This is a genomic window from Burkholderia sp. AU38729 (genome assembly GCF_020419725.1).
Classification (GTDB): Bacteria; Pseudomonadota; Gammaproteobacteria; order Burkholderiales; family Burkholderiaceae; genus Burkholderia.
The window spans coordinates 1-56,512 of the sequence record NZ_JAIZQO010000012.1 but is presented as its reverse complement, the minus strand read 5'-3'; the positions used below and the strand labels follow the sequence as shown (position 1 = coordinate 56,512).

The following is a 56,512-nucleotide window of genomic DNA, read 5'->3' as shown; positions in this document are numbered from 1 at the left end:
TTCAAGGACGACAACAAGTGGCGGCTATACGACGGCACGTCGACGATTCACGCAGCGATCACGGACACCGGCTTCCTGTCGCGCGTGAACAACAGCCAGATCAGTTTCAGCAAGGGAGACGTGCTCGTGTGCAATGTCCGCATGCAGCAGTGGCAAACCTCGGACGGCGCAAAAACCGAATACGAAGTCACGAATGTGCTCGAACATCGCCCGGCCGGCCTGCAGATTCAGCTGCCGGGGCTTTGACGCCCGCCCGCCTCAATCCACTCGCCGCCACACCGAGATCGGTATGTCGCCGTTCGCACGCGGCGGCACGCGGTAGCTCAGCTCGCCGTCCTTCAATTGATAGCTTCGCGTCTGTGTTTGCCCGATCCAGTTCGGGTACGACGAATTGACGATGTGAAACGCGAGCTTGTGTTTCGCGGGATCGACGGTCAGCGTGCCGTAGTGAGTGCTCGACCCGAGCACGGCGTCACGGAATTCGTCCGGCGTGCCGGTCGCCTTGTCGTTCGACGCGAAGCGCGGGCGCTCCGACTTGAAGATCTGCAGCGAATAGTTTCCGTGCACGTCGATCAGCAGCAGCCCCTTCGGATCGGCGCCATAGTCGCGGCCAACCGTGCCGTCGGGATGTTGTACGTCCGCCGCGACCAGCGTCCATGTCCCCGCGAGCGACGGCGCGGCCGATGCGTCGCCGGGAATCATCGATGCGGCCAGCAGCATGCCGGGAAAGCCTTGGCGGAATATCGAGCGGATGTTCATTCACGGTCCTCGTGAGAAAAAAGGGAAGCAACCTCACGGGCATCCGCAGCGGCGTATCGCGCGCATCCCCGTGAACCGGAACGACCGGTTCACTTGATGGTAGCGACGGGAATGTGCAATAAATACGGTAATTCGACATCGACTTATAAGAAAAACGGAATCATGACGCTCCCGAATCTCGACATGGATGCGCTGCGCACGCTGATCGCTGCGGATCGGCTCGGCAGCCTCAACCGCGCCGCCGACCGGATCGGCCGCTCGCAGTCGGCGGTCAGCCAGCAGATGCGCAAGCTCGAAACGCAGATCGGCCAGCCGCTGTTTCGCCGCCAGGGGCGCGGCCTCGTGCCGACCGAGGCGGGCGAACTGATGCTGTCCTATGCGCGCCGCATTCTCGAGCTGAACGACGAGGCGGTGGGCGCGATCCGCGGCGCGGCGATCGAGGGGGCCGTGCGATTCGGGCTACCGGGCGACTTCGCCGAATCGTGGCTGCCCGTCGCGCTCGGCCAGTTCAAGCGCACGCACCCGGGCGTGCGCGTCGACATCGTCGTCGACGGCAACGGCGCGCTGCTCGACCGGCTCGACGGCGGCGAACTCGACGTCGTACTCGCGATGGGCCGCGGGCATCGTACCGACGCCGAACACCTGGTCACGCTGTCGATGGCGTGGATCGGGCCGCAGGGCGTCGATGTGCGTCCACGCGCCGGCATGCCGCTGGATCTTGCGCTGTACAAGCCGCCATGCCTGTTCCGCAAGGCTGGTACCGATGCGCTCGACAAGGCCGGGATCCCGTGGCGGCTCGCTTACACGACCGGCAGCCTGCAAAGCCTGTGGGCCGGCATCGCGGGCGGGCTGGGGATTACGGCGAGAACGATGGTGGGTGTGCCGCAGACATTGCGGCAGCTTGGCGAGCGCGACGGCCTGCCGCCGCTGCCGGCAGTCGACGTGTGCCTCCACGCGGGTGAAGGCGATGCGTCTTCCGCGCTCGCGAGCCTGAAACGCGTCGTGGTCGACACGCTGATCGCCAATCTCGCGGATGCGCAGAAGGTGTCCGGCCGGCGTGCCGCATGATCGGCCACGGAGGCGTGCCGGATGGGCGCTGCGCCCTTTGACCCGCTGCCCGTCATCGGGAATGATGCGCTGCGGGGATCGACCTTGCCGTCGACGATCCCGCCTTCCCGAACGAACGAGTCCGCCCGATGACACACGCAATCCGACTGCGCCCGGCGTCTGCCGCCGACCTGCCGTTCCTGCTGACGCTTCGCAAGCTCACGATGACGGAGCATCTGAAACGCGCCGGCATGCCGACCGACGACGACGCGCACGACCGGCGCATCCGCGCGCACTTCGACGATGCGATGATCGTCTGCAACGACGATGAAGCCATCGGCTTGCTGAAGGTGACACGCGCCCCCGACGCGTGGCACGTGCACCAGATCCAGATCCTCCCCGCGCACCAGGGCCGGGGCGTCGGTGAAGTCGTGCTGAACGCATTGCTGAACGACGCGGCACGCGCGCACGTGCCGGTGTCGCTCAGCGTGCTGCACGGCAACCCGGCGCGGCGGCTCTACGAACGGCTCGGCTTCCGCAGCGAGTCGGAATCCGACACGAGCGCGAGCATGATCTGGCGCGCGTGACGTCCGGCGTTTCGACGCCGCCGCGTGACTGCATTACTGCATTACTGCGTGATCTTCGCGTCCTTCAGCAGGTTGCCGATCATCTGCGCACTCGCCTTCTCCACTGCAGCCGCCTGCAATTGCTGCTGAAGCCCCGGCTTCGCGGTCGCGAAGCCCGGCACCTGCGTCGGCCGCTTCGCATCCAGCTTCACGATCGCCCGCACGCCGTCGACCGGAATCGAATCGTTCGTCACGGCGCCGACCTTCAGTTTCTCGAGCGCCTGCGCGACCGGCAGCGGCAGGCCGGACGTCTTGCCTTCCGTCGCCGGCGTGTGGAAGCTCACCCACGGCAGTTCGCCGCCGGTATCGCGGCTCGGCGCCATGCTGTACTGACGCGCCAGCCCTTCGAACGACTTGCCCGCCTTCAGCTCACTGAGCACCGTCGCGGCCGTCACCGGATCCTGGACGATGATCAGGCGCGGCTTGTACTCGTTCTTGCCGAGCGCGGCCACGAGTTCGTCGTAGCGCGCCTTGACCTGTTCTTCGGTCACCGGCTCGGGCTTCACGTTGTCGCGCAGGTAAAGCTGCACTTCGGCATTCGTTTTCGCCTGCTGCACCGCCGCCTTGACCTCCGGCTTGTCGGCATAGTTCGCCTTCTCGGCAGCCTGCTGAACCAGCACGCGCGTGATCAGCTGATTCTTGATCGCCTGGCGGATCTGCGGCGAGTCCGGTTGCCCGGACGCGCGCAGCAGCGTATCGACGTCGGCCTGGGTGATCGGCGTACCGTTGACCGTCGCGACGGTCGCGACGGCCGGCGCCGTCTCTGCGTGGGCAGTCCCGCTCAGCGCGCCGGCCAGCACGGCGATCAGCAACAGGCGGTTCGGGGTGGTTTTCGTCTTCATCTTTTCGTCACTTCGGCTCAAAAAACGCGGCAGGGGTTGCCACGCAAATTCACCGGCGCGGCAATGCGCCGGTGCAACCCGTCAGTCGATTCGGTTCATCGTCGTGCGCACACGCAGTGCCGCCGACGCCGCTGTCATTGTGCCCTTATCGGGTTTTCCGTGTCGGGAGGTTCAGGACAGCCGCCCGGCGGGCGGTGAGGCGCGCGTTGCGCACGCCGGCCATTACGAACGCGGGATGTGGAAATTCTGTGGAAGCGGCATGGAAATCCCGCGAAACCGCGATGAATCACACCATGGCGTCGCGAGCCCGGCCGCCGACCGAGGTCGAGGCGGCCGCGCATGCCTCATCAAAGTCAGGGCGTCCAGCGGTACACGGTGATGCTGTTCCCCTTCACGTTGTTCTTCATCACCACGTACTCGCCGTTCGATCGGCGGTATGCGCGGATGCTGTACATCGCATCGATCGCGCTGCTGGTATCCACGGTCGCGGGGCTCGCGTTGACCAGCGTGGTGTCGAGCTTGCCGGTGGTGAGGTTGAACGCGTCGACGTTCGGCCACAGCGGCCCGCTGCTGCTGAACCAATAGCCGACGAACAGATGGTTGCCCACCGCGTCGATCGATTTCGCGCCGCTGTGCGGCAGCGTGATCACCGGGTCGGGCTTCGTCGTGTTGCCCGCGCTCCAGCCGTGATACACCTCGATGCGCGTGCCGATCGACGTCCAGTCGTTGCTCCCGATGGCGCCCTGCGCGAGCACCATCGTGTCGCTGTCCGCGAGATAGACGATGCGCGTGAGCGGCTGGATGCTGTCAGGCACGCGGGTCGCGACGCCCGCCCCCCACGACGGCTTGCCGCTCGCGTCGAAGCCCGTCAGCGGGTAGTGGGTAATCGCGCCGGTCTTGTCGAGGCCGGCCCACACGCCGCCCTTGCTGTCGATGCTGAAGCCGCTCGTCACGCGCCGCGTGGTGTTGAACGCGGGGCCCGGGATCGAGCCGTCCGGGATCGCGATATAGCCGTTCGCCGCGTTGAAGTGGAAGAAGTAGAAGATCGGCGGGTTCTGGCCCGCCGCGACGAGAATCCGGTTCGCGCCCACCGACGTGAGCAACCCGAAATGCTCGTCGCGCTGGGTATCGCTCATGTTGATGCGTGGATCGGCCGGATACGTGAACGGGTCAACCGTGTTCGCGACGAACGTGCCGCCCGCGCCGCCGCTGTACACATGCGTACCGCCGTAGAACAGCGCGCCGTCCGTGACCGGGTCCGGCGCGGCGATCCCTTCGAAGTTCAGCGACTGCAGCGTCCACCGCAGGCTGCCGGTGCTGCTGTACGCGTGAATGTCGGTCGCGCCGTTGCGGCCGAGATCCCAGCTGCCGCCCCACGGATTGTTGAGCACATAGAGATTGCCGCCGGTGTCCTTGCCGAGCCCGGCGATGCGCGTGAAGTGCTGCGCGCCGACCTGCCCCTTGATGCCCGTCGTCGTGTCGAGATAGCCGCCGCGCACGCCGAACGTGCCGGCCAGCGCGGGCCGTCCCGACACCGTATAGCGCTTGATGTTCTGGTCGGGGCCTTCGTCGCCCACCAGCAACTGGCCGGCCGCCGCATCGAAAACCAGCGCCGACGGCTGCGACCCGGCCGGCATCCGGATCGTGTTCAGCAGCGCACCGGCCGGGCTGAAGCCGGCGATCGCGCCCGCGCTCTTCTGCGCGACCCACACGTTGCCCGCGCCATCCACCGCGAGCGCGCCGGGCGCCGATACGCTGATGTCCCGCTGCCAGACGCCGTCGGTGGTGAATACGCGCACGCGATTGCCGTAGAAGTCGCTCGCGTAGAGCAGCGAGCCGGCCGTCGCGAGCCCGGTGACGACGTCGATGCGCGGCTGGTTGGTCGCCGCGCTGACCTGGATGACAAGGTCGCGATACTTCGTCGCGCGGTTGTAGCGCCCCACCGCGCCGCTGCCGTATGTCTTGCCGGGCTGCAGCGCGACGAACAGCGACGTCGCGTTACCGGTGATCGCGCTGCCCTGGAACTCCGAGTGCGTGCCGATCGAGCCGATGCTCTTGCCGTTCTGGTAGATCGCGACACCGCCCTCGTCCTCGTCCCACATCGACGCCGTATAGATCACGCCTTCGGGCGCGACCCACATCGCGCGCGCGACGTTGCCGACGTGGGCCGCGAGCGTGCCGTACGTATTCGCCAGCCAGTCGGTGGTGTTGCCTGCGTGAACGGCGGGGGTCATCGCGGCGATCGCTGCGGCGAGAAGCGCAGCCTTAAAGCGTCGTCTGGCGACCATGACGGATGCTCTCCTGAATGGTGCGAACATTCACATGAAGGGCCGGCCGGATGGCTCGAAAACCGTAACGCGTAAATACTTCCCCTGAATCATCCGGCGCAGTCGGTATTACGTGCAGCATGCGTTCGATAATGCGCAGCGCGAGAATAGCGTTATATAAATCGAAAAAAATTGCGAATCGCTCGCGTCGCGCGCTTTTCAAGGAATCGGCTTTGACGGCATTGCCGCTGCCACCCAAGCGCGCTGAAGGCGCGCACGACAGCGCGACAGTGAATGATCACTTACACGTCGAATCGGGGATCGGGAAAATCAGGCTTGCGCGTGCCTGCGGGAATATCGCCGTGTGTTCAACGACGACGGATTGAAACGTCGAGCGCCAGGTATCAATCGGGTAATCCGGGAATCAGGGAAAACGACCGCATTCAGGACGGAATCATCTCCCCAAAACAAATCGCCGGCCTGGATCCATTTCGAATCCAGGCCGGCGATTATCCACTACCGGAAAGCAGGCAGCGCACCCCTATCGCTGCGCTGCCGCACTGCTGCACATCATGCCGATGCCGAGGTCTCCGGCACCTTCACCTTCATCGCACGGCCGTTGCTCGGATCGTTGTCGTCGCGCGGGTCGTCGAGCTGACCTTCCCATTTCGCGACCACGGCCGCCGCGATCGAGTTGCCGACCGCGTTGGTGGCCGAGCGCCCCATGTCGAGGAACATGTCGACGCCCATGATCAGCAGCAACCCGGCTTCGGGCAGGTTGAACTGGTTGAGCGTCGCCGCGATCACGACCAGCGACGCGCGCGGCACGCCCGCCATCCCCTTCGACGTGACCATCAGCATCAGCAGCATCGTGATCTGCGTGCCCAGCGGCAGATGAATGCCGTACACCTGCGCGATGAACAGTACCGCGAACGTGCAGTACATCATCGAGCCGTCGAGGTTGAACGAATAGCCGATCGGCAGCACGAAGCTCGAGATCTTGCGGTTCACGCCGAAACGGTCGAGCGCGTCCAGCAGCTTCGGATACGCGGCTTCGGAGCTCGCCGTCGCGAACGACAGCAGGAACGGCTCGCGGATCAGCCGGATCAGCGTGAACGCACGCTTGCCGAGGAACGTCACGCCGGCGAGCGTCAGCACGCCCCACAGCAGCGCCAGGGCCAGATAGAAGCTCGCCATGAACTTCGCGAACGTGAGCAGGATGCCGAGTCCCTGGGTGGTGATCGTCGACGCCAGCGCCGCGAACACCGCGACCGGCGCGAACCACATCACCGCGCCCGTCACCTTCAGCATCACCTGCGCGAGATCGTCGATCACGCCGGTCAGGCGCTTGCCCGACTCGCCGAGCGCCGACAGCGCGGTGCCGAAGAAGATCGAGAACACGACGATCTGCAGGATTTCGTTGTTCGCCATCGCTTCCGCGATCGACTTCGGCACCAGGTGCACCACGAAGTCCTTCAGCGTGAAGGCGCCCGTCTTCAGCCCGAGGGACGCATCAGACGCCGGCAGCGGCAGGCTCAGATGGCTCCCCGGTTGCAGGATCGTGGCGGTCAGCAGGCCGAGCAGCAACGACGTGAACGACGCGATGAAAAACCAGCCGAACGCCTTGACGCCGACGCGGCCCACGGCACTGCCGTCGCCCATCTGCGCAATGCCGACGGTCAGCGTCGCGAATACCAGCGGCGCGATGATCATCTTGATCAGGCGCAGGAATATGTCGGACAGCAACGATACGTAGCCGGCGACCTCCTTCGCCATGTTCGGGTCGGGAAACGCGCTATGACAGGCGTAACCCACTGCGATTCCAAGAATCATCGCGACAACGATGTACTTGGTGATGTTGTGCTTCTTCTTCATTAGTAATCCAAATCACAAAGCGTATGTTGCTAACGGCTGGCACATCTTCCGCGCCCGGCTACGAATCGAAACCCACGTCTCTCTGGGTGCGACGAGTCCGCCTTTGGCAGTCGCCATGGCGGACAAGGGGGGGCATTCTAACGCAAATGGCCGTCCGGCTTTCGAATCTGAAAGTCGAGGGGGTTGATCTGCGTCCGGATGCCGTCGAAAAGTCGGGTTTTGTCGCGATCCAGCCCGCTTCCTGCCCCGCCAACGAGGGTAATCGGGCCGCTTCACCGGTCGCACCGGGCTCGCCACGCTCCACGCACCGGCGACAGGAACCCTATCGCCGGACTCCCCTCCTCCCCGGCGGCATCGCACCGCGTGACGACACGGTGAACGATCGCGACACTTGTTCACAAAGATGCGCAGACCTTGACACTACGGTACGTAATGCTTCTGTAATATTTGGAAACGATTCGCGGTGACGCCCCGCCCGGGCGTCGATGCGCGATCCCGCATCGACCACGCGGGACCAGGTTCGAGTCATTGCTCTCAACAAGCGGACACGCTCATTTTCTCAGCAGTCCTGCCCAATGAATGATCGAGGAAAGGCGGCATCGTGATGAACATTCTGTATACCAACTTCCACGGCGACTACGGCGGCGGCCAGGACACCTACGTCCGTGATCTCGCCGCCGCGATGAGCCGGCATCATCGCGTGACCGTCGCGTCACCGGAGGGCAGCCGCCTGTCGCGACTGTTGAAGGACAGTCCCGACGTGGCCATCTTCGACATGGAATTCAAACCGCGCTGGAACCGGCTGTGCCAGGAAATCCTCCGGCTGCGCCAGCGGATCGTCGCCGAGCGCTTCGACGTCATCCATGTGAACGGCTCCGCCGATCACCGGCAGGTGATGCTCGCGCTGCTCGGCTGCCGGTATCGGCCCGCCGTCGTGCTCACCAAGCACAACACCTACCGCGCCGACAGCTTCGGCAACGTGCTGCGCGCACGCCTCGCCACCGACCACACCATCGCGGTCAGCGACTATGTCGCGGGCATGCTCGCGCTCCGGTCGCCGTACGGGAACGTCACCGTCGTCAAGCACGGCGTGCGCCGGCAGGCCGCCGAACGACTGGCCAGCGACGAAATCCGTCGCCGCAAGATCGCGCTGTTCGGGCCGTCCGCCGCGGACGCGATCGTGCTCGGCAGCAGCGCCGGCACCGCGCCGGAGAAAGGCTGGATGGACCTGATCGCGGCACTGGGCCGCCTGCCCGAACACGAGCGCGAGCGGTTTCGCGTGCTGCTGGTCGGCGCGGAGCCGACCGCCGAGCAACGCGAACAGATCGCACACCACCGCATGGCCGCGCGCACCGTTTTCACCGGCCGGCTCGACGACGTGCGGACACCGTTCTCGATCATCGACGTGTCGTTCGTGCTGTCGTACCACGAGAGCCTGTCGTATGCGTGCCGCGAAGCGATGACGCTCGGCTGCCCCGCGATCGTGACCCGCGTGGGCGGGCTGCCCGAGAACGTCGAGCCGGGCGTGGACGGCTGGGTCGTCCCGCCGCGCGAGCCTGAAGCGATCGGGGAAATCCTGCGCTCGATCGTGCGCGAGCCCGGGTGCGTGCGCGCGATGGGGCGTAGTGCGCGGCTGAAGGGCAAGCGTGAATTCTCGTTCGAACGATTCATCGACGCGACGTTGTCCGTCTATCAGAAATCGATTCGCCACAACCCGTATCGTCGGGTGACATCCATGAGGTCCGTTTAATGGCAATGAATATCTGGAAGAAGTACTGGGACCTGCGCACGCAGGAGTGCCCGTGTGACGTGCACTTCGTCGAATGGCTGGAAACCGCGCGCCTCAACGGCATCCGCATCTATCACTTCGGCACCGGCGGCCATCATCATGTCGGCGTGGAATGCGCGCGGCCGCACCTGAACAACACCGTCTTCGGCGTGACGGCGTCGCCGAAGGAATACAAGTCGTACGTCGATCTCGTCACGCGGCAACCGGAGGTGAGCAAGACCTATCTGGCCTATTTCGGCGACATCTATACGAGCAATTCGGACCTGCTGCCGGCGTTCGACGTCGTCACGCTGTTCCATCTGTGCGAATTCCGCGACGAGTCGAACAGCCGCTACGGCGCGAAGACCGACGCCGAAGTGCTCGACCTGTTCGCACGACACACCGCGCGCGACGGCCACCTGTTGTTCTACAAGGGCTCGTCGGCGTACCGGAAGGCCGAGCCGATCATCGAGCAATGGGCGGCGAATGCCGATTTCGTCGAAATCGGCGACTTCAAGACCCTGCGGATTTTCCGCAAGGCCGCGTAATTCCCCGTTCCCGCGACCCGCTCATGCTGCTGCCCGCCACGCGCTACCCGATCCTGATGTATCACCAGGTCCGCACGCCGCCGCCACCGCCCGACCGGCTGCGCAGCCTGAGCGTCGCACCCGATGCGTTCCGCCGCCAGATGACGCTGTTCAGGCGGCTCGGCTACCGCGGCCTGAGCGTGCGCGAACTGCAGCCGTACCTGCGCGGCGAGCGCAGCGGGAAGGTTTTCGGCATTACGTTCGACGACGGCTTTCTCAACGTGCGGACGCATGCGATGCCCGTGCTCGATGCGCTCGGCTTCACCGCGACCTGCTACTTCGTCGCCGGCCGGTTCGGCGGCGAGAACGACTGGGATGCGGCCGCCGATACCGCACGCTCGCCGCTGATGACGCACGCGGACATGCTCGCTTGGCGCGATCACGGCCATGAAATCGGCTCGCATACGCTCGATCACGTCGCGCTGTCGCACGTGCCGGCGCACGTGTCGGAGGTTCAGATCGTCGAATCGAAGCAGCGGCTCGAAGCGTTGAGCGGCCAGACGGTCGAATCGTTCTGCTACCCGTACGGCGACCTGGACCCGCGCGTGCGCGACCAGGTCGCCGCCGCGGGTTACCACAACGCGACGACGACCCGGCGCGGCTGCGCCGATGTGCGCGACGATCGGTTCCTGTTGCCGCGGATGACGGTCGCGGGTGGAGTCGGCGCGATGCGGCTGTGGTTCAAGTGTGCGAAGGCGCGGGTTCAGCGGCGCGGGTAGTTCACGCTATTTCGGCCGCTGCCTGCGGAATGCAAGCAGACCAGTCAGCGCGATTCCCATAAACAGGATCCATCCCCGGACGGCGGACGGGCCGCACCGGCTTCGACCATCGCGCGGTGATCGAGGATCTGCACGATCTGTCGGACCACCAGGTGTATGCATGCGGCGTGCCGGTGATGGTCGAATCCGCGCAGCGCGATTTATTTCGTCACCGTCGACTGGCGGACGGCGAGTTTCTGGTGGATGCGTTCACGACGTCGATGCCGATGTGCTTGTGATGTGTTTGAGATAGCTGTCGGCGTCGCGCATGGGATTGGTGAAAAGGTGGGTTTCCAAGCGTTCGGTCGGAGAACGACTTGCCGCAAGAGCCTGGCTTCGATGGACATTTTTGTGCGGTTTGATGGAAAAATAGTGGAGCCCGGTTAAGAAAATTGCGATGCCGGGCTAGCTTTCCAGGTGCACACAATCTGTTACGACAATGGCGACCCTTCTTTTGATCGGAGTGCTATCTTTCGCCGGCCTTTCGTTGAAATGGTTCATTGAAACGAATCGGCAGCAACGCAAGAAACCGGACTTCAGATTGAGCACAAGGAAGAGCATTCGCATGTTGAAGAAGATCGCCTCCGCATTCATCGTCACCGCGGCCGCGGTGATTTCACTGCCAGCCGCGGCGGACAACTGGGACAACGCGCTCGGCGGTGCGCTGGGCGGTGTCGCCGGCGCAACCGTCGGCGACGCACTGGGCGGCCGCACCGGCGCGGTGGTGGGTGGCGCGATCGGTGGTGGCGCCGGCGGCGCGATCGCGGCGAACCGCGACGAGCGCGACGGCGCAATCATTGGCGGCGCACTCGGCGGCGGCGCGGGCACCGCGGCCGGCCATGCGATGGGCGGCCGCAACGGCGGGCTCCTCGGCGCGGCGCTCGGCGGTGGCGGCGGCGCGGCGCTGGGGGGCAACCTCGGCCGCAACGCACGGGAGCGCGACGACGCACGGGACCGCGACAACATGCGCAGGATGCGTCGCAACAAGCATCGCTACGACGACGCGTACTACGACTAAGGCGCTTACCGACCTGTCGCGCTAAACGATATGAAGACGGCGTGCAGCGCCGCACTAATTGCCAGTCAACAGCAATTTTTGGCGAGTGAGTGATAAGGGTGCCAACACAAGCCCGCAACCCCACCCACCCCCGTACCGGCATTCGTCAACCCAACTGTACCGGTACTGTACAGAAAACCGTCGCTAAACTGACCTCCATCCCAGTCCAGAACCGAACGGAGAATCCGCGATGGAATTCCTCACCCTCAGCGCGTTGCCCGCCGGCATGCTGTTCGCGCTCGTCACGTCGATCACGCCCGGCCCGAACAACACGATGCTGCTCGCATCCGGCGTCAATTTCGGTTTCCGCCGCACCATGCCGCACCTGTTCGGCATCAGCATCGGCGTCGCGATCCTGATGCTCTGCGTCGGCTTCGGCCTCGGCGAAGCCTTCAAGCGCCTGCCGCTGCTGTACACGATCCTCGAAGTCGCGAGCGTCACGTACCTGCTCTACCTCGCATGGCGCATCGGCACGTCGGGCGAAGTGAAGGCGCACGGCGGCAAGCCGCGTCCGATGACGTTCATCGAAGCCGCCGCGTTCCAGTGGATCAACCCGAAGGCCTGGATGATGGTGCTGACCGCCGCGACGACGGTCCGCCTGTCCGCCGACTACGGGATGAACGCCGCCTGGATGGCCGTCGTGTTCATCCTGATCGGCTTCCCTTGCATCTGCCTGTGGGCCGCTTTCGGCCTCGGCCTGCGCCGCTTCCTGTCGAACCCCCGCGCGCTGCGCATGTTCAACATGACGATGGCCGTGCTGCTGATCCTGTCGCTGTATCCGCTGGTCGCGCACCTGCTGGCGTAGTGAGCGCTCACCGCGCGCCCGTTGAGATTCGCCCGATGCAGGCGTACCCTTTTGTTACGGGCGCGCGCAGCCGTTTCGCCGGTTGCGCCGCTGCTGCCGGGAGAGTGCCGATGAAGCCATTGCTGAGGGCGGGCGAACACATCGAGGGGATGCACTGGATCGCCGAGTATCACCCGCTCACGCACGAGATTCGCGTGCTGCGCGAGGACATCGAGATCGGTATCTACAGCGCGCCGCCGACGATGTTCGGTGAAGAGGAAGACATGGGCGCCGCGAACCTCGCCGATCATCGCGGCCGGGAGGCCGCGCTGCGCGCATATCTGCGCAACTTCGTGAGGGAACACGACACGGAGGAATAGCCGGCGGCCCGACGGCCGCCGAAGCGGCGGGCCGGCGCATCGCACCGGCCCACGCGTCGCTCAATGCCCGAGCGATTCGATCTTGCCTGCCGGCTGCGTCACGCCATGCGGCCGCGCCATCTGCTTGATCAGCAGCGCGACACACGCGAGCAAGCCCGCGACGGCGATCGTCGCGAACACGCCCGCGAACGAGAAATGCCGGCGCGTCAGCTCGGCGACGAGGAACGATCCCGCAATCCCGCCGAAGCGGCCGACGCCGAGCATCCACGCGACACCCGTGCCGCGCCCCTCTGTCGGATAGAACGCGGCGGCGAGCGCCGGCATCGACGATTGCGCGGTATTCATCAGCACACCGGCCACGAACACGACCAGCACGAGCAGCCCGACGTTGCCGGCCGCCTGCCCGATCGCATAAACGCTCACCGCCGTCAGCGCGTAGCACACGGCAATCACGCGGTTCGCGTTGAAGCGGTCCATCAGCACGCCGCACAGCACCGCGCCGACGCCGCCGAGCGGGAACAGCGCGGAGATCAGCGTCGCGCTCTTCGGCGTCAGGCCGGCATCCTTCAGCAGGATCGGCATCCAGTTGATCGACGCGTAGAAGATCACGAGCCCCATGAAGTACGCGAGCCACAGCATCACCGAGCCGACGATGTACGAGCGCGACAGCACGACGCCGAGGCCCTTGCTGCCCGTCTGCGGCGCGGCTTCGGTCAGCGCGAACGAGCCGGCGTTCAGCGCATCGCGCGAGATGCGCGCGAGCGTCGCGCGAACCTTGTCGACGGCGTGGTGGTTGGCGACCATGAAGCGCACCGACTCCGGCATCTTCAGCAGCAACAGCACGCCAAGCAGCAGCGGCGTCACGCCGCCGAGTATCAGCACGCTGCGCCAGCCGAAATGCGGAATCATCCATGCGGCGAGGAAACCGCCGAACGCGGCGCCAAGCGGGAAGCCGCAGAACATCAGGTTGATCACGGTCGCGCGGCGCTTGTCCGGACAGAACTCGCCCATCATCGTGACCGCGTTCGGCATCGCCGCGCCGAGCCCGACGCCGGTGATGAAACGCAGGATCGTCAGGTGCCCGATCGTCGTCGAGAAGGCGGACATCAGGCATGCGACGCCGAACAGGAAGACCGAGCCGAGCAGCAGCGAGCGGCGCCCGAGCTTGTCGGACAACGGGCCCGACACGAGCGCGCCGCACGCGAGACCGAACAGCGCGGCGCTCAGCACCGGTGCGAGATCGGGTTTGGTGAGGTTCCATTCGCCGAGCAGCGACGGCGCGATGAAGCCGATCGCAGCCGTATCGAAGCCGTCGAGCAGCACGATCACGAAACACATGAGGAATACGAGCCACTGAAAACCGCCGAACGGCTGCTCGTTGATGAAGGTCTGAACATCGACCACGGGTGCGCGATTCATCGCGAGTCTCCTGATATATATAAGCGACGCGGCCTCGGAACCACGTCTTGCCTTTGTTCGCGCACCGGCCATCCGGTGCGCCGCGCGCCGATGCTCTGCCGGCGCGTTCATTCATCGCCGAAGCCTGCGAACCATCCGCAGGCCTCGGATCAACATCGGACTACACCCGGTACTTAACCGGCCACATCCTGCTCCTTGAAGATCTTGTCCGCGAGATGAAACGCGGAATTCGCCGCCGGCACCCCGCAATAGATCGCGGTCTGCAGCAGCACTTCCTTGATCTCGTCGCGCGTCACGCCGTTGTTGCGCGCAGCGCGCAGGTGCAGCGCCAGTTCCTCGCCGCGGTTCAGCGCCACCATCATCGCGATGGTCAGCAGGCTGCGCGTATGGCGCGGCAGGCCGTCGCGCGTCCAGATCTCGCCCCACGCATAGCGCGTGATCAGGTTCTGGAATTCTTCGGTCACCTCGGTGCGGTTCTCGAGCGAACGGTCGACGTGCGCGTCGCCGAGCACCGCGCGACGCACCTTCATCCCTGCTTCATAACGTTCCTGGTCATCCATCGCCGGTGCCTCACGCGGTCAGGAAATCGAGCAGCGCGCGGTTGAAGCCGTCGGTGCACTCGATGTTCGAAATATGCGCGGCGTCGAATTCGACGTGCTGCGCACCCGGAATCGCGGCGGCCAGCGCGCGGCCCTGGTCGGGCGGCGTCGACATGTCCTTCGCGCCGGTCACGACGAGCACCGGCAACGCGATGCCTTTCACCTCTTCGCGCAGGTCGGCTGCGTTCAGCGCGTCGCAGTTCGCCGCATAGCCATCCTTGTCGGTATGCACGAAGGTGTCGCGGATCGCGTCGAACAGGCGCGGCTCGCGTTCGACGAACGCGTCGGTGAACCAGCGCGGCAGCACGGCGTCGGCGAGCGCGGCCATCCCTTCGGCACGCGCCTTCTGCGCCCGCGGCGCCCACACTTCCGGCGAGCCGATCTTCGCGGCGGTGTTCGACAGCACCGCGCGAACGATGCGCGACGGGAAGCGTGCGGCCAGCGCCGCGCCCGTCAGGCCGCCCATCGAGATTCCGCAGAAATGCGCGCGGGCGATACCGACGTGGTCGAGCAGGCCGATCACGTCGCCGGCGAGCTGCTCGATCGTGTACGAACCGGCCGGCGCATCGGAATGGCCGTGGCCGCGCGTGTCGTAGCGCAGGATGTTGAAGTGCTGCGTGAGCGGGCGGATCTGCGGCGCCCACATCTGCAGGTCGGCGCCGAGCGAGTTCGAGAAGACGAGCCACGGCGCGTCGTCGCGCGCCGCACGGTCGATCCGGTAATGCAGTTTCACGCCGTTGACAGTGGCGAAAGGCATCAATGTTCTCCTGGTGATTGCGCGCCCGCATGCAGCGCGAGCACGGCGTCGACGTAGGCCTGCGCCTCGCCGACGTAATGAGCGGGATCGAGCAGCCGCGCGAGCGCGTCGCGCGACAGGTGGGCCGACACGGTCGCATCGGCGGCGAGCACGTCGAACAGCGTCGCGCCCGTGCGCACGGCTTCCTTCGACGCATGTTCGACGACGTGATGCGCGTCGAGCCGGCCGATCTTGTCGCCGAGCGCGAGCATCACCGCTTCGCCGAGAATCAGCCCGCGCGTCAGGTCGAGGTTCGCGGCCAGGCGTTCGGTGTTCACGTCGAGGCCCGCGACGATCTGCGCGATCTGCGCCAGCGCGCCGCCGGTCAGGCGCGCGAGATCGGGCAAGGCATCCCATTCGGCCTGCCAGCCGCCGAGCGCGCGCTCGTGCTCCTGCACCATCCCCGCGAACACCGTCGCGACGAGGTTCGGCGCACGCACGGCAGCCGTCAGCACCGCTGCGCAGCCGACCGGGTTGCGCTTGTGCGGCATCGTCGACGAACCGCCCTTGCCGGCGGCAACGGGCTCGCCGAGCTCGCCGACTTCGGTCTGCATCTGCAGCGACACGTCGCGCGCGATCTTGCCGAGCGTGCCCGTCAGCATCCCGAAGCAGGACGCGGCTTCCGCGATGCGGTCGCGCTGCGTGTGCCACGGCACGGCCGGCGCCGCGAGCTTCAGGTCGGCCGCCAGCGCGGCCGTGACGCCGGCCGCGTGCTCGCGCAGGCTCGCGAGCGTGCCGGCCGCGCCGCCGAACTGCAGCACCAGCGCACGCTCGCGCAATTCGGCGAAGCGCGCGCGATGGCGCAGCAGCGCATCGAGCCATTGCGCGAATTTCAGGCCGAGCGTGATCGGCAGCGCCTGCTGCAGCCACGTGCGGCCGATCATCGGCGTCGCGCGATGCGTGCGCGCGAGCGCCGCGAGCGATGCGCATGCGTCGTCGAGCATCGGTTCGAGCACGTCGAGCGTGTCGCGCAACTGCAGCACGGTGGCGGTATCGATGATGTCCTGGCTCGTCGCGCCCCAGTGCACGAACTTCGCGGCCTCGGGGTCGTCGGCCTTCACCTGCGCGGTGAGCTGCTTGACGAGCGGAATCGCGAGATTGCCGCCGAGCGCCGCACCGTGCGCGAGCGCGTCGGCGTCGAGCCGGCTGGCATCGCATGCGCGTTCGATCGACGCGACCGCGGCGGCGGGAATCACCTGCTGCGCGGCGAGCGCACGCGCGAGCGCGGCCTCGACGTCGAGCATCCGCTGGATCGTCGCGCGGGGCGACCAGATCCGGTTGAGCGGCTCGGTGCCGCAGATGAGGGAGGTGAGGCGGGCGCTGTCTTCGAGCATGGCATCAGATTGGGGAAACGGCGTGCGCCTATTGTCCACCCAAGCGTGCCGGCCTGCGCGCAAGCGCACGCGCCGGCACGCTCGGGGTTCAGGCAGCGGCCTTTTGCGTCGCGTCGATCAGCGGCACGCCGGTCAGCTTCTGCAGTTCGTCGAACGACAGGTCGGTGAAGATCTCGCTCACCGCGAGGCCGTCGGCCGTCACGTCGAGCACGGCGAGATCCGTATAGATGCGGCTCACGCACTGCACGCCGGTGACCGGATACGAGCATTGCGCGACGATCTTGCTCTCGCCCTGCTTCGTCAGGTGCTCCATCATTACGAACACCTGCTTCGCGCCGATCGCGAGGTCCATCGCGCCACCGACCGCCGGAATCGCATCGGGCGCGCCCGTGTGCCAGTTCGCGAGGTCGCCGTTCGCCGACACCTGGAACGCGCCGAGCACGCAGTAGTCGAGGTGGCCGCCGCGCATCATCGCGAACGAATCCGCGTGGTGGAAATACGCACCGCCGGTGAGCAGCGTCACGTGCTGCTTGCCGGCATTGATCAGTTCGTCGTCTTCCTCGCCGGCCGCGGGCGCGGGGCCCATGCCGAGCAGCCCGTTCTCGCTGTGCAGGAAGATTTCCTTGCTCGGGTCGAGGTGGTTCGCCACCAGCGTCGGCACGCCGATGCCGAGGTTCACGTACGCGCCTTCGGGGATGTCCTGGGCGACGCGCTTGGCCATTTCATCGCGGGTCAGTCGTTTCATGTCGGGTCTCCTCAGGCGGCTTGGGACGTGGCGTGTTCGGCGGCCAGCTCGGCCGCGTGCGCGGCCTGCGGCACCTCGACGATGCGCTGGACGAAAATGCCCGGCGTCACGATGTGTTCCGGGTTCAGCGCGCCGAGCGGCACGACTTCCGACACCTGCACGACCGCCACCTTCGCGGCGCTGGCCATGATCGGCCCGAAGTTGCGCGCCGTCTTGCGATACACGAGATTGCCCCAGCGGTCGCCCTTGTACGCCTTCACGAGCGCGAAATCGGCGTGGATCGGCGTCTCGAACACATACGGCTTGCCGTCGATCACGCGCGTTTCCTTGCCTTCCGCGAGCTTGGTGCCGTAGCCGGTCGGCGTGAAGAAGCCGCCGATCCCGGCGCCCGCCGCGCGGATGCGCTCCGCGAGGTTGCCCTGCGGTACGAGCTCCAGCTCGATCTCGCCGGCGCGGTACAGCCCGTCGAAGATCTGCGAGTCGCTCTGGCGCGGGAACGAACAGATGATCTTGCGCACCTGCTTCGCCTTCAGCAGCGCCGCGAGGCCCGTCTCGCCGTTACCCGCGTTGTTGTTGACGATCGTCAGGTCGCGCGCGCCCTGTTCGATCAGCGCGTCGATCAGCTCGGACGGCATGCCTGCCGTGCCGAAGCCGCCGATCATGATTGTCGCGCCGTCGTGGATGTCGGCCACCGCCGACTGAAGCGATTCGAAAATCTTGTTGACCATGTCTCTTCCTGATACGAACCCGCGGCTCGATGCGCGGCCTGTCGAGGGGACACGCGCGTGCCGCGTGCCGCGCCGGGGCCGATGTCGATCCCGGTTTTGTTCGCTATTCGAACCGAGATTCGATTAGCGAACGATGGGCCGATCATAGAGTCGTGCACAGCGCATTGTCAAGGCGGGTTGCCTCGGGGGTCGCTGCGTCGTCGAACGGCAAGCCGACGTAGTTTTCGGCGAGCGCCTGCGCGGCGGCCCGCGAGCGCGTCACGTATTTCAGCTCGGCAAACTTCAGGCGATTGACGAACGGCGAGTCGTCCGGCGACGAATGCAGCATGTTCGTCATGAAGTACGAGAAGTGCTCGGCGCGCCACACGCGCTCGAGGCAGGTCGCGGAATACGTGTCGAGCAGCGTCGCGTCGCCGTGGCGGTAGCGCGCACCGAGCGCGCGGGACAGCGCGCGGACGTCGGCCACCGCCAGGTTCATCCCCTTCGCGCCGGTCGGCGGCACGATGTGCGCGGCGTCACCGGCAAGGAACAGGCGACCGTGCTGCATCGTCTCGGACACGAAGCTGCGCATCGGCGTCACGCTCTTCTGCGTGATCCGGCCCTCGGTCGGCGTCCAGCCCGTGTCGTTCGAGAAGCGCGTGTGCAATTCGTCCCAGATCCACGTGTCGGACCATTCGGTGAGGTCTTCGTCGGGCTTGCACTGCAGGTACAGGCGCGTGACCGTGGGCGAACGCATCGAGAACAGCGCGAAACCATTGTCGTGATGCGCGTAGACGAGCTCGTCGAGCGACGGCGCCGCGTCGGCGAGGATGCCGAGCCACGCGAACGGATAGACGCGCTCGAACGTGTTCAGCCGCTCGGCCGGAATCGTCTGGCGCGCGATGCCGTGGAAGCCGTCGCAGCCGGCGATGTAGTCACAGTCGATGCGATCTTCGCGGCCGTCGGCATGCTTGAACGTGACGAACGGGTGCTCGCCCTCGACGTCGTGCAGCGCGACGTCGCTCACCTCGAAGTGCATCGCGTGGCCATGCTCGACGCCGGCCGCGATCAGGTCGCGCACCACTTCGTGCTGGCTGTAGACGGTGATCGCGCGCCCGCCGGTGAGCTCGGAGAGGTCGATGCGATGGCGCTGCCCCGAGAACAGCAGCTCGATGCCGTGGTGTTCGAGCCCTTCGCGGCGCATCCGGTCGCCGAGGCCGGCTTCGTTCAGCGTGTCGACCGTGCCCTGCTCCAGCACGCCGGCGCGGATGCGGTTCTCGCAGTATTCGCGCGAACGCGCTTCGACGAGGATGGAATCGACGCCTTGCAGGCGCAGCAGATGGGACAGCAGAAGGCCGGACGGGCCGGCGCCGATGATCGCGACTTGGGTGCGCATTGTTCGTCTCCTGAACATTAATTCGAATCGTTGAACACATTTGAGCGCTTTCCCGACTATGCGGCAACGCGATTCAGGAGATATGTTGTATACGTTTTGACGATACTGTCCCGGCGATGGATGCGCTCGATCTGAACCTCATTCCCTACCTCGTCGCGCTCGACGACACGCGCAACGTGAGCCGCGCGGGCGACCTGCTCGGCGTCAGCCAGCCGCGCGTGAGCACGGCGCTCGGCCGCCTGCGCGAGTACTTCGGCGATCCGCTGTTCGTGCGCACGTCGCGCGGGATGGAGCCGACGCCGCGCGCGCTCGCGCTGCTGCCGGCCGCCCGCGACGCGCTCGCGCAGATCGAGCGCGGCCTCGTCGCGCCGCACGATTTCGACCCGGCCGCGAGCACGCATACGTTCTCGATCGCGCTGTCGGACGTCGGCGAGATCGTGTTCCTGCCGAAGCTGCTGCAGGCGTTCGCGACGCGCGCGCCGCACGCGAACCTGCGCTCGGTCTCGCTCGCGCACGACGAAGTCGGGCGTGGGCTCGAAGCCGGTTCGATCGATCTCGCAGTGGGCTACTTCCCGGATCTCGACGGCAACAACTTCTTCCAGCAGCGTTTGTTCACGCACCGGTTCGTGTGCCTGATGCGGCGCGGCCATCCGTTCGAGCAGGCGCCGCCGTTCACGGTCGAGCAGTTCCTCACGTGCGGGCACGCGGTGGTGCGCGCCGAAGGCCGCAGCCAGGAAGTGCTCGAGAAATATCTCGCGAAGCAGCGCATGCAGCGCCGTGCGGTACTCGAGACGCCGCACTTCATGAGCCTGCCGTTCATCCTGAGCCGCACCGACCTGATCGCGACGGTGCCGCATGCGATCGGCTATGCGTACGCGGCCGAGCACGCGTTCATCGTGCCCGTCGAGCCGCCGCTCGCGCTGCCGCGCTTCGACCTGAAGCAGCACTGGCATCGCAAGTATCACAACGATCCGCGCACCGCGTGGCTGCGCGGCGTCGTCGCGTCGCTGTTCAACGACGAGCAGGACGAATGGCCGAAGTGAGTGCCGGGCCCCAGGCCGCACACGCGTCCGGCGAAAGCATGAAACAATGCCCGGATTCCGCGCCGCCCCGGCGGCGGCATTCGATGGAGTAGATAGATGGCTAAAAAGAAGTCCGCGCGGCCCGAGCCGGCCGCATCCCGACCGAGCCGCGAAGAAGCGGAAGACGCCGTTCGCGTGCTGTTGCGCTGGGCCGGCGACGATCCCGCGCGCGAAGGCCTGATCGACACGCCCGCGCGGGTCGTGCGCGCCTATGAGCAGTTCTTCGCCGGCTATGCGCTGGAGCCGCGCGACATCCTCGCGCGCACGTTCAGCGAAGTCGACGGCTACGACGAAATGATCGTGCTGAAGGACATCCGCTTCGAGAGCTACTGCGAGCACCACATGGTGCCGATCATCGGCCGCGCGCACGTCGCGTATCTGCCGAATCATCGCGTGGTCGGCATCTCGAAGCTCGCGCGCCTCGTCGACGCGTTCGCGAAGCGGCTGCAGATCCAGGAAAAGATGACCGTGCAGATCGCCGACACGCTGTTCGACGTGCTGCAGCCGAAGGGCGTCGGCGTGATCCTCGAGGCCGCGCACCAGTGCATTTCCACACGCGGCGTGCACAAGCCGGGCGTCGAGATGGTCACGTCGCGCATGCTCGGTACGTTCCGCACCGATCCGTCGACACGGCGCGAATTCCTGTCGATCGTCGCGAATCCTTCTTCCGTGAATCTGACGAATACGTAATGGAGCAGACGAAGCAAGCGGCGCACGCGCCCGTCGTGCTCGTGACCGGCGCCGCGCGCCGGGCCGGGCGCGCGTTCGCCGAGTATTTCGCCGCGCACGGCTATCGCACCGCGGTGCATTACGACCGTTCGGCCGATGCCGCGCAGGCGGCGGCCCGTGCGATCGCCGAGCGCGGACACGATTCGGTCGCGCTGCAGGCCGACCTGTCGGATGCCGCGCAGATCACCGCGCTGATCGACCAGGTGTATGCGCGCTTCGGGCGCCTCGACGTGCTCGTCAACAACGCGTCGGTGTTCTGGCAGGACCATTTCCCGAGCTTCGACCTCGCTGCGTTCGATCAGGCGTGGGCCGTCAACTGCCGCGCGCCGATCCTGCTCACGCGCGCGTTCTACGAACGGGCCCGCGCGGCCGGCGCGCAGGGTGTCGTCGTGAACGTGGTCGACCAGAAGATCAAGGAAAACTTTCACCGCGACCATTTCAGCTATACGGTCGCGAAGGCCGCGCTCGGCAACCTCACGCAGATGCTCGCGCTGTCGTCCGCGCCGGTGCTGCGCGTGAATGCGGTGTTCCCCGGGCTGATGCTGCCGAGCGACGACCAGACGCAGGCCGACTTCGAACACGCGAGCCGCGCCTCGACGCCGCTCGCGCGCATCGCGGGCCCCGACGACGTCGCGAGCGCGATCCTGATGCTGACGGGCAACGCGTACAACGGCGTGGATTTCGTCGTCGATGCGGGGCAGAACCTGATCCGCGTCGACCAGGACGTGCTGTACAAGCACCGCGCGCCCGACGGCAAGCACTGACCGGTGCGCGCGTCGACGGCCGGCGGCCGCGCGCCGCGTTACGGCTTGTCGGCGCTCCCGCCTTCTCGCACCTTGCCCTGCGCGACGCTCGTGCCGGGCGGCACGCTGTGCGTGAGCCACACGTTGCCGCCGATCACCGAGCCGCGCCCGATCGTCACGCGGCCGAGAATCGTCGCGCCCGCGTAGATCACCACGTCGTCCTCGACGATCGGGTGCCGCGCATTGCCCTTGACCAGCGCACCTTCACCATCGGCGGGGAAGCTCTTCGCGCCGAGCGTGACGGCCTGGTACACGCGCACACGCTCGCCGATGATCGCCGTCTCGCCGATCACGACGCCCGTGCCGTGGTCGATGAAGAAGCTCGGGCCGATCTGCGCGCCCGGGTGGATGTCGATGCCGGTCGCCGAGTGGGCGATTTCATTGATGAACCGCGCCAGCAGCGGCACGCCCAGCTGGTGCAGCGCATGCGCGAGCCGGTGATGCATCATCGCCAGCACGCCGGGGTAGCACAGCAGGATCTCGGTGATGTGCTGCGCGGCCGGATCGCCTGCATAGGCCGCCTGGATATCGCTGACGAGCAGCGCACGGACCGCCGGCAACTGCCGGCCGAATTCGCGCGCGATTTCGAACGCGCGTTCGTCGAGCTCGGCGAACGGCGTATCGGCATGCTCGGGCAGGAACGGCAACGCACGGCGGATCTGTTCGGACAGAATGCGCAGCGTGCTCTCGAGCGTGTGGCCGACGTAGAAGTCGACGCTTTCGTCGGTCAGATCCGCTGCGCCGTAATGCGTCGGAAACATCGACGCGCGCAGGCCGGTCACAATCTTGCAGATTGCATCGCGCGACGGCAGTTCGCGAATGCCGCGCGGATGGCGCGTGCGATGGAGTTCCTCGCGCGACTCGCGCAAGCCGGCGACGATTTCTTCAAGGCCCCACTGACGGGCGGGTGATGTCGACATATGCCAATGCAGGCGGCCGCGCTCGGTCGCACGGCCGCTAATAAAGTGACGGGTTCCGCAAGATTACCGCGTTTTTTGTCCGGGAGCGGCACGCCGGGGCTCGGCCGGACGGCCGATGGCACGGGATCGCGACGGCGTCAGATCGTGATGCTGCTCGCGTCGATCCATCGCACGGCCCAGTCGCGCGCGTGCGCGATCGCGTCGCCTTCGTCGTTGAACTGGAGTTCGATCGGGAAAAATCGGTTCGCAACGAGTTCCCCGTCGCTCGATCGGGAGATCACGACGTAGGGTTTGAACGACCCGTCGCTGGCGCGCGCGGGCGCGCAGTTCAACAGATAACCGCGGTGCGTGAAGGCAGTAGTCGCTTGCATGAATCCGCCACCTCTAGTCCCTTGCTTTGTTGTTCACTACCCGTCTTTAAGGGTGCTGCGGCCCCCCGGCGCGGGCAGAGGCGGCGCGACTGAATCCCCTGTCGCCGCTTCGCAGGAAAAGAATCATACTCTGTAGAAAACGCGTCTTCTAGCTGAAATAAATCACGACAAATCAGTGCGCGTCGCGCGACCGCGGCGATCGCCCGCGCGCCTTTTCCCGTCATGCCCGGAACGGGATTTGCTTCGATCCGGAACGCTTCGCCGCGAGGAGAGCCGCGATGGAATCATCCGGTCAAACCGAGCGTTCGCGTCCGCGCAGCATCGAGCTCGACAACGACGACACGCACGACAGCACGGTCGACACCGATGGCAAGAACCGCGAGGCGGCGCGCCTTGCCGGCGGCGGGCCGATCTCGCCCGACGAAATCACGCGCAGCAACGCGTCGCTCGTCAACGCGATGCCGGAAGCCGGCGACGGCTTCGCCGGTTTCGACAGCCGCCCCGGCGGCAATCATCCGGCGTTCGCGCTGCGTGCCGGCTACATGGTGATCGAGAAGGGCTTCGACGCGCCGCCGCCCCTGAGCGACGCGCTGTTCGGCCCCGTCCACCGGATGTACGGCAGCACGTACTGGCCCGGCCACCAGCGTCGGCCGGAGCGCGTCTTCGAGCTGACGCCCGTGCCGAGATAGCCGGCGCGGCGTTTGAATCGATCGTTCGTTTGCGACCCGGTATCGGCCGACAGCCGATGGCCGGGGATCGGCGTACGCGACCGTGCGCCGATCGTGCACCGGCAACCGCACGATGCACGATGCACGAACGAATGATTCCGCGCAGGGGCGCGGGCGGCGCCATGCACGCCCTGAATTGCACTGACGCACATGCGTTGATCGAGGTCATGTCGAAACCGCGCGGTTGCGATTGAATGGCGATGCGGGCGATACATCCGCGTGACCGTCCTGTTTGCGGGCGATACATCCGCGTGACCGTCCTGTTGTGTCGTGTCGTGTCGTGTCGATGCGTGCGTGCGCCACACGCGACGCCGATGCGCGCGCATGCCTTCCCGCCGACGATGCAGACAACAGCGGCCACCCCGTCGCACGACACGCAACACGTGTCGCAGCATGCGTAGGTGCCTGGCCTGCGCCGCGAAAACGGAAGCGGCGCCGCCGCGCGGCACGACCGGCACCTCACTGCAAAGTCCCGGCCGTTGGTTTACTCTGCCTCGCAGCATTGCGCATTACCCAGCCCGATAGGCCATCCGGCCGACTTCGTTTCAACCCGCCACTCGGAGACACTATGTACAAGCGTATTCTGGTTGCCGTCGACGGCAGCGACACGTCCCGCCACGCATTCGATGCCGCGCTGGCGCTCGCGAAATCGCACGGTGCCGAGCTGCAACCGTTCTACGTCGTCGAGAACGCCGCGATCTACTACAACGTGCCCGGCTACGATCCGTCCGTGCTGCGCGATCAGCTCGTCGCGCAGGGCAACGCACTCGCGAAGGATTTCACCGCGCTGATGCAGGCAGCGGGCGTGAAAGGCGAGACGAAGCTGGGCGAAGCAACGTCGCTCAACGACGTGTCGTCGCTGATCCTCGACGGCGCGAAAGCGTTCGATGCCGATCTGCTCGTGCTCGGCACGCACGGCCGCCGCGGGTTCCGCCGTCTCGTGCTCGGCAGCATCGCCGAGCAGTGCGTGCGCCACGCGACGCTGCCCGTGCTGCTGATTCCGGCGGCCGCCAACGTCGACGAAACGGCCGCGTAAGCAGCGTTCGGCATGCGCGGGCAGTCGCGACGTTTTGTCACCCGACAGCGGCAAGTTGCGGTGGGACAATGATTCCGTCGATTCAACGCCGGAGTAAACGATCATGCTGACGCCCGTCGCCACACGTCCCGCCGCCACGCCTCATGCCGGTAGCTGGGCGCCTCGCCAGGCCGCGCACTGCTCGACGTGCGCCATGCGGCACCTGTGCATGCCGCAGGGCCTGGCACCCGAAGCGCTCAGCCGCCTCGAGTCGGTCATCTGCGCGGCGCGCCCCGTCAAGCGCGGCGAAGCGCTGTTCCGCGAAGGCGACGCATTCGACAACCTGTACGCCGTGCGCTCGGGTTCGCTCAAAACCGTCGCGACGCGCCACGACGGCCGCGAGCAGGTCACCGGCCTGCATCTCGCCGGCGAAGCGCTCGGCCTCGACGGCATCTGCGACGACACGCATCCGCGCACCGCGGTCGCGCTGGAAGACAGCTCGGTCTGCGTGATTCCGTACAGCGCGCTCAAGGCACTGTGTTCGGAAGCCGGTTCGATGCAGTTGCGCATGCACAAGCTGATGAGCGAACAGATCGTGCGCGAAACGTCGCAAACGATGCTGCTCGGTTCGCTGAATGCCGAAGAACGCGTTGCCGCTTTCCTGCTCGACGTCTCGTCGCGCTACCTGAAGCGCGGGTACTCGCCGTCGGAATTCAACCTGCGGATGACGCGCGAAGACATCGGCAGCTACCTCGGCATGACGCTCGAAACGGTCAGCCGCACGCTGTCGAAATTCCAGAAGCGCGGCCTGATCGAAATGCAGGGCCGCCACGTCCAGATCGTCGATTTCGACGGTTTGCATCACGTCTGATGTGATGCCGCACGGCGCGCACCTCGCGCGCGCCGCCTGCGTCACGCGATCGATCAATCGAGAAACAGCGCGGCGCGCGCCTTCAGCGCCGCGCTGAAATCGTCGAGCCAGCCGATCGACAAACGCCAGCTCTGCCAGTAAAGGTCGATGTCGATCGTTCGCCCGCGCGACATGTCGACCAGTTCACCCGCCGCCAGTTGGCGGTCGACCATCCGGTCCGGACACATCCCCCATCCCAATCCCGTTTCGCACGCACGCAGGTAGCCCGCGACGTGCGGTATCCAGTGCTGCGGCGGATCGAGATCCGCGCGCGTCACGCGCCGGATGAAACGCGCCTGCAGCCCGTCCTTCGGATTGAACATCACGCACGGCGCGCGGCGCAGCGCATCGCGCGTGATGCCCGCGTCGAAATAGCGCTCGTAAAACGCCGGCGAGCACACCGCGCGGTAGCGGATGCGCCCGAGCCGCTCCGAGCGGCACCCCTGGATCGGCTCGGCCTGCGCGGTCACCGCGCCCTGCACGCTGCCGTCGCGAATGCGCGACGCGGTGTAATCCTGGTCGTCGATCACGAGGTCGAGCAACGTTTCGCGCTCCGTGCAGAACGGCCCGACCGCGTCGATGAACCACGTCGCGACGCTGTCGTCGTTGACGGCCACGCGCAACGTCGGCCACGTGCTCGCGATCTGGCCCGGCAGTGCGGGCATCCGGCCGCCCAGCTCGGCCTCGAGCAGTTGCACGCGCTCGGTATGCCGGCACAGCAGCGCACCCGACGTCGTCGCGACGCATGGCTGCCCGCGCTTGACGAGCACGCTGCCGACCCGCTCCTCCAGCAGTTTCACGCGCTGCGACACGGCCGACGCCGTGACGTTCAGCTCCTTGGCCGCCCGCTCGAACGAGCCGTGCCGGATCACGGCCGCGAGGGCATCGAGCAACGCGTAGTCGAGCATTAGATTTCCTTAATCGGCATTAGGTGATTTAGCTTCTCTTATTTTCAGGCTGACCGCAGACTAGCGCTACCCGATTCATCCGTCTACTGCTTCCACTGCTGTCACCCATCATGAACTGGCTCGCTTTTTCCCACGGCGCCGCACTCTGCGGCTCGCTCATCGTCACCATCGGCGCACAGAACGCATTCGTGCTGCGGCAGGGCATCATGCGCTCGCACGTCGGCAAGATCGTGCTGCTGTGCGCGCTGTCCGACATGATCCTGATCGGCGCGGGCGTCGGCGGCGCGTCGGTGCTCGTCGAACGCTATCCGACCTTCGTCCATGCGGTGCTGTACGTCGGCCTCGCGTATCTCGCGTGGTTCGGCATCAATGCGTTGCGCCGCGCGTTCAAGCCCGGCCACGAAACGCTCGACGTGCGCGGCGACGCGGTCGCGCCGCCGCCGCAGAGCGGCCTCGCGATCGTGCTGATGACGCTCGCGTTCACGTGGCTCAACCCGCACGTGTATCTCGACACTTTCCTGCTGATCGGCACGGCCGGCGCACGCGAGCCGGAAGGCGCGCGGCTCGCGTTCGCGATCGGCGCGATGTCGGTCAGCGTCGTGTGGTTCCTCGGGCTCGGCTACGGCGCGCGGCTGCTGGCGCCGTGGTTCCGCAAGGCGACGGCGTGGCGCGTGCTGGATGGCGCGATCGGCAGCATGGTGCTGTTTCTCGCGGCGGTGCAGTTGCGGTAAGGAGGGAAGGGTCGCGGCAGATCCGATCCGCCGCGACGTCGGGTTGTCCGCTCGCTGTTGCGAGCGGTGTCGCGTGCGGCGTCAGGCGTTCGACGTCGCATCGGGCAGCGTATTGCCGCCGGCCGTCGCGGGCTGGTTGCTGGCCAGCTGAGGCTCGTTGGCCGCCGTCGGCTCCTGCTGCTTGGCCGGATCGGTCCTGGCCAATTGCGCAGCGGCATGCTCGGCCTTGTCGCCGGCGTAGCGCCAGTAAAGAAACCTGTTGCCACGCTTACCCATGAAGTACTGTCGGTTGACCGTCCAGCGGCTCATCTCGGCAGGGCCAACGTATCCGTCTTCCATCTGCTTCTTGAAACCGGCAATCGAGTCGTGCACGTAGTGATCGAAGAACTTGTCGAAGATCGCGCGCGCTGCCGGATCGATCCCCCCCAGCCAGTTGCCCGTGACCCGAACAGCCGCATCGATGGCTTTTTCCTGCTCCGAAACAGATACGGTCAGATATCCACCGTTCGCATGACGCAGGCAATCCGTATCGTAATCCCACTCGCGATCGGTAATGGCCATATGATCGTCCACGCCACCCGGCGGTTTCAGACGTCCGTCCTTCAACCGTCGGCTTCTGCTGGCCCGCCACTGGTAATAGCGGTTCATGTGCCAGATGATCTGCGCCTCGAGCCTGTCGCTGTTCGGTGCCACGCCCGCGCTTTTGACACCTCCCTGGCCCATATAGACATTCCAAGCAGCCTCAAGGTCCTTGGAAATCTCGAACAGCTGCCCGGCGTCCGCCATCACCTCCTGCGGTGACCGGAACGGGACGCCGGCTTTCCAGGCCTCGATATAGAGATTGTTCAGCGCGACGTTGGCCAGCTCGTTGGTTCGACCTTCCTGGTAATTGCGCTCGTAACCGCCGCCTACGTCCGAGTGCATGCCCGGGTAGTACACTTCGCAGCAGTTCGCCGGAATCTTCTGATCTTCCCGCACCGAGTCACTGGGGAATTTTTCCCGGACCTCCTGCGAAGCCACGTAGTGAACGCACTGTCGGACATAGCCTGGTATGCGGATATCGTTCGCCCACTCAGCGTGGCCTCCCTTGTCGATGTAGGCCAGGTAACCGCCGGCGTACGGTCCGAACGGTCCGAGCAAAGGCATGACGAGGATGGGTGCCGCACTCTCGAGGCGGCTGCCGCCAAAGCCCGTCGACGACACCGTATCAAGAATTCCAAGGAAGTAGACAACCAATTCGGGGCGATGCCCCTTCATGTTCTTCTTGTTCCACCAGAGCCGCCCGCCGATATTCTCGGCGAGTTGTTCGGTCAGCATGCGAACGAAGGCGCGTGCTTCCGTCGCGCCGCGAGAGAAGCCGAATACCGCCAGGTTGATCTGACTCACCGCCGGCATGTGGTTGGTCACGTGCTTGTCGAGCTCGTCGAGCATCCATCGGATACGCAACTCGCCTTTTCTCGCGGCAGCCATACCGAGCGCATTGTCGAGACCTTTTCCGCTATCCCCCACTTTGCTGCACGGCGTGCCGACACCTTCGACATAACGCGCGACAGTCCGGGGAAACGCGTTGTCTTTGGCGTGTGCAAACTGCCAGAGCTTCGCGATATTGCTGTATTTGGTCAGTCTGACGTCCTTCAATCCACGGCCGTCCAGGTCGAAGTTGTTGCCCGTTCCGTCGAAGAAGGCCGTGAACCACACGGGTTTCGGGCACTCCTTGCATTGCTCGATCAGCAGCGGATCGAGAATCTCGCGCTGGGCACTTCGGATAGCATCCTCGGCCGGCGTGAGATCCGAGATGCGTCTGATGATGGGGGGATTGCTCATGGCGGTTTCGCTCCTGTTCCGGCAATGCGTCCGACATCAATTCCATTGGGTCGGCTTCTTGCGCCCATAGAACGGATTGGAAATTTCCTTCAGGCAGGCACGGCCGGCCAGCTTGCGCTGCTCGTCGCGCATTGAAAGCGCCACCTTCGGATCCGGGCCATCGACCTGGAAATTCATGTCGCCTTCCACATGGCCATCGGGGAAGAAGTGCAACACGATACCGCCGCTTTTGCCCTTGACGGGAGGACGCGTGATCGTGATCTCGCCTTCACACCATGCCATCCCGGGTCGGGTTTCGCGATGCGTATATTCGTCGTAATCCGGAGACGACGCTTCCAGTGCGCGCTTGTCGACTACCCGCTCCCACCACACCTTGAACTTGCGGGGGGTTGTCCAGCGAAGATCCCATGCGAGGCTCGGTCTTTGCCCGCCGCCGCCTGTCCAGCGTGTCGCGTTCCGCGGCGTGGCACTCGCCCCATCTGCGCTTGCCGCATCGTCGAGGCTGTTCTTGTCGGGCGGCAGGAGGTAGACGCCGTAAATATCGTAGTCCGTATAGTTGAAAGACCCCGCCGTAATGACGTCGTAGTTCGGGTCATTCCACTTGTTCGCGTCGCCGGGTGCCAGGCTTTCCTTTTCGGCATCGCCCGTGGTCTTGCTGCATGCGGCCGTGGAAAAAACCATCACGGACAGCACGGTGATCCAGCAGCGGTTCATGTTGAACATCCTTCTTTCCCAATCGATTTCATTCCGGGGCCGATTACGTCCATCCAACCAACCCGATAAAAGCAACGCACCGCGCCTGCGCCGCTAACCCGCCGCTTCCCGCATCTGCTGCCAGCCCTCGGCCGGAACAAGCCCCAGCGCCTGCGGAAAATCCTGCCCTTGCGCCACCGCGTCGAACACGGCAGCCATCGCCGGATGCTCGTCAAAGCGCGGGCCGTACCGTAGCGCCAGTTCGCAGTAGATCAGCAGCGACACCGCGCTTTCCGTGCCATGCGCCCGGCACCGCGCAAGCTGATCGCGCACGAAACCGTAGTGCTGCGCAGCCGGCAACGACGCCAGCAGCGCGGGCTTCTCGGCGCGCAGCCGCTCGATCATCGTGTACGGATAACAGGCAGCCAGCAAGTCGTCCTCCTGTGCCTGGCACAACTGCAGCGGAAACTCGGCAGCCTGCCTGACGTTGGCAGGAGCGGCGATTTCCGCCGTCCGGATCTGCAGTTCGGTATCCAGATGAATCCAGTGCCGCACGCCTTGCGCCAGATGCGCGCGATGCGCCGCGGGCAGAATCTCGAGCCAGAACGGGAGCACGCGCGGATCGAAGAAGCGCATCAGCATCGCGCTCTCCATCTGCTCGAGCTGAACATCCACCATCGGTGCGAGATGCGCAGCCAGTTGCGCGAGCGTCAGTGGCGAAACCAGCACGCTCGCCGCCTGCCACGGAATGTGACGCGGACCGGTCTCGCCCACCGCATCGGCCCTGTCATCGGCGGGCTGCCATTCGAACAGCAGCGGCCCGACGATCCTCGCTTCGTCGTCGGCATTGTCGAGCAGCGATGCCCCGACAAACGCCGGCCACGACGCCTTTTCTTCATCCGGCAATGCATTCAGCAATGCACCGTCGACCAGGACGTAAGCTCGCAGCCCGTCCTGCGAGGACAATGCGGCCTGAAGCACCTCGACCGCCTGCGCGGCCTTCAACTCGTTCGTCATGCGTTGCCCTGCCTCAAGCCTTGGCCGCGAATGGCGACGCCATCGACGCCGCATTGACCATGCACGGTGCGCATGCCGTTCCCGGGAACGCCTGTGCGGGCACCGGCAGGCTGTCCGGCCCGATGAACGTGTGCGACGCGGCATGCGCCGTCCATTCGCCCTTGGTCCCATGGACGATGCCGCTGCCGTTCCAGCGCGTATAGCTGGTCCCGCCATTGATCAGGACTTCTTCCTTTGCGGTGATGGTGATGCGGTTCGCATCCACCTTCACGTCCAGCTTGGCCAGCACGTTGACGCTGTCCTTCAGCGCCTGGATGTCGATGTCCGCGGCGGCGGCCACGAGCCGGATGCCTTTCTCGAATGCGGCGACGCGCACTGCCTCCTGCGCACTGACCAGCATGCTCTTGCCCGCGGCGACGCTCGTATGGGCGCCGCTCGTCAGCGCGACGTGCTGGTCGCTCGCGACATGGGTCGACCCCGTCGTCGTGGCCAGGATGCCGGCCGGGCTGGCAAGCGCCAGGAACGGCTGCGCGAACTCCGGAAACTCGCCCTGCTGCGGATTCCCGCCGCTACCTCTGAGGCCGTCGTTCTGCGTCCTGAGCGCCTGGTGGACGGCATCCTGGTCGCCGGACGCCTGCGCCTTCACGTCATGCGCGGCACCCGACAGCGATTCGTGCAGATCGTGTGCCTTCTCGAGGCGCGCGGCAGTCTCGTCGAGGTCGGTCGCATGGGCCCGCGCGTCGTAACGCGCCTCGCTGGTCACCAGCAGGCCCTTGGCGGCCCGCACCGCGCCATGCGCGTCGGTCCGCAATTCGAAACCACGCGCGCGCTGATCGGTGCGCCCCTGCGTCTTGTCGATGCGGACGTTGTGCCCCAGCGTCAGTTCGCTCGCGTCGGTGTCGCTGCGCAGCTTGAGCTGGAGCTGTTGCGGCGTGTCGTCGAGCAGCACGTGATTCGAACGTCCGCCCGCAGCATTGCCGCTGTCGCCCGATAACTCGCGGCTGCGCAGCCCCGTCAGCACCTGCTGGTCTGGAAGCGCCCACGGCGGCATCCGTTCCGCGTTGTATGTAGTGCCCGCCACGATCGGCCGGTCGGGATTGCCGTCGAGGCACATCACGATCACCTCGCTGCCCACGCGGGGATGCGCGATCATGCCCTTCTCGCCGCCGGCCCAGCCGGCTGCTACGCGAATCCGGGCGCTGGTCTGCGCCGCACGATCCCAGTGGTACACGATGCAGACCCGACCGTACTCGTCGACGTCGACGCTGCCGGCGCCCTTCGCGCCCGCGATGGTCGCGGTTTGCGGTGCCAGCACGCGCACGGGTTCGCTGTTGAAGCCGCGGCCCGGGCGCCACGGCGTGTGCCGCAGGCCTGCGACGAAGCGGTTGCGATACTCCGGCTTGCCGTCGGCCTGCAGGTAATTGTTCGCCGCTTCGTGCCGGGCTTCGAGAATCAGGTAGCGGTGATCCTCCGGGCTGCCCGACGCCACGCTGAAGTGATCGGACAGCTGGAACCAGCGCCCGGGCAGGATGCCGTGATGATTGCCGGCCCCGTCGAAACGCGATGCCGCCGCCTCGATCTCTTCCATGCGCACACGCGCCAGCGCATCGCCGGAGCGCGCGTCCTTCACGAAACCATAGTGCCCGACGTATTCGTGGTGCTCGACCTGCGGCGCGACACCCGGCGGGTGAAGCGTCGGAATCTGCGCATGGGCGGCATGCGGCGCCTTGAAGTCGAACGCCGTCGCGCTGTAACTGCCCGCGGACAGCGACCGTACCGCTGACCATTGCGAAATGGCGTCCGCGGCCATCGGGCCGTCATGCGTCTGGAAGCGGATCTCCGGCGAGCGGCCGTCGATCGCCGGACACTGCACCGTGCTGTCGTCACCGACGATCAACTTCAGCCCCTTCTCGTCGTGCTCCCACCAGTACAGGTAGCCGACGGCTTCCATATGACGAACGATGTAGTTCCAGTCGCTTTCGCCGAGGCCGCCACCCTGAACGTTCATCGTGCGAGCCGGATCGTCGCCGCGCACGCGCCATTCCCAGGACGGCGCGAGCCCCTGGTAATCGGCGAGTAGCGCGCCGATCTGCTGCTGAAGCGACTGCCCGAGGAACAGGCGGTTGTTCACGCGCGTCCGCAGGAAGTGGCTCCACGGGCGCAGCACGGCACGATATTGCGCGACCGAATCGTCGTTGCGGACGAGCGAAAACTCCGTGCAATAGCCGGTGAAATGACGCAGGCCGCCATCGGGGCGCACCATCGACACCGCGAGCAGCTTGCCCAGCATGTCGGCAAGCGTGACGCCCGCCTCGCCGGACAACAGCGTCAGTTCGAACGTGAAGTCGATCCCGAGCCCCTCATGCGCGACGAGCCGTTCGACGACCAGCCGCGCCGGACGATGCCTGCCGTACGAGTCGGTGACCGAGGGTGCGTCGTCGTGAGGGAAAGACAGCGTGAGCAGGCGCTTGTCTTGCAGGAAAAACGGAGTTCGAATGAATGCCGCAAGGTCAGCCATGACCGCCTCAGAATGTTTTTTCGTTCGTATGGCAGCGGCCTGCTGCCTCCCATAATTTTGGGATGAAAGGATATCGTAGACACCGACCGGCGACAACGCCGACCCAACCGGCAATTTATTCTCATCGCACCATAAAAATCGGTAATAAATACAATATCTTGCCGCATACCGGGCGGCGCTCGAACGGATGATGCATCCACGATGACGTCGCTTGATCCGGCATCCCGACACACGGCCTTGGGACACGCCGTTTTGCGCACGGTGGGCGGAACCTCATGCTGCGCTCGGCCGTCTCAACGCGACCGGCCTCATCTCCCGCAGTCCAATCCCCTCACCTCGCAACACCCGGAGAGAAACATGGCACTACGCACCCTCGGCACGTCGAACATCCAGGTTTCGCCGCTCGCGTTCGGCGGCAACGTCTTCGGCTGGACCGTCGACGAGAACACGTCGTTTGCGCTGCTCGACGCGCTCGCCGACACCGGCATCAATTTCATCGACACGGCCGACGTCTATTCGGCCTGGGTCCCCGGCAACCACGGCGGCGAATCGGAAACGATCATCGGCAAGTGGCTCAAGCGGTCCGGCAAGCGCGAACAGGTCGTGATCGCGACCAAGGTCGGGCTGCTGGCCGCGCGCGCGGGGCTGACCCGCGACAACATCCTGAAAGCCGCCGACGATTCGCTGCGCCGCCTGCAGACCGACTACATCGACCTGTATTTCTCGCATCGCGACCTCGCCGATACGGCCCCGCTCGAAGAAACGCTCGGCGCCTATCAAACGCTGATCGACGCGGGCAAGGTGCGGATCATCGGCGCATCGAACTACAGCGGCGCACGACTGCGCGAAGCGGCCGACATCAGCAAGCGCGACGCGCTGCCCGCGTACCAGGTCATCCAGCCCGAATACAACCTGCTCGACCGCGCCGATTACGAGCGCGATCTCGAACCGGTCGTGCGCGATCTTAAGCTTGGGGTCGTCAACTACTACGCGCTCGCGAGCGGATTCCTGTCGGGGAAGTACCGCAGCGAGGCCGACCTGAAGAAGAGCGTGCGCGGCGATCGCGTCGCCGGGTATCTCAATGAACGAGGGCTGCGCATCCTCGCCGCGCTCGATGCGGTAGCCGAGAAGCACGGCACGCAGCCGGCCGCGATCGCGCTTGCATGGCAGATCGCGCGGCCGACGATCACCGCGCCGATCGCGAGCGCGACGTCGCTGGCGCAGCTGGTATCGCTCGGTGAAGCGATCCGCGTTCAGCTCGATCAGGACGACATTCGCCGGATCGACGAGGCGAGCGCGGGTTGAAGTGGGTGGCAGCGAGCCGGTCGATCGGACCGCGCAGTCTGCGCGGTTCCGCGACCGGCCGGTGCCATGCGCGCGCTCTGGTTACAGCATTCGGCGGGGCGGGTCATTCGTGAGCGGCGGGTGGATACAATGGCGCGGGGCCGGGCGGCCCGCCGCACAATCTGCGATGCGTACGTGATGCCGCGCATCGTGTCCGGCAATACGAACGCACCGACGATCACGATCGCTGAGCGCTGTGCCCAGTTCATACTGGCGGAGTAACGCAACACGGCGCGCGGGCGCTTTCGTTCACGACAAAAAAGCGGCGCGTGAGATACGCGCCGCGGCTCCATCTGCATCACCTACCGGAATCAGCCCCGTCCGTCCGCGCCGCCTCGCGCAGCGCCATCGGCGATGCGCCATAGCGCTCGCGAATCGCACGGCTGAAATGAGCCTGGCTCGAAAAGCCCCAGCGGAACGCGATTTCGCCGACACTCGTCTTGCGCAGCAGCGCATCGGTCAGCTCGCGATACGCATGCGACAGCCGCTCCGACCAGATGTGCTGGGTGATCGACTCGCCTTCGGCCGCGAAGAGCCGGCTCAGATGCCGTAGCGACAGCCCGACCGCATCGGCGACGGCCTGCGGCCCAAGTTCCGGGTCGCCGAGATGCGTCGAGATGTACTGCTTCGCGGTCAGCAGATACGACAGTGACGCGCGTGAAGCGCCCGCACCGTTCACCTCCGCATCGATGAGTTCCGCGATCAGCGTGCGCGTGCGTTCGGCGAACTGTACGGCGTCACGCTCGACCGGATCCTTCATGAAGCGCTCGACGCTCGCGCGCAACGTCGCGCCGAGCATCGCGCCCGCGCCCGGCTTCGGCGCGATCCGCAGCGGCAGCGCCGCCAGTTCCGCATCGAGCCGGTCGTCGAACGTCGTGATCGGAATATCGATCAGCAGCTGCCGCATCGGCGTCAGGAATCCGAACAGATAGGGCACGCGCGTGTCGTAGACGACGACATCGCCGGCGTCCGCGAGCAGGCAGCGGTCCCGCTGGATGAAATACGCGCGCCCGCTCAGGATCTGGCACGCGAACAGCGACTCCTTCGGCAACTGGCGCACCAGCGCGGGACTGCGCTCGATCACGTGATCCTGGCCGCTGATGTCCGCGATGCCGAGGCCCGGCAGCGCGATGTCGGTCTTCTCGACCTCGAGCCCGGCCGGCGACAGCGACGAGCAGCGCAGCCCGACCAGCGTCGCCGCATTGAACGCATCCCAGTACGCCATCCTGTCGCGCGCCGGCACGTCGGCCGTCGAGCCTCGCGTGCGGGAAAAAACGGTCGAATTCGTCACGTCGCCTCCTGCGGGCGCCTGTCGTGCGGAGCGGCACGGATTGGGGGATGGTTCGCCTGGATTTTGGTGCGATGCAATGTCCGGCGCGGTCAAGCAATGCGTCCAGCCCAGTCAAGAGCGGCGCGCACCGGCTGGCTAAAGTCGAGCCCACGACAACCGATACCCAAGGAGACAAACCGTGGTCGACAAAGCCGTAGCCGAATTCTGGCAAAACATCCCGCCGATTGCCAATCCGTTCAAGCCCGATGCGCTGCCCGAAGCGTACATCGCGAACGCGGCCACCGACGACGAGCGCTATTACGTTCCGTTCACCGAAACGGTTTCGTCGCGGCCGCTGTGGATCTCGCCGTCGCAAAACAAATGGTGCGACATCCTGATGGCGAAGGAAGCCGGGCTCGTGAACCGGCACTATCACCCGCACGAGGTGTTCGCTTACACGCTGTCGGGAAAGTGGGGTTATCTGGAGCACGAATGGACCGCGACGCGCGGCGATTTCGTGTACGAGACGCCGGGCGAGGGCCACACGCTCGTCGCGTTCGATCACCCCGAGCCGATGCGCGCGTTCTTCATCGTCAAGGGGCCGCTGATCTGGCTCGACGAAGCAGGCAACCCCGACGGCTACTTCGACGTGCATTCGTACATCGCGATGTGCAAGGCGCATTACGAGCAGGTCGGCCTCGGCGCGCAAGCGATCGAGAAGCTGTTCCGCTGACGCGCGGCGAGGCTCACCATGACATCCCCGTCCGCCTCCCGATCCGCCTGGACGTACGAGAACCGGTTGCTGCTGATCCTGTTCATGACGTTCGGCTTCGTGTTCTTCGACCGCCTCGCGCTGTCGTTCCTGTTCCCGTTCATGTCGGCCGAGCTGCACCTGACGAACACGCAGCTCGGCATGGTGTCGTCCGCGCTCGCGCTCACGTGGGCATTGTCCGGCGCCGCGACGGGCGCGTGGTCCGACGCGCGCGGCACGCGCAAGCCGCTGCTGGTCGCGGCCGTGCTCGGCTTTTCCGTGTGCTCGGCGCTGTCGGGGCTCGTCGGCGGCTTCGCGAGCCTGATCGCGTTCCGCGCGCTGATGGGCATCGCCGAAGGCCCCGTGCTGCCGCTGTCGCAATCGCTGATGGTCGAAAGCTCGACGCCGAGCCGCCGCGGGCTGAACATGGGCCTGCTGCAAGGCTCCGCCGCCGGCCTGCTCGGCGCGATGATCGGCCCGCCGGTGGTCATCGGCATCGCGACCACGTACGGCTGGCGCGAGGCGTTCTACGTGTCGTGCATTCCGGGCTTCCTGATCGCGTTCTGTATCTGGCGCTGGGTGCGCGAAGCGCCCCCCGGCGGCGTGCGGCACGCGCAGGCCGAACCCGCCGGCGCACCGGTCGCGAGCGGCGCGGCAGTCAGCCGATGGGCGCTGCTGAAGGAGCGCAACATCCTGCTCTGCGTGCTGATCAGCGGCTTCTTTCTCACGTGGTTCGTCGTGATCATCTCGTTCGCGCCGGTGTTCCTCGTGGAAAGCCGCCATCTGTCGCCGTCCGACATGGGCGTCGTGATGACCTGCCTCGGCGCCGCGTGGGTGTTCTGGGGCTTCGCGGTGCCGGCGATCTCCGACCGGATCGGCCGCAAGCCGACGATGATCGCGTTCGCGCTGATCGCGGCCGTGTGCCCGGTCGTGATGATCCATGCCGGCTCGCTGTGGGCGCTCGGCGCGCTCGTGTTCGCCACGTACACGGGCCTCGGCTGCTTCACGCTGTTCATGGCGACGATCCCGGCCGAAACGGTGCCGCCGCGCGCGATCGCCAGCGCGCTTGGCCTGATCATGGGCGCGGGTGAGTTGATCGGCGGCTTCGTTGCACCGACCGTCGCCGGCTTCGCGGCGGACACGTACGGCCTGCAGTTCGCGATGTGGACGTCGGCTGCCGGCGCGACCCTCGCGTGCGTGCTGTCGTTCGGCCTCGTCGAAACCGCGCCCGCCGTGCTGCGCAAGCGCGCACTCGCCGGCTCGGCCGCGAGCCATCTCGATCCACAAAACCTCGGAGGCCACTGACATGCGGGCACTTCAATGGCATGGCCCGCGCGACGTCCGTCTCGTGGAAATCGACACGCCGCGCGTCGGCCCCGGTGACGTGCGCATCGCGGTCGCGTACTGCGGGATCTGCGGCAGCGACCTGCACGAATATGCGGACGGCCCGCACGCGATTCCCGTCGACACGCCGCATCCGCTGTCGCGCCGCACCGCGCCGTTGACGCTCGGCCACGAGTTCTGCGGCACCGTCGTCGAGGTCGGCGACGGCGTGACGGCGCTGCGCGCGGGCGATCGCGTCGCGGTCGAGCCCGAGTATCGCTGCAGCCAGTGCGCGTATTGCCGCGCGGGGTCGTACAACCTGTGCGTGTCGATGGGCTTCGCCGGGTTGATGGGCGACGGCGGCATGGCCGACTTCGCGGTCGTGCCGGCATACATGCTGCATCGCCTGCCTGACGGCGTGAGTCTCGAACAGGCCGCGGTGATGGAGCCGGCGGCCGTCGCGCTGCACGCATTGCGGCGTGGCGAACTGCGGCTCGGCGAGACCTGTGCGGTGTTCGGCCTCGGCCCGATCGGCCTGCTGCTGATCATGCTCGCGAAACTGCAGGGGGCGACCACGATCGTGGCCGTCGACGTCTCGCCCGAACGGCTCGCGGCGGCCGCGCGCTTCGGCGCGACGCATACGTTCGACGCACGCGCACTCGGTGCATCCGCGCTGCAGGAGGCGATCCGCGCGACCACGGGCGAGCTCGGCGTCGATGCGAGTTTCGAAGCGGCCGGGCTGCCGGCCACGTTCGAATCGGCGATGCAGGCACTGCGCAAGGGCGGCCGCGTCGTGATGGTCGGCCTGATGCCGCATGCGGGCTTCGACGCGTTTCGCGCGGTCAACGACGAGCTGACCTTCACGGCGAGCGTCGGCTACCGACATGCGTACGAAGACCTGCTGCGCATCGTCGCGTCGGGCTCGCTCGACCTCACGTCGATCGTCACGCGCACCGTGTCGCTCGAAGACGCCGTCGTCGACGGCTTCGACGCGTTGCTCGCCGACCGCGCGCAAATCAAGATCCTCGTTTCACCCGCGCAACGGCCGGCCGGCCGCGCACACGCCATCGGGAGCGTCGAGCATGAGTCGTCAGTGGGCGTTTGAGGGCCGGTCCGTCGTCGTGACGGGCGGCACGTCGGGCATCGGTGCGCGCACGGCGATGCGGTTCGCGGAAGCCGGCGCGTCGGTCGTCGCGCTCGGGCTCAATGCGGCCGGCCCGCATGCGCCCGTGCATGCGGGCGTTCGCTGCGTGGAACTCGACGTGACCGACAGCGATGCGCTGACGCGCACGATCGCGGCGCTGCCGCGGCTCGACGTGCTCGTCAACGGCGTCGGCATCAGCCGGCACGCGAACGAATACCGGATGGACCAGTTCGAGCTCGTGCTGAACGTGAACCTGACGTCGGTGATGCGAGCATCGGACGCCGCACGGCCGGCGCTGTCGGCGCATGGCGGCAGCATCGTCAATGTCGCGTCGATGTACACGTACTTCGGCAGCAAGGACCGCCCTGCGTACAGCGCGAGCAAGGGCGGCATCGCGCAGCTCACGCGTTCGCTCGCGCAGGCGTGGGCCGAGCGCGGCATTCGCGTCAATGCGGTCGCGCCCGGCTGGATCGATACGCCGCTCAGCAACAGCCTGATGGCCGACATGCACGCGTCGCGGCGCATCCTCGAACGCACGCCGCTCGGGCGCTGGGGCACGGCCGACGAAGTCGCGAACGTGATCCTGTTCCTGTGCTCGCCCGGCGCGTCGTTCGTGACCGGCGCAGTGGTGCCGGTCGATGGCGGATATTCGACGGTCTAGCACGCTGCCGAACGGGCATCGGCGCGCCCGCGATTTCTGCCGATGCCCGTCACGCGTCGATTTCCTTCGGTTGTCACTGAGCCGGGATTCGTCCGACTCAACTTTATTAATATCAATCAGTAGTCCAATCAAAAATATCCGGCTCGATCGGAAACATGTGAGGAGCACATTGGAGATGACGAAAAAGACCCTTCTGGCGCTCGCGGCATGCACCATTCCCGCCGTGTCGTTCGCGCAGAGCAGCGTGACGATGTTCGGCCTGATGGACGCCGGTATCAGCTATGTCAGCAATCAAGGCGGCCACGGCGCCGCGAAGTTCGACGACAACATCTTTTTCCCGAACCTGCTCGGTTTCGAAGGCAAGGAGGATCTCGGTGCGGGCACGCGCGCGATCTTCCGGCTCGTCAACCAGTATTCGCTCGGCAACGGCTCGATCATCGGCGGCGGGCTGTTCGCACGCACGTCCTATGTCGGGCTGCAGAACGACCGGTACGGCACGCTGACGCTCGGCAACCAGTACGAGTTCATGGTCGACGCGCTGGCCGCGAGCGGCAACGAGATCGCGCAGGATCTCGTCGGCCTGTACGGCTTTCGCAACGGGCCGTTCGACAAGCTCGCACTCCCGAACAACCCGACCGGCGCCTTCGACTGGGATCGTGTCGCGGGCAGCAATCGCGTCGCGAATTCGGTCAAGTACACGAGCCCGTCGTTGTCGGGCCTGACCTTCGGCGCGCTGTACGGTTTCGGGAACGTCGCGGGGTCGGTCGGCGCGAACAACACGGTCAGCGTCGGCGCGAGCTACGACAACGGCCCGTTCGGCGCGGGCGCGGCCTATACGAACCAGAAGTACGGCGCGACGGACGAGCTGCTGCCGACCAGCGTGCGCAACTGGGGCGCGGGCGTGCACTACACGCTCGGCACGGTCACGGGGAAAGCGCTCTTCACGACCGTACGCAACGCGCGGAACGGCGCGGGCGCATGGTCGGCGGAAGCCGGCGCCGCGTGGCGGCCGTCGCCGGCATGGGTGATCGGCGCGAGCTACACGTACATGAAGGGCAACGACACGCTCGACAACGCGCACGCGCACCAGTTCCTGGCCGCCGTCCAGTACTGGCTGTCGAAACGCACGATGGTGTACGTGGCGGGCGTGCATCAGCGCGCGAACTACGGCAGCAGCGCGCAGATCAACGGCGTGATGGATGCAAACGGCGCGTCGAGCGGCGCGCTGCAGTCGATCGCGAGGATCGGGTTCAGCACGCGGTTCTAGGCTGCAGCCTCGGCGGATTCTGGCGGCGGACCCACGTACGGATCGCCTGACGACGCAGGCGCGGTGCCGGCCCGCGCGGCCGCGTTCGTCGTCACACGCTGCCGGTCATCCTCCGATCGAGTCGGTACGAATCGCAACGAATGCACGCCGCGACTAACCCGACGATCCCGCACCGCCCCCGTCCCGCATCGCCGCATCCCGACACTGCGACGGCGTGACCCCGAAGCGCCGGCGAAACAGGCGCGCGAAATACGCCGGATCGGAAAACCCCGACTGCAGCGCGAGGCGCGTAATGCTCGCCCCGTCGGCACCGGTTTGCGACAGCACTTCGTGGCACTTCTCGAGCCGCAGGCGCTGGATCATCGCCTGCGGCCGCTCGCCGATCGATTCGAATGCCTGGTAAAGCGTGCGGCGGCACACCTTCAATGCCGCGGCAATGCGATCGGGCGACAGTTCGCCGTCGTCCAGATGCCGATGGATGTATTGCTGCGCATCGCGCAGCAACGTCTCGCGGATCTTGCGTCGCGAAGCGGGCGCCGTGCCGTCCATGAAATCGATGGTCTCGGCGAGCAACGTCGCCACCAGTTCCAGCACGCCGAAGCGGCTGCGCGGATTCATGCGCCGGCCCTCGGCGATCATCGCCTGCAGGCTCGCGAGCGCCACGGCCGCGCCGCCCGTCGTCGGCATCGCGCGGCCGATCGCGTGCCGGGCCAACGCCAGCAGCGCGTCGTGGTCGGCCACTTCGCACAGCATCGTGACGAATTCGCCGTGTGCGTCGTTTTGAATCCAGTACGGGCTGCTCGCCTCGTACAGCGTGAAATGCCCGGGCGGCACGATCACTTCGCTGGCACCCTGCTCGAGTCTCGCCACGCCGCTCAGTTGCCAGATCACCTTGACGTAGCGGTGCTTCAGCGTCTTGCAGGCGGTGCGACCGATGGAGGCGCTATGCGCGCTGGCCGCAATGCGCGCCACGCGGCAGCGCGCATGATCGAACACGTCGACGCTCGCATCGAATTCGCCGGACGCGCCGGCGTTCAGCTCCAGCGGAAAGAACCGATGCCGGATCTGCTCCGACCAGCACGACACGCCGCCCGCCTGCAGCGGCGGATGCGCTTCCGAATCGATCATGACGTTCGCCTCCAGAAAAATCCGGCTTTCAATTACGTCCGTTGCGTGGCTGCCTGCGTGCGCGTGCAGCGGGCGCGACGATCAACTCGCCCGACTTCCGGTCATGTGCGACGACACGCGCCCGGCCAGCATCGATGAGAGGGGATCGGCTCGTAGCGTACGGCGCATCGATGCGAAAGAACATTCGCATAACTCCCATGCGTGGCCGGAGCGCTACCTGACGCTGTAAAGATTTCCCCTAGATGCACCGCACTCCTGACGGCTCTGCACGCAAACACATGCGAGCGAAAAACTGGCGCGGCACCCTGCTGACGGGCGGAAAGACGGCTTCCGGCCGGGCTTCACGTGCGTGGCCCATGCCGTCACGCAAGCCGCCCGAAGACAAACGGCGGCCGCTCGCGCGCCGCAGGAGGAGACAACCGATGAAACGACTTTCCCTTTCCGTGATGCTGTCCGCGCTCGTCGTCGCGCACGGCGCTCACGCAACCGAAGGCGGCGGCTCCGTCTACCCGACCGGGGCGGAAGGCTACCTGTGCTGCGCACTGCCGCCGCCGGGGCTCTATGCCCTGATCTACGCGGAGCGCTACCACGCCGGCGAACTGCGCGACAACGACGGCCGCAACGTCGCGCCGCCGGACTTCAGCATCACCGCGTATTCTGTGACGCCGCGGATCGTGTGGGTCACGCCTTACACATTTGCAGGCGCATCGTTGGCCATGCACGCGCTGCTTCCGCTCGTCACGCTCGACGTGCACGCCGGCGGGCAAGCGCAGCGGCGGACCGGCACCGGCGACATGACGTTCGGGCCGGCGCTCGGCTGGCACGTCACGCCGACGCTTCACACGCTGCTCGCCGTCGATGTCTTCGCGCCGACTGGCCGGTACGACAAAAGCGACCTGGCCAACATCGGCCGGAACGTCTGGGCGATCCAGCCGATCGCCGGCGTGTCGTACGGCGGCCGCACCGGGCCGGTGTTCGATGCCAAGCTGATGTGGACCTTCAATCAGCGCAACCACGCGACGGACTACCAGTCCGGCCAGGAATTCATCGTCGACTATTCGGCGGGCTGGGGTTTCGGCAACGGCCTGACGATCGGCGCGGGCGGCTACGTCTACCGGCAGATGACGGACGATTCACCGGCCGGGCAAACCATCGCCGGCAATCGCGGCCGTGCGTTCGCGATCGGCCCGTCGATCAAGTACGACAGCGGGAAGGGCTGGTTCGTGACCGCCAAATACCAGATGGAAACCGATGTGCGAAACCGCCCGGAAGGCGCGGCGTTCTGGCTCAAGGCCGTGTTTCCGCTCTGATGCGAACGAAACCGCGTCGGCATCGCCCGACGCGAAGTCAGCGCAGGTCAGCCCTGCGCCGCCTCTTTCACCGACCAAGCAGCAGATCAGCGCCGCGTTCGCCGATCATGATTGCCGGCGCGTTGGTGTTGCCGCTCGGCACCTGCGGGCAAATCGAGCAATCGATCACGCGCAGATTGGCGAAGCCGTGCACGCGCAACGTCTTCTGGTCGACCACCGACGTCCGCGGGTCCGTACCCATCCTGCAGGTGCCGGCCGGGTGATAGACGGTCTTGATGTCCTGCCGCACGAATCGCTCGATCGCCGTCAGATCGTCCGGATCGATCCGGGCCGGCGCGACGATTTCCTTCACGTGCGCCTGCAGCGCCTTCGCGGACAGGATCCTGAGCCCGGCCTGAACGGCCCGGATCTGGCCGTGGAGGTCGGCCGGGTCGCTCAGGAAGTTCGCATCGATCCTCGGAAGATCCGACGGATCCTTGCTGCGCAACGCCACCTGCCCGCGCGATTTCGGTTGCAGATGGCCGACCTTGACCGACATGCCGTGCTCGCTCGCCGGCGGCTTCTCTCCCGGCGTGTTGTCGAAGTTGTCGAGCAGCGGCAGGAAATGGAACTGAACGTCCGGCCGCCCGGTGCCCTGCGTGTCGATGAATGCGCCGCCTTCGAGGATGTTGCTGGTCAGCAGCCCGCTCCTGAAGCACTTCCATTGCAGGAAATGGCGCATCGCCCGAAGTCCCGTGTTCTCGCCGTAGAGGCTCGCAGGCGTGCGAATCGACGCCTGCACCGACATGTGCAGATGATCGTGGAAATTCTGGCCAACCGGCAATGCGACAACCGGATCGATCCCGAGCGCAGCAAGATGCTCCGCCGGCCCGATGCCGGACAGCATCAGCACCTTCGGACTCCCGATCGCCCCCGCGCTCACGACGACCTCGTTGCGCACGCGTACTGACACGGGCGCATGGCCGCCTTCGCTGAATTCGACCGCGACCGCACGCCCCGCATCGGTCCGGATCCGGTGCACGAGCGCGCCGGTCACCACCTTCAGCTTCGCGTCGTTGCGCACCGACGCCAGATAGGTCTGCGCGGTGCTCGCGCGTTCGCCGTTGCGCGTCGTCGTCTGGTAATAGCCGATACCCTGCTGCACTTCGCCGTTGAAATCGTTGACGTAGCGCAGCCCCATCTCCTGCCCGGCCCGGATGAACGCAGCCGTCAACGGATGGCGATAACGGTTCTCGCTGACCGGCAACGGGCCCGTCTGGCCGTGATACGCCGGCCCCAGGCTTTCGTTCGCTTCCGCCTTCATGAGATACGGCAGCACGTCGTCGTAGCGCCAGTCCGAGCAGCCCCACTGCGTCGCCCAGTCGTCGTAGTCGTCACGCTGCCCGCGGATGTAAATCATCCCGTTGACCGAACTGCCGCCGCCCAACACCTTGCCCTGCGCGATGATCATGCTGCGGCCGTTCGCGTTCGGTTGGGGGTCGGTCATGTAGGGCCATGATTTCTTCTGGAACACCTGCATCACGCCGCCCGGAATCCGGTGAAACGGATTGTCGTCGCGCGTGCCGGCTTCCAGCAGCAGCACCGAACCGGCGTTCTGCTGGATCAACCGCGCGGCCACGACGCAACCGGCGGAACCCGCGCCGATGACGACGTAATCGAAAGTCAGGTCTTGAGTAGTCATGTGTCTGTCGAATGGGATAGGCGGGCGAGCAATGCCCGCGATCTTGTTGTTGTGGGGGCTCCGTGCCGGCACGTGCGAGGCTACATCGCGATCGTCACGACCTTCTCCTCCAAATACGCATCGAGCCCGCTCTGCGACAGGTCGCGCCCGACGCCGCTCTCCTTGAAGCCGCCCCACGGCAGCCGTGCGTCGAGCGGGCTCCACGCGTTCACCGCGACCGCGCCGACCCGCAGACGGGCGGCAGTACGGTGCGCGGTCGCGAGATCGCGGGTCCACAGCGTGGCGGACAACGCGTAGACGGTGTCGTTCGCCAGCGCCACGGCCTCGTCTTCCGTATCGAACGGCATGATCGTGCCGACCGGCCCGAACACTTCGTCGCGCGCGATGCGCATCGCCGGATCGACATTCGCGAACACCGTCGGCCGCACGAAGAAGCCTTGTGACGGCACCGGTTCGTCGCCCGCGACCATCGTCGCGCCGTCGTGAAGCGCCACGGCGATATGCGTCTTCACACGATCGGCATGGCGGGCGCTGATCAGCGCGCCCATCTGCGTCGCCGGGTCGAACGGCGTGCCGACCCTGACCGACCGCGCCGCATGCGCGAGCGCGCCGACGACGTCGTCGTAGTGACGGCGCTGCACCAGCACGCGCGTGCCGGCCGCGCACGTTTGTCCCTGGTTGACGAACAATCCCATCGCGACGCCGGCGATCGCCTGCTCGAGATTCGCGTCGTCGAAGATGATCTGCGGCGCCTTGCCGCCGAGTTCCAGCGTCAGACGCTTGAACTGCGCGCCGGCTTCGCGCGCGATCGTGCGGCCGACCTCGGTGCTGCCGGTGAAGCTGATCTTGTCGACGCCCGGGTGATTGACCAGCGCGGCCCCGACCGACGCGCCGATGCCGTGCACGAGATTCACGACACCTGGCGGAAAACCAGCCTGCGCCGCCAGGTCCGCCAGCGCCCCGACCGCGAGCGGCGCGTCCTCCGACGGCTTGATCACGACCGTGCAGCCGGCCGCGAGCGCGGGCGCCAGCTTCCAGCACGCGATCATCAGCGGCGCATTCCACGGCACGATCAGGCCGGCGACGCCGACTGCTTCGCGTACCGTGTAGTTGACGGTCGGGCGCCCCATGAAGCCGCCGGTCGGAATCTGGCGGCCTTCAAGCTTGTCCGCCCATCCGGCGAAGTAGCGCAGTGTGTCGATCGACATCGGCAGGTCCATCATGCGCACTTCCATGGCGGGGCGCCCCTGTTCACGCGCCAGCAACTCGACGAAGCGTTCCGCGTCATGCTCGAGCAGGTCAGCCAGCCGGTTCAGCAGCTTCGCCCGCGCCGCGCCGGGCAACCGACGCCAGTGTCCGCCGTCGAATTCCGCGCGGGCCGCGCGCACGGCCCGGTCGACGTCGGCGCCGGTGCCGGCCGCCACGCGCGCAAGCAGGTGCCCGGTGCACGGTTCGAATTTCTCGAACCACTCGCCCTGCGCGGCGTCACACGCGTCGCCCGCGATCCGGTGTTGAAGGGTGTACTCGGCTGTCATGGGTTTGTCTCCAGATTGTCGAAAACCGATCCGGCGCTGAAAGCCGTATCGGCCTATCTGGCCCACTGTAGGACGCGGGTGGCGGCACCGCTGGGACATCCGTGCATCGAGTGCAGGATTCAAATGCACAAGCGCGTGGCGTGTTCGTCGGCGCCGAACGCGGGTGCGTCCGCGCCGCGATCGGCTCGCGCGGCCAGCGCCTGGCTGACTCGCGCATGGTTGGCGCACCGCACGGCCGGCGGCATCGACGCGTACGCCGCGTCGCGAATCAACGCGTGGCGGAACGAATAGAACACGCGATCGCGCCGATGCCGCGCGTACATGATCCGCTCTTCGAGCAGCAGCTGCAGGTGGGCATCGAGCGTCGCGCGATCGTGCGGCGAGGCCGCGGCCAGCAGGTGCGCATCCACCTCGAGCCCGATCGTCGCGGCGAGCTGCGCGGTATCGCGCGCGTCGTCGATCCGGTCGAACGCGCGACCGAGCATTCCGCTGAGACTGACCGGAAGCGGGCACGGGTCCATCGTCCGCAGCCCCGCGAGCGAGCCGTCCGCGCCGCACATCGTCAGCTCGCGCGCAATGGCCTCGATGAACAGCGGAATGCCCGCCGTACGATGGACGAGCGGGTCGAGCCAGGCCGGATCGAGCGCGCCCTGGCCCAGGTGAGCCGACATCAGGCGCCGCGCGTCGTCGCGCGGCAGGCGGCGCAGCACCAGGCGCTCGGTCACGCCGCGCCAGCGCGCGAGCCTGACGGGTCGCGACGTGAGCACGATGCAAAGCGCCGCCGCGCGCGGCGAGCGCTGCAGGTACGCCAGAAAATCCTCGGTCGAGCGGTCGATCCACTGGACATCCTCGACGACGAGCAACACCGGCGCGCCATTGCCGAGCGACACGATCAATTGCGCGAGCACATCGAACAGCGCGTCCTGTTCGCCCGCGCTCGGCCGCCTCGCCGCCTTCGCATCGCAGGGCAGCCCCAGCCAGGTCGCAAGCGCGACACGGGCCGCCGCACGATCGCAGTCGAGCGCCGCGAGCATTGCGTCCGTCGCCGCGTGCGTGATGTCGGCCGGACTGTCGGCGTCGAGTTGCCAATGCGCGCCGATGAACCGCAGGATCGGAAACAGCGCATGATTCTCCCGCTCCGGCTGGCATCCGCAATGCGCGAACGCGTGGCCCTGTGTCCGCACGGTCTCGCACAGCCCGTGCACGAGGCGCGACTTGCCGATTCCTGCATCGCCGACGACGAGCCCCGGCGGCACACCGTGCATTGCGCGACGATGGCGTGCAAGCGTCTCCTGCCACGCGCGCAGCAGCGCATCGAGTTCGCGCGTACGGCCGATCATCGGTGCCCGCATGCCGCCGTCGAGCGAATCGAACGGCGTATCGGCCCGACGCTCACCGAGCAGTTCATGCACCGGCTGCGGCGCGAGGCCCGCCCGCGCCAGCCGCAACCCGGTCGGCCGGAAGTCGGCATGCCGTTCGAGCGCGAGCCGCGCATCGTCGCTGATCAGGATCTGCCCGGGCCCGGCCAGCCGCAACAACCGCGACGCGGCGGCCGGCGTCGATCCGCCCGCCCACTGCGCCGCATGCGCGAGAACCTGCCCGACGTGAATCGCGGCGGCCAATTCGACGCGCCAGCCTTCGCCGCTGTCCGTACAGCCGGCTTCGGCCGGCACCGGCAACCGCGCGCGCCCGGCCACCCGCACCATGTCGAGTGCCGCACGTGCCGCGCGGCGCGCGGGCCGATCGATATCCCCTTGCAGGCCGAAATGGAACAGGAGCGTGTCGCCGAGCCGCTCGTCGACCTGCGCGCCATAGCCGACGGCGATATCCGCGCACTTCGTCAGCCACTGCGCCTCGTAGCGGTCGAGCAGGGCGCCGTGATCGGTTCCCGCATGGCGTTGCCGGCCGTCTCCGGCGATCGTCACGCAACAGCACAGCGTGGTGACTTGCCGGTATTCGCCCGCCGTTGCGACCGCGTCGCTGCGCGGCGCTAACGGATGCGGCCGCGTGCGGCGGCTTGCACGGCCGGCATCGAACGGGCCGACGAGCGCGGCGAAATTGAGCGCACGAAACTGCGCCGCGAGTTCGTCGGCCGAGGCGGCACGCTGCGCCGGATGCTTGCTCAACGCATGCCGCAGCACCGAGCCGAGCGGATGCGACGCGATCGACGGCGGAAGCGCGACATCCACCGGACTGAGTTGCTGATAAAGAATGTCGGCGACGCTTGCGCCCTGCATCACGACTTCGCCCGTCAGGCATTCGATCACGACGAGGCCCCACGCATACAGGTCGCTTCCGGGCGTCGGCGGTTCGTTGCGCAGTTGCTCGGGCGCGCAATATGACGGCGAGCCGAGCACCTCGGCCGCGAGCGTCGCGGCCTGGGGCGCGATCTCGGTCGCGCCGGGCAACAGCGCGCCGATCCCGAAATCGAGGAGCTTCGCATGCGGCCCGTCGTCGGCCATCACGAGCACGATGTTTTGCGGCTTCAGATCCCGGTGCACGATGCCGCGGCGATGTGCAGCCGCAAGCGCATCGAGCACCTCCGTCATCAGCCGTCCGGTATCGACGGCGGACAGCGGCCCCTCCATCGCGAGCCGGTCGTGCAGGGTCTGGCCCTGCACGCGCTCGAATACGGCGAACAGCCGCCCGTCGGGCGCTTCCCCCTGGTCCAGCAGCGCCACGATGTTCGGGTGCCGCAGCGCCTCGCACAGGCTCGTCTCGCGCCGGAAGCGCATGCGCTGGCGCGCGCGCTCGACTTCGGTCCATGCGACATCGTCGCGCATCAGCTTGATCGCGACGTCTTGCCCTGTCTCGCAGCAAGTCGCTCGAAACACCACGCCGCTGCCGCCTTCGCCGAGCAACGCACCGAGCTGGTAATCCCGCTTGCCGGCCAGCACCGCGAAAGGCGCGGCGGCCTGCCGCGATTCATGCGCGTGCGGCACGACGCGAGCGCGTGCCGCGGTCGGCAACCCGGATTGTCGTTCCGCGTTCACGAGCAATGGACGACCGGATCCGGCGCCGGACGATGCATGCCGATGCGCGGCTCGACGCCCGGCACCGACTGGCATTCGAGGCGCTCGCCGCGCATGACGCGGAACGGGAAATCGCCGAAGCGGACGCTGCCGCGCCGCCGCTCGACCAGCTGGCTCGCGTCCAGCCCCGGCAGCGCCGCGAACTGGCTCCGGGCACGATGAATCTGCACGTTGAGATGGGACGTATCGATACCGAGCATGCGCGCCAGCCGGTCGAGTTCGATCCAGCCTTGCGTAGCCGCGTCGTAGCCGGCCTGCATGTCGGCCGAACGTGCGCGGGCGAGCGTGACGAGGCTGTAGTGATGCGCGCGCTCGCCGAGATCGACCACGCCGCCGCGAACATGCAGCAGCGCACGCGCATGCTCTTCGTCCCGGCTGACGAAGAATTCGAGCAATCGGGCCGGCACGGCCGGATCGGCCGGCGCGCGCAGCGTCATCGTCGAGCCGTGGCGCACGAGCGCCACGCGCCATGTGACGTCGCCCGTCGACACTTCGTCGCCGTCATGGAGCGCGCGCGGCGGCAACGTGTCGTCGCACAGCCAATCGCCGGCCGGCGAGCGGACGATCGTGACCGGCTGCGCGGCGTGGGCAGCCAGGATCTGGCGCGGCGTGAGCACGATCGGGTGCACGGCGCCCCGTACCGGCCACAGCGTATCGGCCGGATCGTCGAGCGACGCGACGCGCCAGGGCGCGACACCCGCCCTGCCGAACCGGATCACGTCGCCTCGCTGCAGCACCGCGTGCTCGCCGTCGCGCAATGGCACGCCCGACACCGACGTGCCGTTGCTGCTGTGATCGTGGAGCTCCCATCGCCCGCCGACCCAGCGGATATGGGCATGGACCCGGGACACCGACGCGTCGCGGATAACCGTATCGCAGCGCGCGGCATCGCGGCCGAACACGTGATATGCGCGGAGCAGGCACGCTTGCCCGGAAGAATCGTTCTTGAGTATCGCCATGGCCGCCCCGTATCGGATTCGCCCGGATCGCTCGAGTGACGCGTCGACGCCCGGGAAAGCGATTGATTCAATGATCGCGAACGGTGTCGACCATTCGCCGCCTCGTTACCAGTTTCTTCGTCAACTTCCTTTCGGATCGTTGCTCGTCCGGTGTGTATTATTTCGACCGTTTGAATGGTCGGTTGTTTTGTTGTTTTAAAACCGAGCAACTTGATGAAAATCCTGCCAAACAAAATCATGCGCCGCAATCGAAATACTCAAATCCCGCTTTAATATTGCAATGCTTTACATTTTCGACGAACCCGTCACTTCAAATATAAAGGGTCGAAAATCTTCACTGCCTCTCAGCCCATGACAGGCTTGAATCCAGCGGAAACACCACATTGAATGACGGGGTGCATTTAAATACCTTTGCCGGCGCGGAATTTTTGTTTGATCAAAAGAAAATAAATTAAAACAATTCAAGCTAATTAAATAATGTTTGCCGGTGTTTTAGTAGATTGCATTACATGAATTACCGCGAAGTTCAGGCGTGTCACGGCCATTTTCTCGCGATGTCATCGACACGCGGATACATGCCTGCACGCCGCTGCCTCACGATCAACGCCTGGCGCAGGCTGCAGAAGCTGGCAATGCATCGACCGTCCGATCGTCGTGGCCGGCTCGCGCTACGCATCACATGAAGCGCATCGACGGCAGTCCCCGCCGCACGCTGCCAGCTCCACCCTCGCCCACTATCCAGCCCCAATAAATCCCCTTGACGGCCTATCTTTCGATATATATCTTTAGATATGTTTTCCGACATATAGGACTCGAACATGCGACACAACCCTTCCCGCGGCCATGCCCGATGCGACGGTCATGGTGCGCATGCCCGCCCTGACGGATTCGCCGGTCTCTGGTATGCGATCGGCCGCCATCGTCGCGGCCACGATCCGTTCGGTGGCGGCCCGTTCGGTGGCCGTGGCGGGCGCGGCGGCTTTGGCGATTTCGGCGACGACGGCATGCCGCGCGGCCGCCAGTTCAGCTCCGACGATCTGCAGCTGCTGCTGCTCGCGCTGGTCGCCGAGCAGCCGAGCCACGGCTACGAGCTGATCAAGGCGCTCGACACGCGTTCGAACGGCTTCTACAGCCCGAGCCCCGGCATGGTGTATCCGGCGCTCACGTATCTCGAAGAAGTCGGCTTCGTCGCGTCGCAGGCGGAAGGCAACCGCAAGCGGTATGCGCTGACCGACGCCGGCCGCGCGCATCTCGACGCGCAACGCGAACGCGTCGACACGCTGTTCGCGCGCCTCACGCACCTCGCCCGCAAGATGGAGTTCATGCGCCGCGCGTTCGCCGGGGAATCGGCGGGCAACGAAACGCGGGACGAAGCGCAAGCCGGCTGGCTGCCGGAGTTCGTCGAGGCGCGTCTCGCACTCAAGCGGGCGCTGCTGCACAAGAGCGCCGCCGACGCCGACGAACAGCGCCGCATCGCCGCCATCATGCGCCGCGCGACGGCTGAAATCGAAGGCGGCACCGGTGCGTAAGCCGCGCCGCCCCTTCATACCCTAAGGAGAACGGATTGATGCAGAACACATCCGACCGCACCGTGACCCGCGTGCGCCACACCCTCAAGTTCCGCTTGCTGCAGGTCCTGCGCGTGCACACCGTCACGCCGCACCTGCTGCGTGTCACGCTCGGCGGCCCCGATCTCGCGGATTTCGAATCCGCGTCGTTCGACGATCACGTGAAGGTATTTTTCCCGCCGCCCGGCGCTGAACGGCCCGTGCTGCCGACGCTCGGCGCGAACGGTCCCGAGTTTCCGGAAGGCGAACCGAAGCCGGTCGCGCGCGACTTCACGCCGCGCCGTTTCGACCGCGCCGCCGGCGAACTCGATCTGGAATTCGTGCTGAACCACCCGGGCCCCGCGTCGCAGTGGGCCGCCCAGGCGCGTGTCGGCCAATGGCTCGGCATCGGCGGCCCGCGCGGTTCGTTCGTCGTCCCGACCGGTTTCGACTGGCACCTGCTGATCGGCGACGATACGGCGCTGCCGGCGGTCGCACGGCGTCTCGAGGAATTGCCGGCCGGCGCGCGCGTAGCCGTCGTGATGGAAGTCGCGGATCGCACCGCGCAGATCGCGTTCGACACGCGTGCCGACGTGCATGAAATCTGGCGCTTCCGCGCCGAAGCCGACGCGGCGGACGGCGACGTGTTGCTGAATGCCGTGCGCGACCTGCCGCTGCCGCCGTCCGGCGACGGCTATGTGTGGGCGGCGGGCGAAGCGCTGTCGATGCGCGCGGTCCGCCAGCACCTGACCGGCGAGCGCGGCGTCGACAAGTCGCGCATCCGTGCGGCGGCCTACTGGAAGCGCGGCGCGGCGGCCGTGCACGAAACGCTGGAAGACTGATGGATGCGGGTGCCCGGCAAACGGGTATCCGCTTGAGGTTGGCCGGCCGATGACACAATCGTGGCGTCGGCGCACCAGCGGGCTTGGCACCGCGATCGCGACTGGTATATATCTGTGGGTGCGACGCCGCTGTCGGGCGACAGCCGCCGCAGCCCGCCCAGGAGCGCCCGGTCATGACAAAAGAAAGCCACGCGTCGCCGTTCCTTCGCAACCTGAAGATCGTCGGCTATTGCGGCCTTGCCGCGGTGATACTCGCGCTGTTCGTCGCGATGTGCGCGATCCTGAAGGAAAGCGCACTCGACCGCGATGCCGCGCAACACCCGGCCGATACCGCTGAACTGCACGATGCGGGCGCTGGCCCGTCCGCCTCGGCCGAATCGGCCAAGACACCCGGCTGACGGCGTCCTGCCCGATCTCCTGCTACTTACGGCGCGTGCCGGCGGCCCATCACGGCGGCATGCACCGAATCGCCGAGCCGCTCGAGCAGCGCGATCACGCGTTGCCCATACAGGTGCGCGGCCAGCGCGCCGGCCGTGCCGACCAGCACGCCGCCTGCCATGTCGAACGGCCAGTGCACGCCCGCATAGATACGTCCCCATGCAATCGCCGCGGCCATCGCGACCATCACGAACCCGGTGAACCGGGTCGTGCCGCCGAGCATCAACCCGACCGCCATGCTCCACGCGAACGTCATGTGATCGCTCGGAAACGAGCTGTCCGGCGCGTGCGGAATCAGCTGCGTGCCGACGCCCGCCATGAACGGGCGCGGCGAGAACCAGAAATGTCCGATGACCTGCGCGAGCGCGAGCGCCACGCACACGCCGACGCCGGCTTCGATCGCCTGGCGCCGCGTCGGGCGCGCGCCGAAGATCCAGGTCAGCAGCAGCATCGCGGGCAACGCATAGACGAGCCAGTCGGCGGCGAAAATGGCGAGGCGGGCCACGCCCGGCTGCGGCGCAACCCCGGCGTTGATGGCGGAAAAGAGGGTGAGATTGAGGGTCTGCATGAATCCGGTTGCGTGGGGCGTAAAAAATCGGCCGGTTGCCCGGCCTGCTACGAACGATGCTAAGGCGCACCCGCTTAAGCGATGCTTAATAAGACGGCCGCGCGCGACGAAGCCCGCTGCCGCGAACGCGCTTAGAGCCTGCACTGCAACACAAGTTCACACATTTGTCACATTCCCGCGCGACCGTCTCCCGGAAAGTCTCACCCGGCATCCCGTAAAGACTCACCTTTTTCACATCGTGGCGTCATCGACGCGTGCAAACATCGGGACGCCGGGTGCCGTCCAGACCGTTTACGTCATTCATCTCAATATTTACTCGGCGAATGCTGCGAAATCGGCAACAATTAATTCCAGATGCGGCATCGCACAACGGGAACGCACAGGCATAGGATTACGAGCTTACGAGCACTCATCCACGAAGCGATCAACAACAAGGAGTCCGCATGAAACCCAGCGATGTCCGATCGAAAGCGTTTGCGATGCCGTTGACCAGCCCCGCCTTCCCGATGGGCCCTTACCGTTTCGTCGATCGTGAGTTCCTGATCATCACGTATCGCACCGATCCGGACCGTCTCCGCGAAATCGTCCCCGAGCCGCTGCAGGTCACCGAGCCGCTCGTGCATTACGAATTCATCCGCATGGCCGATTCGACCGGCTTCGGCGACTACACCGAAAGCGGTCAGGTGATTCCCGTCGAATACAACGGCCAGCCGGGCGGCTATACGCTCGCGATGTATCTCGACGATCACCCGCCGATCGCCGGCGGCCGCGAACTGTGGGGCTTCCCGAAGAAGCTCGCGTCGCCCACGCTGCACGTGAACACCGACCACCTCCTCGGCACGCTCGACTACGGCAAGGTGCGCGTCGCCACCGGCACGATGGGCTACAAGCACAAGGAGCTCGACATCGACGAGCAGACCAAGCGTCTCGCCGGCCCCAATTTCCTGCTGAAGATCATTCCGCACGTCGACGGCACCGCGCGCGTCTGCGAACTGGTGCGCTACTACATGCAGGACATCAAGATGAAGGGCGCGTGGACGGGCCCCGCATCGCTCGAGCTGGCACCGCACGCGCTCGCGCCGGTGGCCGACCTGCCCGTGCTCGAAATCGTCGAAGCCCGCCACATCGTCGCAGATTTGACACTGGGCCTCGGCGAAGTCGTCTACGATTACCTGGCTCAGTAACACGTCCGCAGTCCTTTCTCCCTGTCAATCCTTTCACCACGGGAATTCGAACATGAGCAACCTGAATGGCAAGACCGCAGTCGTCACGGGCGCCGCGAGCGGCATCGGCAAGGAAATCGCACTCGAGCTCGCGAAAGCGGGCGCGGCCGTCGCGATCGCCGACCTGAACCAGGACGGCGCGAATGCGGTCGCCGACGAGATCGTCAAGGCAGGCGGCAAGGCAATCGGCGTCGCAATGGACGTGACGAACGAGGAAGCCGTGAACAGCGGCATCGACAAGGTGGCCGAAACGTTCGGCTCGGTCGACATCCTCGTGTCGAACGCGGGCATCCAGATCGTCAACCCGATCGAGAACTATTCGTTCGCCGACTGGAAGAAGATGCAGGCGATCCACGTCGACGGCGCATTCCTCACGACCAAGGCCGCGCTGAAGCACATGTACAAGGACGATCGCGGCGGTGTCGTGATCTACATGGGTTCGGTGCACTCGCACGAAGCGTCGCCGCTGAAGTCGGCGTACGTGACGGCCAAGC

At 66.3% G+C, this 56,512-nt stretch carries 53 protein-coding genes and 2 pseudogenes (1 of these 55 cut by a window edge); 30 read left to right on the top strand and 25 right to left on the bottom strand.

The window, feature by feature from the left end:
* Positions 1-246, top strand: the 3' portion of a protein-coding gene (locus tag LGM56_RS28820) for a hypothetical protein (RefSeq protein ID WP_319000782.1). Its footprint begins 711 nt before the window's first position; the window shows 246 of its 957 coding nt (coding positions 712-957); the start codon falls outside the window, past its left edge; the stop codon is at positions 244-246.
* A 12-nt stretch (positions 247-258) separates the two neighbouring features.
* Here the strand turns inward: LGM56_RS28820 and LGM56_RS28815 are convergent, their stop codons facing one another.
* Positions 259-759, bottom strand: coding sequence for a lipocalin-like domain-containing protein (locus LGM56_RS28815; RefSeq protein ID WP_089473844.1), 501 nt, complete (start codon positions 757-759; stop codon positions 259-261).
* Between the two features lie 162 nt (positions 760-921).
* On the opposite strand from LGM56_RS28815, the gene LGM56_RS28810 reads away from it, so the two are divergent.
* Together LGM56_RS28810 and LGM56_RS28805 are read left to right on the top strand one after the other, a co-directional pair.
* The gene (locus LGM56_RS28810; protein WP_226207422.1) at positions 922-1,827 is read left to right on the top strand and encodes a LysR substrate-binding domain-containing protein; all 906 of its coding nucleotides are present in this window, start codon (positions 922-924) and stop codon (positions 1,825-1,827) included.
* A gap of 128 nt (positions 1,828-1,955) precedes the next feature.
* Positions 1,956-2,393, top strand: coding sequence for a GNAT family N-acetyltransferase (locus tag LGM56_RS28805; protein ID WP_226207421.1), 438 nt, complete (start codon positions 1,956-1,958; stop codon positions 2,391-2,393).
* Between the two features lie 41 nt (positions 2,394-2,434).
* On the opposite strand, the gene LGM56_RS28800 is transcribed toward LGM56_RS28805, so the two are convergent.
* The 3 genes from LGM56_RS28800 to LGM56_RS28790 form a co-directional block, all read right to left on the bottom strand.
* Positions 2,435-3,274 (bottom strand): peptidyl-prolyl cis-trans isomerase, encoded by an 840-nt coding sequence (locus LGM56_RS28800; RefSeq protein ID WP_089428648.1) that lies wholly within the window; start codon positions 3,272-3,274, stop codon positions 2,435-2,437.
* A 353-nt stretch (positions 3,275-3,627) separates the two neighbouring features.
* Positions 3,628-5,562, bottom strand: coding sequence for an SMP-30/gluconolactonase/LRE family protein (locus LGM56_RS28795; RefSeq protein WP_226207420.1), 1,935 nt, complete (start codon positions 5,560-5,562; stop codon positions 3,628-3,630).
* 549 nt (positions 5,563-6,111) lie between these two features.
* Positions 6,112-7,416 (bottom strand): dicarboxylate/amino acid:cation symporter, encoded by a 1,305-nt coding sequence (locus LGM56_RS28790; RefSeq protein ID WP_226207419.1) that lies wholly within the window; start codon positions 7,414-7,416, stop codon positions 6,112-6,114.
* A gap of 604 nt (positions 7,417-8,020) precedes the next feature.
* Here LGM56_RS28790 and LGM56_RS28785 point away from each other — a divergent pair.
* The 7 genes and pseudogenes from LGM56_RS28785 (at position 8,021) to LGM56_RS28755 (ending at position 12,750) form a co-directional block, all read left to right on the top strand.
* Positions 8,021-9,166, top strand: coding sequence for a glycosyltransferase family 4 protein (locus LGM56_RS28785; protein ID WP_226207418.1), 1,146 nt, complete (start codon positions 8,021-8,023; stop codon positions 9,164-9,166).
* Entirely contained in the window at positions 9,166-9,732 is a 567-nt protein-coding gene (locus tag LGM56_RS28780; protein WP_226207417.1) for a hypothetical protein, read from the top strand. The genes LGM56_RS28785 and LGM56_RS28780 overlap by 1 nt, the downstream gene beginning before the upstream one ends.
* Before the next feature lie 23 nt (positions 9,733-9,755).
* Complete coding sequence (locus tag LGM56_RS28775) at positions 9,756-10,490, top strand: polysaccharide deacetylase family protein (RefSeq protein ID WP_226207416.1); 735 nt, start codon at positions 9,756-9,758, stop codon at positions 10,488-10,490.
* 86 nt (positions 10,491-10,576) lie between these two features.
* Positions 10,577-10,768, top strand: a pseudogene (locus tag LGM56_RS28770) (CDP-6-deoxy-delta-3,4-glucoseen reductase); the annotation flags it as partial.
* A 326-nt stretch (positions 10,769-11,094) separates the two neighbouring features.
* Positions 11,095-11,547, top strand: coding sequence for a glycine zipper domain-containing protein (locus LGM56_RS28765; protein WP_226207540.1), 453 nt, complete (start codon positions 11,095-11,097; stop codon positions 11,545-11,547).
* Positions 11,548-11,776: 229 nt separating this feature from the next.
* Positions 11,777-12,391, top strand: a complete 615-nt coding sequence (locus tag LGM56_RS28760; protein WP_089457258.1) for a LysE family translocator — start codon at positions 11,777-11,779, stop codon at positions 12,389-12,391.
* Positions 12,392-12,501: 110 nt separating this feature from the next.
* A complete protein-coding gene (locus LGM56_RS28755) occupies positions 12,502-12,750 on the top strand; it encodes a hypothetical protein (protein ID WP_046548863.1) in 249 nt (82 codons plus the stop codon).
* Between the two features lie 60 nt (positions 12,751-12,810).
* On the opposite strand, the gene LGM56_RS28750 is transcribed toward LGM56_RS28755, so the two are convergent.
* From LGM56_RS28750 to pobA, 7 genes are all read right to left on the bottom strand, one after another.
* Positions 12,811-14,169 carry an MFS transporter gene (locus LGM56_RS28750; protein WP_226207415.1) on the bottom strand — a complete coding sequence of 453 codons (1,359 nt, stop codon included), beginning with the start codon at positions 14,167-14,169 and terminating at the stop codon, positions 12,811-12,813.
* A gap of 173 nt (positions 14,170-14,342) precedes the next feature.
* Entirely contained in the window at positions 14,343-14,729 is a 387-nt protein-coding gene (gene pcaC, locus LGM56_RS28745) for a 4-carboxymuconolactone decarboxylase (RefSeq protein WP_226207414.1), read from the bottom strand.
* A gap of 10 nt (positions 14,730-14,739) precedes the next feature.
* The gene (gene pcaD, locus LGM56_RS28740; protein WP_039344475.1) at positions 14,740-15,525 is read right to left on the bottom strand and encodes a 3-oxoadipate enol-lactonase; all 786 of its coding nucleotides are present in this window, start codon (positions 15,523-15,525) and stop codon (positions 14,740-14,742) included.
* Positions 15,525-16,898 carry a 3-carboxy-cis,cis-muconate cycloisomerase gene (locus LGM56_RS28735; RefSeq protein WP_226207413.1) on the bottom strand — a complete coding sequence of 458 codons (1,374 nt, stop codon included), beginning with the start codon at positions 16,896-16,898 and terminating at the stop codon, positions 15,525-15,527. Before LGM56_RS28735 ends, pcaD begins: the two co-directional genes overlap by 1 nt.
* Positions 16,899-16,986: 88 nt before the next feature.
* A complete protein-coding gene (locus LGM56_RS28730; protein WP_089457255.1) occupies positions 16,987-17,643 on the bottom strand; it encodes a CoA transferase subunit B in 657 nt (218 codons plus the stop codon).
* Between the two features lie 11 nt (positions 17,644-17,654).
* Entirely contained in the window at positions 17,655-18,371 is a 717-nt protein-coding gene (locus LGM56_RS28725) for a 3-oxoacid CoA-transferase subunit A (RefSeq protein ID WP_226207412.1), read from the bottom strand.
* A 142-nt stretch (positions 18,372-18,513) separates the two neighbouring features.
* Positions 18,514-19,746 (bottom strand): 4-hydroxybenzoate 3-monooxygenase, encoded by a 1,233-nt coding sequence (pobA, locus tag LGM56_RS28720; RefSeq protein ID WP_226207411.1) that lies wholly within the window; start codon positions 19,744-19,746, stop codon positions 18,514-18,516.
* Between the two features lie 116 nt (positions 19,747-19,862).
* On the opposite strand from pobA, the gene LGM56_RS28715 reads away from it, so the two are divergent.
* From LGM56_RS28715 to LGM56_RS28705, 3 genes are all read left to right on the top strand, one after another.
* A complete protein-coding gene (locus LGM56_RS28715) occupies positions 19,863-20,789 on the top strand; it encodes a LysR family transcriptional regulator (protein WP_069250399.1) in 927 nt (308 codons plus the stop codon).
* 96 nt (positions 20,790-20,885) lie between these two features.
* Complete coding sequence (gene folE, locus LGM56_RS28710) at positions 20,886-21,518, top strand: GTP cyclohydrolase I FolE (protein ID WP_021157584.1); 633 nt, start codon at positions 20,886-20,888, stop codon at positions 21,516-21,518.
* Positions 21,518-22,321: an SDR family oxidoreductase gene (locus LGM56_RS28705; protein WP_089457253.1), complete on the top strand. Its 804-nt coding sequence runs from the start codon at positions 21,518-21,520 to the stop codon at positions 22,319-22,321. The genes folE and LGM56_RS28705 overlap by 1 nt, the downstream gene beginning before the upstream one ends.
* A gap of 38 nt (positions 22,322-22,359) precedes the next feature.
* Here the strand turns inward: LGM56_RS28705 and epsC are convergent, their stop codons facing one another.
* Complete coding sequence (epsC, locus tag LGM56_RS28700) at positions 22,360-23,280, bottom strand: serine O-acetyltransferase EpsC (RefSeq protein ID WP_089498047.1); 921 nt, start codon at positions 23,278-23,280, stop codon at positions 22,360-22,362.
* A gap of 137 nt (positions 23,281-23,417) precedes the next feature.
* Complete coding sequence (locus tag LGM56_RS28695; protein ID WP_011356723.1) at positions 23,418-23,651, bottom strand: hypothetical protein; 234 nt, start codon at positions 23,649-23,651, stop codon at positions 23,418-23,420.
* Between the two features lie 278 nt (positions 23,652-23,929).
* On the opposite strand from LGM56_RS28695, the gene LGM56_RS28690 reads away from it, so the two are divergent.
* From LGM56_RS28690 to fnr, 3 genes are all read left to right on the top strand, one after another.
* Positions 23,930-24,340 (top strand): DUF3005 domain-containing protein, encoded by a 411-nt coding sequence (locus tag LGM56_RS28690; protein ID WP_089498048.1) that lies wholly within the window; start codon positions 23,930-23,932, stop codon positions 24,338-24,340.
* A gap of 607 nt (positions 24,341-24,947) precedes the next feature.
* Positions 24,948-25,415: a universal stress protein gene (locus tag LGM56_RS28685; RefSeq protein ID WP_226207410.1), complete on the top strand. Its 468-nt coding sequence runs from the start codon at positions 24,948-24,950 to the stop codon at positions 25,413-25,415.
* Positions 25,416-25,518: 103 nt separating this feature from the next.
* Positions 25,519-26,265 (top strand): fumarate/nitrate reduction transcriptional regulator Fnr, encoded by a 747-nt coding sequence (gene fnr, locus LGM56_RS28680; RefSeq protein WP_059523493.1) that lies wholly within the window; start codon positions 25,519-25,521, stop codon positions 26,263-26,265.
* Positions 26,266-26,318: 53 nt separating this feature from the next.
* On the opposite strand, the gene LGM56_RS28675 is transcribed toward fnr, so the two are convergent.
* The gene (locus LGM56_RS28675; RefSeq protein WP_174976023.1) at positions 26,319-27,212 is read right to left on the bottom strand and encodes a LysR family transcriptional regulator ArgP; all 894 of its coding nucleotides are present in this window, start codon (positions 27,210-27,212) and stop codon (positions 26,319-26,321) included.
* 110 nt (positions 27,213-27,322) lie between these two features.
* On the opposite strand from LGM56_RS28675, the gene LGM56_RS28670 reads away from it, so the two are divergent.
* Positions 27,323-27,943, top strand: coding sequence for a LysE/ArgO family amino acid transporter (locus tag LGM56_RS28670; RefSeq protein ID WP_039344524.1), 621 nt, complete (start codon positions 27,323-27,325; stop codon positions 27,941-27,943).
* 81 nt (positions 27,944-28,024) lie between these two features.
* On the opposite strand, the gene LGM56_RS28665 is transcribed toward LGM56_RS28670, so the two are convergent.
* The 4 genes from LGM56_RS28665 to LGM56_RS28650 form a co-directional block, all read right to left on the bottom strand.
* Positions 28,025-29,767, bottom strand: coding sequence for a T6SS phospholipase effector Tle1-like catalytic domain-containing protein (locus LGM56_RS28665; protein WP_226207409.1), 1,743 nt, complete (start codon positions 29,765-29,767; stop codon positions 28,025-28,027).
* Between the two features lie 36 nt (positions 29,768-29,803).
* Positions 29,804-30,490 (bottom strand): DUF3304 domain-containing protein, encoded by a 687-nt coding sequence (locus LGM56_RS28660; protein ID WP_226207408.1) that lies wholly within the window; start codon positions 30,488-30,490, stop codon positions 29,804-29,806.
* Between the two features lie 84 nt (positions 30,491-30,574).
* On the bottom strand, positions 30,575-31,477 hold the full coding sequence (locus LGM56_RS28655; protein ID WP_319000781.1) for a DUF4123 domain-containing protein: 903 nt from the start codon (positions 31,475-31,477) through the stop codon (positions 30,575-30,577).
* A 13-nt stretch (positions 31,478-31,490) separates the two neighbouring features.
* Positions 31,491-33,995 carry a type VI secretion system Vgr family protein gene (locus LGM56_RS28650; RefSeq protein ID WP_413226808.1) on the bottom strand — a complete coding sequence of 835 codons (2,505 nt, stop codon included), beginning with the start codon at positions 33,993-33,995 and terminating at the stop codon, positions 31,491-31,493.
* 357 nt (positions 33,996-34,352) lie between these two features.
* Here LGM56_RS28650 and LGM56_RS28645 point away from each other — a divergent pair, with 357 nt between their 5' ends.
* Positions 34,353-35,300, top strand: coding sequence for an aldo/keto reductase (locus LGM56_RS28645; RefSeq protein WP_226207405.1), 948 nt, complete (start codon positions 34,353-34,355; stop codon positions 35,298-35,300).
* 337 nt (positions 35,301-35,637) lie between these two features.
* On the opposite strand, the gene LGM56_RS28640 is transcribed toward LGM56_RS28645, so the two are convergent.
* Complete coding sequence (locus LGM56_RS28640) at positions 35,638-36,630, bottom strand: helix-turn-helix domain-containing protein (protein WP_089498055.1); 993 nt, start codon at positions 36,628-36,630, stop codon at positions 35,638-35,640.
* Between the two features lie 178 nt (positions 36,631-36,808).
* Between LGM56_RS28640 and LGM56_RS28635 the strand changes: the two genes are divergently transcribed.
* From LGM56_RS28635 to LGM56_RS28615, 5 genes are all read left to right on the top strand, one after another.
* On the top strand, positions 36,809-37,342 hold the full coding sequence (locus LGM56_RS28635; protein ID WP_226207404.1) for a 2,4'-dihydroxyacetophenone dioxygenase family protein: 534 nt from the start codon (positions 36,809-36,811) through the stop codon (positions 37,340-37,342).
* Between the two features lie 18 nt (positions 37,343-37,360).
* On the top strand, positions 37,361-38,665 hold the full coding sequence (locus tag LGM56_RS28630) for an MFS transporter (protein ID WP_226207403.1): 1,305 nt from the start codon (positions 37,361-37,363) through the stop codon (positions 38,663-38,665).
* A gap of 1 nt (position 38,666) precedes the next feature.
* Entirely contained in the window at positions 38,667-39,788 is a 1,122-nt protein-coding gene (locus LGM56_RS28625) for a 2,3-butanediol dehydrogenase (RefSeq protein WP_226207402.1), read from the top strand.
* Positions 39,766-40,488 carry an SDR family NAD(P)-dependent oxidoreductase gene (locus tag LGM56_RS28620; protein ID WP_226207401.1) on the top strand — a complete coding sequence of 241 codons (723 nt, stop codon included), beginning with the start codon at positions 39,766-39,768 and terminating at the stop codon, positions 40,486-40,488. Before LGM56_RS28625 ends, LGM56_RS28620 begins: the two co-directional genes overlap by 23 nt.
* Positions 40,489-40,663: 175 nt before the next feature.
* Entirely contained in the window at positions 40,664-41,755 is a 1,092-nt protein-coding gene (locus LGM56_RS28615; protein ID WP_226207400.1) for a porin, read from the top strand.
* Between the two features lie 153 nt (positions 41,756-41,908).
* Here the strand turns inward: LGM56_RS28615 and LGM56_RS28610 are convergent, their stop codons facing one another.
* A complete protein-coding gene (locus LGM56_RS28610) occupies positions 41,909-42,883 on the bottom strand; it encodes a helix-turn-helix domain-containing protein (RefSeq protein ID WP_226207399.1) in 975 nt (324 codons plus the stop codon).
* Here LGM56_RS28610 and LGM56_RS28605 point away from each other — a divergent pair.
* Positions 42,882-43,112, top strand: a complete 231-nt coding sequence (locus LGM56_RS28605) for a hypothetical protein (protein ID WP_226207398.1) — start codon at positions 42,882-42,884, stop codon at positions 43,110-43,112. The two genes, LGM56_RS28610 and LGM56_RS28605, sit on opposite strands and share 2 nt — an antisense overlap.
* Positions 43,113-43,305: 193 nt before the next feature.
* On the top strand, positions 43,306-44,193 hold the full coding sequence (locus tag LGM56_RS28600) for a transporter (protein WP_226207397.1): 888 nt from the start codon (positions 43,306-43,308) through the stop codon (positions 44,191-44,193).
* 67 nt (positions 44,194-44,260) lie between these two features.
* Here the strand turns inward: LGM56_RS28600 and LGM56_RS28595 are convergent, their stop codons facing one another.
* From LGM56_RS28595 to LGM56_RS28580, 4 genes and pseudogenes are all read right to left on the bottom strand, one after another.
* Positions 44,261-45,874, bottom strand: coding sequence for a GMC family oxidoreductase (locus LGM56_RS28595; RefSeq protein ID WP_226207396.1), 1,614 nt, complete (start codon positions 45,872-45,874; stop codon positions 44,261-44,263).
* 80 nt (positions 45,875-45,954) lie between these two features.
* Positions 45,955-47,409 (bottom strand): aldehyde dehydrogenase family protein, encoded by a 1,455-nt coding sequence (locus LGM56_RS28590; protein ID WP_226207395.1) that lies wholly within the window; start codon positions 47,407-47,409, stop codon positions 45,955-45,957.
* A gap of 131 nt (positions 47,410-47,540) precedes the next feature.
* A pseudogene (locus LGM56_RS28585) lies at positions 47,541-50,402 on the bottom strand (TOMM system kinase/cyclase fusion protein); the annotation flags it as partial.
* Positions 50,399-51,400 carry an FHA domain-containing protein gene (locus LGM56_RS28580; RefSeq protein WP_226207393.1) on the bottom strand — a complete coding sequence of 334 codons (1,002 nt, stop codon included), beginning with the start codon at positions 51,398-51,400 and terminating at the stop codon, positions 50,399-50,401. The gene LGM56_RS28580 and the pseudogene LGM56_RS28585, both read right to left, overlap by 4 nt.
* Positions 51,401-52,218: 818 nt before the next feature.
* On the opposite strand from LGM56_RS28580, the gene LGM56_RS28575 reads away from it, so the two are divergent.
* From LGM56_RS28575 to LGM56_RS28565, 3 genes are all read left to right on the top strand, one after another.
* Positions 52,219-52,929, top strand: coding sequence for a PadR family transcriptional regulator (locus tag LGM56_RS28575; RefSeq protein ID WP_226207392.1), 711 nt, complete (start codon positions 52,219-52,221; stop codon positions 52,927-52,929).
* A 38-nt stretch (positions 52,930-52,967) separates the two neighbouring features.
* The gene (locus LGM56_RS28570; protein ID WP_089498067.1) at positions 52,968-53,789 is read left to right on the top strand and encodes a siderophore-interacting protein; all 822 of its coding nucleotides are present in this window, start codon (positions 52,968-52,970) and stop codon (positions 53,787-53,789) included.
* A gap of 173 nt (positions 53,790-53,962) precedes the next feature.
* On the top strand, positions 53,963-54,187 hold the full coding sequence (locus tag LGM56_RS28565; protein ID WP_226207391.1) for a hypothetical protein: 225 nt from the start codon (positions 53,963-53,965) through the stop codon (positions 54,185-54,187).
* Between the two features lie 26 nt (positions 54,188-54,213).
* Here LGM56_RS28565 and LGM56_RS28560 read toward each other — a convergent pair whose 3' ends face one another.
* Complete coding sequence (locus LGM56_RS28560; protein ID WP_226207390.1) at positions 54,214-54,795, bottom strand: undecaprenyl-diphosphatase; 582 nt, start codon at positions 54,793-54,795, stop codon at positions 54,214-54,216.
* 443 nt (positions 54,796-55,238) lie between these two features.
* Between LGM56_RS28560 and LGM56_RS28555 the strand changes: the two genes are divergently transcribed.
* Positions 55,239-55,979 (top strand): acetoacetate decarboxylase, encoded by a 741-nt coding sequence (locus LGM56_RS28555; protein WP_021157498.1) that lies wholly within the window; start codon positions 55,239-55,241, stop codon positions 55,977-55,979.
* Between the two features lie 52 nt (positions 55,980-56,031).
* Positions 56,032-56,512 (top strand): SDR family NAD(P)-dependent oxidoreductase (locus LGM56_RS28550; RefSeq protein WP_226207389.1); only part of this gene is annotated, 481 nt, incomplete at its 3' end.

Coding starts and splice junctions, on each gene's coding strand:
- LGM56_RS28815 (WP_089473844.1), bottom strand. CDS start 759: ATGAACATCCGCTCGATATTCCGCCAAGGCTTTCCCGGCATGCTGCTG.
- LGM56_RS28810 (WP_226207422.1), top strand. CDS start 922: ATGACGCTCCCGAATCTCGACATGGATGCGCTGCGCACGCTGATCGCT.
- LGM56_RS28805 (WP_226207421.1), top strand. CDS start 1,956: ATGACACACGCAATCCGACTGCGCCCGGCGTCTGCCGCCGACCTGCCG.
- LGM56_RS28800 (WP_089428648.1), bottom strand. CDS start 3,274: ATGAAGACGAAAACCACCCCGAACCGCCTGTTGCTGATCGCCGTGCTG.
- LGM56_RS28795 (WP_226207420.1), bottom strand. CDS start 5,562: ATGGTCGCCAGACGACGCTTTAAGGCTGCGCTTCTCGCCGCAGCGATC.
- LGM56_RS28790 (WP_226207419.1), bottom strand. CDS start 7,416: ATGAAGAAGAAGCACAACATCACCAAGTACATCGTTGTCGCGATGATT.
- LGM56_RS28785 (WP_226207418.1), top strand. CDS start 8,021: ATGAACATTCTGTATACCAACTTCCACGGCGACTACGGCGGCGGCCAG.
- LGM56_RS28780 (WP_226207417.1), top strand. CDS start 9,166: ATGGCAATGAATATCTGGAAGAAGTACTGGGACCTGCGCACGCAGGAG.
- LGM56_RS28775 (WP_226207416.1), top strand. CDS start 9,756: ATGCTGCTGCCCGCCACGCGCTACCCGATCCTGATGTATCACCAGGTC.
- LGM56_RS28765 (WP_226207540.1), top strand. CDS start 11,095: ATGTTGAAGAAGATCGCCTCCGCATTCATCGTCACCGCGGCCGCGGTG.
- LGM56_RS28760 (WP_089457258.1), top strand. CDS start 11,777: ATGGAATTCCTCACCCTCAGCGCGTTGCCCGCCGGCATGCTGTTCGCG.
- LGM56_RS28755 (WP_046548863.1), top strand. CDS start 12,502: ATGAAGCCATTGCTGAGGGCGGGCGAACACATCGAGGGGATGCACTGG.
- LGM56_RS28750 (WP_226207415.1), bottom strand. CDS start 14,169: ATGAATCGCGCACCCGTGGTCGATGTTCAGACCTTCATCAACGAGCAG.
- pcaC (WP_226207414.1), bottom strand. CDS start 14,729: ATGGATGACCAGGAACGTTATGAAGCAGGGATGAAGGTGCGTCGCGCG.
- pcaD (WP_039344475.1), bottom strand. CDS start 15,525: ATGCCTTTCGCCACTGTCAACGGCGTGAAACTGCATTACCGGATCGAC.
- LGM56_RS28735 (WP_226207413.1), bottom strand. CDS start 16,898: ATGCTCGAAGACAGCGCCCGCCTCACCTCCCTCATCTGCGGCACCGAG.
- LGM56_RS28730 (WP_089457255.1), bottom strand. CDS start 17,643: ATGAAACGACTGACCCGCGATGAAATGGCCAAGCGCGTCGCCCAGGAC.
- LGM56_RS28725 (WP_226207412.1), bottom strand. CDS start 18,371: ATGGTCAACAAGATTTTCGAATCGCTTCAGTCGGCGGTGGCCGACATC.
- pobA (WP_226207411.1), bottom strand. CDS start 19,746: ATGCGCACCCAAGTCGCGATCATCGGCGCCGGCCCGTCCGGCCTTCTG.
- LGM56_RS28715 (WP_069250399.1), top strand. CDS start 19,863: ATGGATGCGCTCGATCTGAACCTCATTCCCTACCTCGTCGCGCTCGAC.
- folE (WP_021157584.1), top strand. CDS start 20,886: ATGGCTAAAAAGAAGTCCGCGCGGCCCGAGCCGGCCGCATCCCGACCG.
- LGM56_RS28705 (WP_089457253.1), top strand. CDS start 21,518: ATGGAGCAGACGAAGCAAGCGGCGCACGCGCCCGTCGTGCTCGTGACC.
- epsC (WP_089498047.1), bottom strand. CDS start 23,280: ATGTCGACATCACCCGCCCGTCAGTGGGGCCTTGAAGAAATCGTCGCC.
- LGM56_RS28695 (WP_011356723.1), bottom strand. CDS start 23,651: ATGCAAGCGACTACTGCCTTCACGCACCGCGGTTATCTGTTGAACTGC.
- LGM56_RS28690 (WP_089498048.1), top strand. CDS start 23,930: ATGGAATCATCCGGTCAAACCGAGCGTTCGCGTCCGCGCAGCATCGAG.
- LGM56_RS28685 (WP_226207410.1), top strand. CDS start 24,948: ATGTACAAGCGTATTCTGGTTGCCGTCGACGGCAGCGACACGTCCCGC.
- fnr (WP_059523493.1), top strand. CDS start 25,519: ATGCTGACGCCCGTCGCCACACGTCCCGCCGCCACGCCTCATGCCGGT.
- LGM56_RS28675 (WP_174976023.1), bottom strand. CDS start 27,212: ATGCTCGACTACGCGTTGCTCGATGCCCTCGCGGCCGTGATCCGGCAC.
- LGM56_RS28670 (WP_039344524.1), top strand. CDS start 27,323: ATGAACTGGCTCGCTTTTTCCCACGGCGCCGCACTCTGCGGCTCGCTC.
- LGM56_RS28665 (WP_226207409.1), bottom strand. CDS start 29,767: ATGAGCAATCCCCCCATCATCAGACGCATCTCGGATCTCACGCCGGCC.
- LGM56_RS28660 (WP_226207408.1), bottom strand. CDS start 30,490: ATGTTCAACATGAACCGCTGCTGGATCACCGTGCTGTCCGTGATGGTT.
- LGM56_RS28655 (WP_319000781.1), bottom strand. CDS start 31,477: ATGACGAACGAGTTGAAGGCCGCGCAGGCGGTCGAGGTGCTTCAGGCC.
- LGM56_RS28650 (WP_413226808.1), bottom strand. CDS start 33,995: ATGGCTGACCTTGCGGCATTCATTCGAACTCCGTTTTTCCTGCAAGAC.
- LGM56_RS28645 (WP_226207405.1), top strand. CDS start 34,353: ATGGCACTACGCACCCTCGGCACGTCGAACATCCAGGTTTCGCCGCTC.
- LGM56_RS28630 (WP_226207403.1), top strand. CDS start 37,361: ATGACATCCCCGTCCGCCTCCCGATCCGCCTGGACGTACGAGAACCGG.
- LGM56_RS28625 (WP_226207402.1), top strand. CDS start 38,667: ATGCGGGCACTTCAATGGCATGGCCCGCGCGACGTCCGTCTCGTGGAA.
- LGM56_RS28620 (WP_226207401.1), top strand. CDS start 39,766: ATGAGTCGTCAGTGGGCGTTTGAGGGCCGGTCCGTCGTCGTGACGGGC.
- LGM56_RS28615 (WP_226207400.1), top strand. CDS start 40,664: ATGACGAAAAAGACCCTTCTGGCGCTCGCGGCATGCACCATTCCCGCC.
- LGM56_RS28605 (WP_226207398.1), top strand. CDS start 42,882: ATGACGTTCGCCTCCAGAAAAATCCGGCTTTCAATTACGTCCGTTGCG.
- LGM56_RS28610 (WP_226207399.1), bottom strand. CDS start 42,883: ATGATCGATTCGGAAGCGCATCCGCCGCTGCAGGCGGGCGGCGTGTCG.
- LGM56_RS28600 (WP_226207397.1), top strand. CDS start 43,306: ATGAAACGACTTTCCCTTTCCGTGATGCTGTCCGCGCTCGTCGTCGCG.
- LGM56_RS28595 (WP_226207396.1), bottom strand. CDS start 45,874: ATGACTACTCAAGACCTGACTTTCGATTACGTCGTCATCGGCGCGGGT.
- LGM56_RS28590 (WP_226207395.1), bottom strand. CDS start 47,409: ATGACAGCCGAGTACACCCTTCAACACCGGATCGCGGGCGACGCGTGT.
- LGM56_RS28580 (WP_226207393.1), bottom strand. CDS start 51,400: ATGGCGATACTCAAGAACGATTCTTCCGGGCAAGCGTGCCTGCTCCGC.
- LGM56_RS28575 (WP_226207392.1), top strand. CDS start 52,219: ATGCGACACAACCCTTCCCGCGGCCATGCCCGATGCGACGGTCATGGT.
- LGM56_RS28570 (WP_089498067.1), top strand. CDS start 52,968: ATGCAGAACACATCCGACCGCACCGTGACCCGCGTGCGCCACACCCTC.
- LGM56_RS28565 (WP_226207391.1), top strand. CDS start 53,963: ATGACAAAAGAAAGCCACGCGTCGCCGTTCCTTCGCAACCTGAAGATC.
- LGM56_RS28560 (WP_226207390.1), bottom strand. CDS start 54,795: ATGCAGACCCTCAATCTCACCCTCTTTTCCGCCATCAACGCCGGGGTT.
- LGM56_RS28555 (WP_021157498.1), top strand. CDS start 55,239: ATGAAACCCAGCGATGTCCGATCGAAAGCGTTTGCGATGCCGTTGACC.